The organism is Streptomyces sp. NPDC007025, from assembly GCF_042869455.1.
Lineage (GTDB): Bacteria > Actinomycetota > Actinomycetes > Streptomycetales > Streptomycetaceae > Streptomyces.
In genome coordinates, this window is record NZ_JBIAFT010000017.1 from 110,947 (window position 1) to 166,731 (window position 55,785).

55 protein-coding genes and 2 pseudogenes (2 of these 57 cut by a window edge) are annotated in these 55,785 nt (G+C 72.5%); 37 read left to right on the forward strand and 20 right to left on the reverse strand.

All coding sequences use genetic code 11. The features are described from left to right. Window positions 1-931: the end of a helix-turn-helix domain-containing protein gene (locus ACFYMO_RS28355; RefSeq protein WP_366771837.1), read on the forward strand. 995 nt of this gene lie to the left of the window's left edge; 931 of the gene's 1,926 nt are visible here — the last part of the coding sequence; the start codon falls outside the window, past its left edge; its stop codon occupies window positions 929-931. Window positions 932-1,322: 391 nt separating this feature from the next. Beyond that, window positions 1,323-1,838: a hypothetical protein gene (locus ACFYMO_RS28360; RefSeq protein ID WP_366771836.1), complete on the forward strand. Its 516-nt coding sequence runs from the start codon at window positions 1,323-1,325 to the stop codon at window positions 1,836-1,838. A gap of 223 nt (window positions 1,839-2,061) precedes the next feature. Here ACFYMO_RS28360 and mshD read toward each other — a convergent pair whose 3' ends face one another. The 6 genes from mshD to ACFYMO_RS28390 form a co-directional block, all read right to left on the reverse strand. Further along, complete coding sequence (gene mshD, locus ACFYMO_RS28365) at window positions 2,062-2,961, reverse strand: mycothiol synthase (protein ID WP_366771835.1); 900 nt, start codon at window positions 2,959-2,961, stop codon at window positions 2,062-2,064. A 66-nt stretch (window positions 2,962-3,027) separates the two neighbouring features. Then, window positions 3,028-4,563 carry an ATP-binding protein gene (locus tag ACFYMO_RS28370; protein ID WP_388549957.1) on the reverse strand — a complete coding sequence of 512 codons (1,536 nt, stop codon included), beginning with the start codon at window positions 4,561-4,563 and terminating at the stop codon, window positions 3,028-3,030. Then, on the reverse strand, window positions 4,560-5,450 hold the full coding sequence (locus ACFYMO_RS28375) for a response regulator transcription factor (RefSeq protein ID WP_366771834.1): 891 nt from the start codon (window positions 5,448-5,450) through the stop codon (window positions 4,560-4,562). Before ACFYMO_RS28375 ends, ACFYMO_RS28370 begins: the two co-directional genes overlap by 4 nt. Further along, a complete protein-coding gene (locus tag ACFYMO_RS28380; protein ID WP_388549960.1) occupies window positions 5,447-6,676 on the reverse strand; it encodes a S1C family serine protease in 1,230 nt (409 codons plus the stop codon). The genes ACFYMO_RS28375 and ACFYMO_RS28380 overlap by 4 nt, the downstream gene beginning before the upstream one ends. A 96-nt stretch (window positions 6,677-6,772) precedes the next feature. Then, window positions 6,773-7,822, reverse strand: coding sequence for a LacI family DNA-binding transcriptional regulator (locus tag ACFYMO_RS28385; RefSeq protein WP_366771832.1), 1,050 nt, complete (start codon window positions 7,820-7,822; stop codon window positions 6,773-6,775). Window positions 7,823-8,029: 207 nt separating this feature from the next. Beyond that, window positions 8,030-8,812 carry a response regulator transcription factor gene (locus ACFYMO_RS28390; RefSeq protein WP_075003223.1) on the reverse strand — a complete coding sequence of 261 codons (783 nt, stop codon included), beginning with the start codon at window positions 8,810-8,812 and terminating at the stop codon, window positions 8,030-8,032. A 302-nt stretch (window positions 8,813-9,114) separates the two neighbouring features. Between ACFYMO_RS28390 and ACFYMO_RS28395 the strand changes: the two genes are divergently transcribed. The 11 genes from ACFYMO_RS28395 (at window position 9,115) to ACFYMO_RS28445 (ending at window position 18,848) form a co-directional block, all read left to right on the forward strand. Beyond that, window positions 9,115-10,206: an alpha/beta hydrolase gene (locus ACFYMO_RS28395; RefSeq protein ID WP_366771830.1), complete on the forward strand. Its 1,092-nt coding sequence runs from the start codon at window positions 9,115-9,117 to the stop codon at window positions 10,204-10,206. 14 nt (window positions 10,207-10,220) lie between these two features. After that, window positions 10,221-10,487, forward strand: coding sequence for a MoaD/ThiS family protein (locus ACFYMO_RS28400; protein WP_366771829.1), 267 nt, complete (start codon window positions 10,221-10,223; stop codon window positions 10,485-10,487). Beyond that, window positions 10,484-12,007, forward strand: coding sequence for a hypothetical protein (locus tag ACFYMO_RS28405; RefSeq protein WP_388549966.1), 1,524 nt, complete (start codon window positions 10,484-10,486; stop codon window positions 12,005-12,007). Before ACFYMO_RS28400 ends, ACFYMO_RS28405 begins: the two co-directional genes overlap by 4 nt. A gap of 136 nt (window positions 12,008-12,143) precedes the next feature. After that, entirely contained in the window at window positions 12,144-12,860 is a 717-nt protein-coding gene (locus tag ACFYMO_RS28410; RefSeq protein ID WP_366771826.1) for a DUF2993 domain-containing protein, read from the forward strand. Between the two features lie 557 nt (window positions 12,861-13,417). Continuing rightward, complete coding sequence (locus ACFYMO_RS28415; protein ID WP_366771824.1) at window positions 13,418-14,254, forward strand: sulfurtransferase; 837 nt, start codon at window positions 13,418-13,420, stop codon at window positions 14,252-14,254. A 30-nt stretch (window positions 14,255-14,284) separates the two neighbouring features. Continuing rightward, window positions 14,285-14,572 (forward strand): DUF1416 domain-containing protein, encoded by a 288-nt coding sequence (locus ACFYMO_RS28420; RefSeq protein WP_075003218.1) that lies wholly within the window; start codon window positions 14,285-14,287, stop codon window positions 14,570-14,572. 103 nt (window positions 14,573-14,675) lie between these two features. Next, entirely contained in the window at window positions 14,676-15,041 is a 366-nt protein-coding gene (locus tag ACFYMO_RS28425; protein WP_019355238.1) for a DsrE family protein, read from the forward strand. Between the two features lie 263 nt (window positions 15,042-15,304). Beyond that, the gene (locus tag ACFYMO_RS28430) at window positions 15,305-15,883 is read left to right on the forward strand and encodes an FABP family protein (protein WP_366771823.1); all 579 of its coding nucleotides are present in this window, start codon (window positions 15,305-15,307) and stop codon (window positions 15,881-15,883) included. 576 nt (window positions 15,884-16,459) lie between these two features. Further along, on the forward strand, window positions 16,460-17,269 hold the full coding sequence (locus tag ACFYMO_RS28435) for an LAETG motif-containing sortase-dependent surface protein (RefSeq protein WP_366771822.1): 810 nt from the start codon (window positions 16,460-16,462) through the stop codon (window positions 17,267-17,269). A gap of 77 nt (window positions 17,270-17,346) precedes the next feature. After that, window positions 17,347-17,802, forward strand: coding sequence for a transcriptional repressor (locus tag ACFYMO_RS28440; RefSeq protein WP_366771821.1), 456 nt, complete (start codon window positions 17,347-17,349; stop codon window positions 17,800-17,802). 32 nt (window positions 17,803-17,834) lie between these two features. Then, a complete protein-coding gene (locus tag ACFYMO_RS28445) occupies window positions 17,835-18,848 on the forward strand; it encodes a YgfZ/GcvT domain-containing protein (protein WP_388549973.1) in 1,014 nt (337 codons plus the stop codon). Window positions 18,849-18,944: 96 nt separating this feature from the next. Here the strand turns inward: ACFYMO_RS28445 and dtd are convergent, their stop codons facing one another. Then, a complete protein-coding gene (dtd, locus tag ACFYMO_RS28450) occupies window positions 18,945-19,370 on the reverse strand; it encodes a D-aminoacyl-tRNA deacylase (RefSeq protein WP_366771819.1) in 426 nt (141 codons plus the stop codon). A 151-nt stretch (window positions 19,371-19,521) separates the two neighbouring features. Here dtd and ACFYMO_RS28455 point away from each other — a divergent pair, with 151 nt between their 5' ends. The 3 genes from ACFYMO_RS28455 to ACFYMO_RS28465 all read left to right on the forward strand — a co-directional run bounded on the left by ACFYMO_RS28455 (window position 19,522) and on the right by ACFYMO_RS28465 (window position 22,507). Then, entirely contained in the window at window positions 19,522-20,073 is a 552-nt protein-coding gene (locus ACFYMO_RS28455) for an ABC transporter substrate-binding protein (RefSeq protein WP_366771818.1), read from the forward strand. A 135-nt stretch (window positions 20,074-20,208) separates the two neighbouring features. Beyond that, window positions 20,209-21,159, forward strand: coding sequence for an asparaginase (locus ACFYMO_RS28460; RefSeq protein ID WP_388549977.1), 951 nt, complete (start codon window positions 20,209-20,211; stop codon window positions 21,157-21,159). Window positions 21,160-21,232: 73 nt separating this feature from the next. Beyond that, window positions 21,233-22,507, forward strand: a complete 1,275-nt coding sequence (locus ACFYMO_RS28465) for a GNAT family N-acetyltransferase (protein ID WP_366771815.1) — start codon at window positions 21,233-21,235, stop codon at window positions 22,505-22,507. A 207-nt stretch (window positions 22,508-22,714) separates the two neighbouring features. On the opposite strand, the gene ACFYMO_RS28470 is transcribed toward ACFYMO_RS28465, so the two are convergent. Beyond that, window positions 22,715-22,897, reverse strand: coding sequence for a hypothetical protein (locus ACFYMO_RS28470; protein WP_366771814.1), 183 nt, complete (start codon window positions 22,895-22,897; stop codon window positions 22,715-22,717). Between the two features lie 234 nt (window positions 22,898-23,131). Between ACFYMO_RS28470 and ACFYMO_RS28475 the strand changes: the two genes are divergently transcribed. From ACFYMO_RS28475 to ACFYMO_RS28490, 4 genes are all read left to right on the forward strand, one after another. After that, window positions 23,132-23,998 (forward strand): GntR family transcriptional regulator, encoded by an 867-nt coding sequence (locus ACFYMO_RS28475; protein ID WP_366771813.1) that lies wholly within the window; start codon window positions 23,132-23,134, stop codon window positions 23,996-23,998. A 102-nt stretch (window positions 23,999-24,100) separates the two neighbouring features. Continuing rightward, entirely contained in the window at window positions 24,101-25,231 is a 1,131-nt protein-coding gene (locus ACFYMO_RS28480; RefSeq protein WP_366771812.1) for an aminoglycoside phosphotransferase family protein, read from the forward strand. 130 nt (window positions 25,232-25,361) lie between these two features. Continuing rightward, a complete protein-coding gene (locus ACFYMO_RS28485; RefSeq protein WP_366771811.1) occupies window positions 25,362-26,075 on the forward strand; it encodes an HAD hydrolase-like protein in 714 nt (237 codons plus the stop codon). A gap of 188 nt (window positions 26,076-26,263) precedes the next feature. Further along, window positions 26,264-26,683, forward strand: coding sequence for an ankyrin repeat domain-containing protein (locus ACFYMO_RS28490; protein ID WP_366771810.1), 420 nt, complete (start codon window positions 26,264-26,266; stop codon window positions 26,681-26,683). A 131-nt stretch (window positions 26,684-26,814) separates the two neighbouring features. On the opposite strand, the gene ACFYMO_RS28495 is transcribed toward ACFYMO_RS28490, so the two are convergent. Then, the gene (locus ACFYMO_RS28495) at window positions 26,815-27,594 is read right to left on the reverse strand and encodes a class I SAM-dependent methyltransferase (RefSeq protein WP_366771809.1); all 780 of its coding nucleotides are present in this window, start codon (window positions 27,592-27,594) and stop codon (window positions 26,815-26,817) included. Between the two features lie 49 nt (window positions 27,595-27,643). Further along, window positions 27,644-28,204: pseudogene (locus ACFYMO_RS28500) on the reverse strand (TetR/AcrR family transcriptional regulator). 44 nt (window positions 28,205-28,248) lie between these two features. Between ACFYMO_RS28500 and ACFYMO_RS28505 the strand changes: the two are divergent. After that, window positions 28,249-29,404 (forward strand): annotated as a pseudogene (locus tag ACFYMO_RS28505) (FAD-dependent monooxygenase). A 280-nt stretch (window positions 29,405-29,684) separates the two neighbouring features. Here ACFYMO_RS28505 and ACFYMO_RS28510 read toward each other — a convergent pair. Then, window positions 29,685-30,653 carry a virginiamycin B lyase gene (locus ACFYMO_RS28510; protein ID WP_366771808.1) on the reverse strand — a complete coding sequence of 323 codons (969 nt, stop codon included), beginning with the start codon at window positions 30,651-30,653 and terminating at the stop codon, window positions 29,685-29,687. Further along, entirely contained in the window at window positions 30,653-32,296 is a 1,644-nt protein-coding gene (abc-f, locus tag ACFYMO_RS28515) for a ribosomal protection-like ABC-F family protein (RefSeq protein ID WP_366771807.1), read from the reverse strand. Before abc-f ends, ACFYMO_RS28510 begins: the two co-directional genes overlap by 1 nt. A 299-nt stretch (window positions 32,297-32,595) precedes the next feature. Here abc-f and ACFYMO_RS28520 point away from each other — a divergent pair, with 299 nt between their 5' ends. From ACFYMO_RS28520 to ACFYMO_RS28545, 6 genes are all read left to right on the forward strand, one after another. Continuing rightward, on the forward strand, window positions 32,596-33,453 hold the full coding sequence (locus tag ACFYMO_RS28520) for a TetR/AcrR family transcriptional regulator (RefSeq protein WP_388549985.1): 858 nt from the start codon (window positions 32,596-32,598) through the stop codon (window positions 33,451-33,453). 306 nt (window positions 33,454-33,759) lie between these two features. Then, entirely contained in the window at window positions 33,760-34,167 is a 408-nt protein-coding gene (locus ACFYMO_RS28525; protein WP_366771806.1) for a RidA family protein, read from the forward strand. A 575-nt stretch (window positions 34,168-34,742) separates the two neighbouring features. Further along, window positions 34,743-36,191, forward strand: coding sequence for a rifampin monooxygenase (gene rox, locus ACFYMO_RS28530; RefSeq protein WP_388549989.1), 1,449 nt, complete (start codon window positions 34,743-34,745; stop codon window positions 36,189-36,191). A 265-nt stretch (window positions 36,192-36,456) separates the two neighbouring features. Beyond that, window positions 36,457-36,882, forward strand: a complete 426-nt coding sequence (locus ACFYMO_RS28535; RefSeq protein ID WP_366771804.1) for a helix-turn-helix transcriptional regulator — start codon at window positions 36,457-36,459, stop codon at window positions 36,880-36,882. Between the two features lie 130 nt (window positions 36,883-37,012). After that, the gene (locus ACFYMO_RS28540; RefSeq protein ID WP_388549992.1) at window positions 37,013-37,735 is read left to right on the forward strand and encodes a hypothetical protein; all 723 of its coding nucleotides are present in this window, start codon (window positions 37,013-37,015) and stop codon (window positions 37,733-37,735) included. 192 nt (window positions 37,736-37,927) lie between these two features. After that, window positions 37,928-38,272 carry a DUF2516 family protein gene (locus ACFYMO_RS28545; RefSeq protein WP_366771920.1) on the forward strand — a complete coding sequence of 115 codons (345 nt, stop codon included), beginning with the start codon at window positions 37,928-37,930 and terminating at the stop codon, window positions 38,270-38,272. Window positions 38,273-38,542: 270 nt separating this feature from the next. On the opposite strand, the gene ACFYMO_RS28550 is transcribed toward ACFYMO_RS28545, so the two are convergent. Both ACFYMO_RS28550 and ACFYMO_RS28555 read right to left on the reverse strand, forming a co-directional pair. Further along, window positions 38,543-40,054: a PP2C family protein-serine/threonine phosphatase gene (locus ACFYMO_RS28550; RefSeq protein ID WP_388549996.1), complete on the reverse strand. Its 1,512-nt coding sequence runs from the start codon at window positions 40,052-40,054 to the stop codon at window positions 38,543-38,545. A gap of 459 nt (window positions 40,055-40,513) precedes the next feature. Beyond that, window positions 40,514-41,632 carry an NlpC/P60 family protein gene (locus ACFYMO_RS28555; protein WP_366771919.1) on the reverse strand — a complete coding sequence of 373 codons (1,119 nt, stop codon included), beginning with the start codon at window positions 41,630-41,632 and terminating at the stop codon, window positions 40,514-40,516. Window positions 41,633-41,949: 317 nt separating this feature from the next. Between ACFYMO_RS28555 and pstS the strand changes: the two genes are divergently transcribed. From pstS to pstB, 4 genes are all read left to right on the forward strand, one after another. Continuing rightward, window positions 41,950-43,074, forward strand: coding sequence for a phosphate ABC transporter substrate-binding protein PstS (gene pstS, locus ACFYMO_RS28560; RefSeq protein WP_366771800.1), 1,125 nt, complete (start codon window positions 41,950-41,952; stop codon window positions 43,072-43,074). Window positions 43,075-43,281: 207 nt separating this feature from the next. Then, window positions 43,282-44,250 carry a phosphate ABC transporter permease subunit PstC gene (gene pstC / locus ACFYMO_RS28565; RefSeq protein ID WP_366771799.1) on the forward strand — a complete coding sequence of 323 codons (969 nt, stop codon included), beginning with the start codon at window positions 43,282-43,284 and terminating at the stop codon, window positions 44,248-44,250. After that, the gene (gene pstA / locus ACFYMO_RS28570) at window positions 44,247-45,320 is read left to right on the forward strand and encodes a phosphate ABC transporter permease PstA (RefSeq protein WP_366771798.1); all 1,074 of its coding nucleotides are present in this window, start codon (window positions 44,247-44,249) and stop codon (window positions 45,318-45,320) included. The genes pstC and pstA overlap by 4 nt, the downstream gene beginning before the upstream one ends. A 13-nt stretch (window positions 45,321-45,333) precedes the next feature. After that, the gene (gene pstB / locus ACFYMO_RS28575; RefSeq protein ID WP_019354333.1) at window positions 45,334-46,110 is read left to right on the forward strand and encodes a phosphate ABC transporter ATP-binding protein PstB; all 777 of its coding nucleotides are present in this window, start codon (window positions 45,334-45,336) and stop codon (window positions 46,108-46,110) included. A gap of 330 nt (window positions 46,111-46,440) precedes the next feature. On the opposite strand, the gene ACFYMO_RS28580 is transcribed toward pstB, so the two are convergent. Continuing rightward, window positions 46,441-47,436, reverse strand: coding sequence for an inorganic phosphate transporter (locus ACFYMO_RS28580; protein ID WP_075003185.1), 996 nt, complete (start codon window positions 47,434-47,436; stop codon window positions 46,441-46,443). A 6-nt stretch (window positions 47,437-47,442) separates the two neighbouring features. Then, window positions 47,443-48,063: a DUF47 domain-containing protein gene (locus ACFYMO_RS28585; protein WP_026004259.1), complete on the reverse strand. Its 621-nt coding sequence runs from the start codon at window positions 48,061-48,063 to the stop codon at window positions 47,443-47,445. 207 nt (window positions 48,064-48,270) lie between these two features. On the opposite strand from ACFYMO_RS28585, the gene ACFYMO_RS28590 reads away from it, so the two are divergent. After that, window positions 48,271-48,705 carry a metal-sensitive transcriptional regulator gene (locus ACFYMO_RS28590; RefSeq protein WP_366771796.1) on the forward strand — a complete coding sequence of 145 codons (435 nt, stop codon included), beginning with the start codon at window positions 48,271-48,273 and terminating at the stop codon, window positions 48,703-48,705. A 260-nt stretch (window positions 48,706-48,965) separates the two neighbouring features. On the opposite strand, the gene ACFYMO_RS28595 is transcribed toward ACFYMO_RS28590, so the two are convergent. Both ACFYMO_RS28595 and ACFYMO_RS28600 read right to left on the reverse strand, forming a co-directional pair. Further along, complete coding sequence (locus tag ACFYMO_RS28595; protein ID WP_139141055.1) at window positions 48,966-49,190, reverse strand: hypothetical protein; 225 nt, start codon at window positions 49,188-49,190, stop codon at window positions 48,966-48,968. A gap of 154 nt (window positions 49,191-49,344) precedes the next feature. Continuing rightward, window positions 49,345-50,184: a hypothetical protein gene (locus ACFYMO_RS28600; RefSeq protein ID WP_366771795.1), complete on the reverse strand. Its 840-nt coding sequence runs from the start codon at window positions 50,182-50,184 to the stop codon at window positions 49,345-49,347. Window positions 50,185-50,330: 146 nt separating this feature from the next. Here ACFYMO_RS28600 and ACFYMO_RS28605 point away from each other — a divergent pair, with 146 nt between their 5' ends. Further along, window positions 50,331-50,573, forward strand: a complete 243-nt coding sequence (locus tag ACFYMO_RS28605; RefSeq protein WP_366771927.1) for a hypothetical protein — start codon at window positions 50,331-50,333, stop codon at window positions 50,571-50,573. Between the two features lie 109 nt (window positions 50,574-50,682). On the opposite strand, the gene ACFYMO_RS28610 is transcribed toward ACFYMO_RS28605, so the two are convergent. Together ACFYMO_RS28610 and ACFYMO_RS28615 are read right to left on the reverse strand one after the other, a co-directional pair. Next, the gene (locus ACFYMO_RS28610) at window positions 50,683-51,393 is read right to left on the reverse strand and encodes a phosphatase PAP2 family protein (RefSeq protein ID WP_366771794.1); all 711 of its coding nucleotides are present in this window, start codon (window positions 51,391-51,393) and stop codon (window positions 50,683-50,685) included. 281 nt (window positions 51,394-51,674) lie between these two features. After that, a complete protein-coding gene (locus ACFYMO_RS28615; RefSeq protein WP_388550004.1) occupies window positions 51,675-52,652 on the reverse strand; it encodes an NlpC/P60 family protein in 978 nt (325 codons plus the stop codon). A 344-nt stretch (window positions 52,653-52,996) separates the two neighbouring features. Between ACFYMO_RS28615 and ACFYMO_RS28620 the strand changes: the two genes are divergently transcribed. The 4 genes from ACFYMO_RS28620 to ACFYMO_RS28635 form a co-directional block, all read left to right on the forward strand. Continuing rightward, on the forward strand, window positions 52,997-53,305 hold the full coding sequence (locus ACFYMO_RS28620; protein ID WP_016472248.1) for a hypothetical protein: 309 nt from the start codon (window positions 52,997-52,999) through the stop codon (window positions 53,303-53,305). Window positions 53,306-53,402: 97 nt separating this feature from the next. Then, entirely contained in the window at window positions 53,403-54,053 is a 651-nt protein-coding gene (locus tag ACFYMO_RS28625; protein ID WP_366771793.1) for a class I SAM-dependent methyltransferase, read from the forward strand. Window positions 54,054-54,333: 280 nt separating this feature from the next. Next, the gene (locus ACFYMO_RS28630; RefSeq protein WP_388550007.1) at window positions 54,334-55,206 is read left to right on the forward strand and encodes a hypothetical protein; all 873 of its coding nucleotides are present in this window, start codon (window positions 54,334-54,336) and stop codon (window positions 55,204-55,206) included. Beyond that, a protein-coding gene (locus ACFYMO_RS28635; protein WP_388550010.1) for a hypothetical protein crosses the window boundary here: on the forward strand, window positions 55,196-55,785 show its beginning. 742 nt of this gene lie beyond the right edge of the window; only the first 590 of its 1,332 coding nucleotides appear in the window; it begins with the start codon at window positions 55,196-55,198; the stop codon falls past the right edge of the window. Before ACFYMO_RS28630 ends, ACFYMO_RS28635 begins: the two co-directional genes overlap by 11 nt.

Below are 55,785 nucleotides of genomic sequence, written 5' to 3' on the forward strand. Positions count from 1 at the left end.
GCAGCGCGCACCGGAGGAGGACCGCACGCGGACCGCCGCGGCCTGCGAGCAGGCGGTGGGCGACGGAGGGCTGGTCGTCCTGTGTCCGGCCGATCCGCGGCACGTCATCGTGGTGCTTCCGCAGGACCCGGACGGCAGCACCCCGGTGGCCCTGCTGCGCCCGGTCGTGGAGCAGCGGCCCGGACGTCTCGCCGGGGTCTCGGGGCCCCGGCCCTGGTCGCAGACCGCCCTGGCCTACGAGGCCGCGGTACGGGCGCTGACGGCCGCGCGGAACGACCCGGAGGGCATCGTCCGGGACGCCGGGGCCTCCTCCCTCCTGGCGTCGCTGTCCCCGCGGGCACGGGTGTGGGCCCACCAGGTCTGCGTCGGGCTGCGGAAGCTCACCGAGGAGCAGCGCTCCCAGGCGGTACCGACCGCCCGCCGCGCGCTGTCCTACGGGGCGCTGCGCGCCGGCCGGCTGCTCGGCGTCGACCGCACCACGGCCAACAAGCGGCTCCGGCTGGTGCTGGAGGCGATGGGGCTCGACCACCGGCAGGTCGCGCACCGCGCGGTGGCCGACCTCGCCTTCCAGCTCGCCGACCTGCCGGTCCCGCCGGACCTCGCACCGCAGGCAGCCCCGGAACTGCGGGCGCTGCTGCGGGAGTCGCCGGTGGTGGACCGGGCGACGCGCGAGCTGACGGTGCTGGAGCAGGCGGACGACCCGCGGCTGCTGGCCACCTGGCTCGCGCACAACTGCCACGCGAGCGCGACGGCCGCCGCGCTGGGCATGCACCGGAACACCCTCGCGGCCCGGCTCTCGGCGCTGGGCGCGCTGCTGCGGCTGCCGCTGGGCGAGCAGGGAGCCGCCCCGCACCAGGTACTGATGCTGTTGGTGGCCGCCGGGCAGCTCCCGGTGACCGCGGTGCCGGATCCGGCGGGGCCCGGGCGCTGATCCGCCGGTCCGTGCACCCGGGCGCCGGCCGGCGAACCGGAACGGGCGCCTCATATGCACAGCCGGCCGCCTCGGATGCATACGGCGCGGTGGCGGCCGGTGTGCCTACGATCCCGACGTCCGACCGCACCGGCGGGGGAAGCGACGAACGGGCGGGCGAATATTCGCCTCTCTCCGGGCTTGCCGCGTGCCGCTCGCACGAGCGGCACCTTCGGACGGTCGCCGGGCGATTGGGGACCGCCACCGCGCGGAAGCCCGGTGCCGGACCGGCTCGCCCTGAAGCCCGGCACGCCGTCTTCCCGCCCCGGACCCGCACCCAGGTGCCGGACCGGGGCGCGGTCGGCTCGTACCAGCGAAACCGCACCCCGTGCGGAGAACGAGGAGTCACCGAATGCGCACCCTTCTGCGCCGGGCCACGGTCGCCGCGACCTGCCTCGGCACCGTCGCCGGCGCGGCCGTCGTGATGGCGCCCCCGGCAATGGCGGCGTCCTGCAACACGACCACCAAGTCCGTGGACGACCGCGGGTACACCGGCCCGTGGCCGGACAACTGGATCGTGAAGTCGACCATGTGCTCCTACCGGTCCGGCGGCTACATCTACAGCTACGCCAAGCTGAGCTGGGACATGCCCGACGCCCACGGGAGCGCGCCGTATCTGACCTTCGACGCCGCGAAGTTCCGGGTCTACCTCAAGAAGAGCGTCGCCGGCGCACCGGACCCGATCCGCGCCTACCGCGACTTCGGTATCGAAGGCCGGATGGAGAGCGGCGACGGTTCCTACACCACCCCGACCTTCCGGCACGCCGTCTCCCGCTACGCGCTCGGTGACGGTGCCTGGAAGCTGAACTGGAACAACGACGGCGACGGCTACGTCCACTACTCCGTCACCGCCTCACCCCGGGTCTGACGACCCGAGCGGCTCCGCCGCGCCCCTCGGTCCTCGCGGGCCGGGCGACGCGGCCGCCGAGGCCGCTCCGCAGTCTCCCTCCCCCGCCCGCGGCGACGGTGTCTCCCCACCGCGGCGGTGCCGGGGGAGGGCCCGCAACGGGGGAGGGCCGGAGGACGTGCGTCCTCCGGCCCTCTGGGCGGGCCCGGTGTCCGGCCGCGGCGCGGAACCCGGCACCCGGCCGTCAGGTCTCGGTGCGGTACATCAGGTCCGTCTCGTGGGTGCGGAAGCCGAGCCCCTCGTAGACGCGTACCGCGGCTTCGTTGTCGGCGTCGACGTAGAGCATGGCGGTCGGCAGACCCCGCTCGTCGGCCAGATACCGCAGACCGATGGTGGTGAGGGCCTTGCCGAGGCCGCCGCCCTGCTCGCCGGGGTCGACACCGAGGACGTAGACCTCGCCCAGTTCCTCCGCCGAGTGCACCTTCGTCCAGTGGAAGCCGACCGGCTTCCCGTCCCGCTCGGCGAGGAAGAAGCCGACCGGGTCGAACCAGGGCTCGGCCTTCCGGTCGTCGAGATCGCGCTGGGTGAGGGTGCCCTGCTCGGGATGGTGCGCGAACGCGGCGGCGTTCAGCGCCAGCCAGGCCGCGTCGTCCTCGCCGGGCCGGAAGGCCCGTACGGTCACCCCGTCCGGCAGCACCGGATCGGGCAGCTCCAGCCCGGCCAGCGAACGCCTCAGCTGGCGCAGTTCGCGGAAGAGGGTCATCCCCAGGCTCTGCGCCAGGTGCCGCGCCGCGGGATGGCCGCCGTGCGCCCAGACCCGCAGCCGCCGCCGGGACTGGTCCAGCAGGGCCTGCCCCAGCCGCCGGCCGTAGCCGTTGCCGCGGCGCGTGGGTGCGACGACGAGCTCCCCGGCCGGCGCCTCCACCGGGTCGGTGTCCTCCAACTGCGCGTAGCCGGACAGCGCGCCGTCGCCGGCGCGCAGCAGCAGATGGCGCACGCCCGGGCGGGAGCCGCCGCGTAGCTGCAGCCTGCCCTGTTCGGAGACGGCGGGCTGGCCGTCCTCCCGCGCCGCGGCGTCGATCAGCGCCTGGACCTCCCGCACGTCGTCCGCGGACACCTCGTCCACAACATCCACGTCACTCATGGGGACGACCCTACGGCGGAACGCGCGGCAGTGGACCGCCCGTCGCTCCGCCGACCGCGGACACGTTCAGCGGGGCGGCTCGGACGGCGGCGGGGCGGGGGCGCCGGGCAGCCGCAGGACCGCCTCGGTTCCCGGGCCGCCGTCCGCGGGGCGCCGGAGCCGCACGTCGCCGCCGCTCTGCCGCGCCGTGCGGGCCACGATCGACAGCCCGAGGCCGGAACCGGGCAGGCTGCGCGCCGAGGGGGAGCGCCAGAAGCGGTCGAAGACGTGCGGGATCTCCTCGGCCGGGACACCGGGCCCCTGGTCGCGGACGGTCAGCACCCCGTCCCGCAGCACGACGTGCACGCTGCCGCCCTCCGGGCTGAACTTGAGCGCGTTGTCCAGCAGGTTGACCACCGAACGCTCCAGCGCCGCCGCGTCGGCCCGGACGTACCAGGGGGCGAGGTCGGTCGTCAGCGTCAGCCGCGGCCCCCGCGGCCGGGCCCGCTGCACGGCGCGCTCCACGATCTCGTGCAGCCCGACCACCGCGGCCCGGGGCGCGGTACCGGAACCGCCCGGTCCGCCGGGGGCGTTCGGGCCGCCCGGCTCCGGGGCCTCCCCCTCGGCGGCGTGCGGCACCGCCTGCGGGCGGGAGAGCTCCTGGAGGTCGCCGATCAGCTCGGCCAGCTCGGCCATCTGCGCCTGCACCGAGGAGAGCAGTTCCCTGCGGTCCTCCTCGGGCAGCGCCCGCCCGGTCTCCTCGCTGCGGACCAGCAGGTCGATGTTGGTGCGCAGCGAGGTGAGCGGGGTGCGCAGTTCGTGCCCCGCGTCGGCGATGAGCTGCTGCTGGAGCTCGCGTGAGGAGGCCAGCGCTTCGGTCATGGCGTTGAAGGACCGGGACAGCCGGGCGATCTCGTCGTGCCCGTCGACCGGGATGCGCACCGCCAGGTCCTCGGTGCGGGCGATGTGCTCCACGGCACCGGTGAGCCGGTCCACGGGCCGCAGCCCGGCGCGGGCCAGCGCGACACCGGCGCCGGCCGCGCCCAGCACGCCCGCACCGCCGACCAGGGTGAGGATCAGTGCGAGCTTGCGCAGCGACTCCTGGAGCTCGGCCATCGGCCGTGCCACCGACACCGCCAGCCCGGTGCCCGCGACCGGCGTGGTGCGGACCCGGTACTCGGTGCCGTCCGCGGCTCGGGCCGTGTGCAGCGTCTCGCCGTGCCGCCGCTCGGCCACCCGCACATCGGCGTCGGTGACGTCCAGCTTTCTGCCGACGATCACGCAGTTCCCGCCGGAGGGGTCCACCACCTGCACGGTGGCGCCGAAGGGGTTGGGCGCCGGCTGGTCGGGCGGGGTGCACTGGCCGGACTGCACCCGGTCGACGACGGCACCGGGCGCCACGGAGCTCTCCCGCAGCGAATCGTCCAGCGAGTTGAGCAACTGGGCGCGCACCAGGAACCAGCAGGCCAGCGCGCACGCGGCGACCGCCAGCGCCACCGTCGTCGCGGCCAGCAGCGCCAGCCGGCCGCGCAGCGGCATCGCGACCGCGCGGGCGCCGCGACGCCGCAGCCGGAAGAGGGCGGTGCGCAGGCCGCTCCCCGTGTGGTCGGAGCCGAGGCTCACGTGTCGTCCCGCAGCACATAGCCCACACCGCGCACCGTGTGCACCAGCCGCGGTTCGCCGCCCGCCTCGGTCTTGCGCCGCAGATACATCACGTACACGTCCAGCGAGTTGGACGAGGGCTCGAAGTCGAAGCCCCAGACCGCTTTGAGGATCTGCTCCCGGGTGAGCACCTGCCGCGGGTGGGCGAGGAACATCTCCAGCAGCGTGTACTCGGTGCGGGTCAGCTCCACCGGCCGCCCGCCCCGGGTCACCTCGCGGGTGAGCAGGTCCATCCGCAGATCGGCGAAGGCCAGGGTATCCGGCTCCTCGGCGGCCTCGGCCTGCGCCTGGGCGCGCGCGTAGGAGCTGCGCCGCAGCAGCGCCCGGACGCGGGCGAGGAGTTCGTCCAGTTCGAAGGGTTTGACGAGGTAGTCGTCGGCGCCCGCGTCCAGCCCGGTGACGCGGTCGCCGACGGTGTCGCGCGCGGTCAGCATCAGCACCGGCACCCGCTGCCCGGCGGCCCGCAGCCGGCGGGCAGCGGTGAGCCCGTCCATGCGGGGCATCAGCACGTCGAGGACGACGAGGTCCGGCTGGTGCTCGGCCACCTTCTCCAGGGCCTCGGCACCGTCGGCGGCGAGCTGGGTCGCGTACCCCTCGAAGCTCAGGCTGCGGCGGAGCGCGTCCCGGACCGCGGGCTCGTCGTCGACGACGAGCACGGTCTGCTTCCCGGCGGCGTTCCCGGTGCCGTTCCCGGACGCGGGGGCCGACGGAGCGGGCTCCGGCCCCGAGGACGACTGAGGCGGCGGAGGCGACGGGGACGGCTGGGGCGGCGGAGGCGTGGTGTCGGAGGGCATGGCTCCCAGCTTGGCACCGTCCCGGCCGCCCAGCAGGTCACGCAGCGCCCTCACGCACCCCCCTGCCGCAGCGCGTCCAGGTCCTTCTTCACGTCGTCGACCGGGATGGCGAAGCCCAGACCGACGCTGCCGGCACTGGCCCGGGAGGTCTGGCCCTGCCCCGAACCGGACGAGAAAATGGCCGAGTTGATGCCGATGACCTGGCCGGCCATGTTGAACAACGGACCGCCGGAGTTGCCCGGGTTGAGGGACGCGTCGGTCTGGATGGCCTTGTAGGTGGTCGTCTCGCCCTGGACGCCGCCGTTGTACTGGCCGCCGTCGAACTCGAACGGCCACTCCTGGCCGCCGCTGCCGCCGCCGTTCCGGCCCGGCAGCCCCTGGCGTCCGCCGTCCTCCTTGGGGACCTTCACCTCGCGGTCCTTGGCGGAGACGATGCCGCTGGTCACCGTTCCGGACAGGCCCTCGGGCGAGCCGATGGCGACGACCTGGTCGCCGACGCCCACCGCCCCGGAGTCGCCGAGCTGAGCGGGCTGGAGGTCGTCCTGCCCGGCCACCTTCAGCAGCGCCAGGTCCTTGTCCGCGTCGGTCCCCACGACCTCGGCCTCCGCCGTTCTGCCGCTGTTGAAGGAGACCCGCACGGTGTCGGCGCCGGAGACCACATGGTTGTTGGTGATGATCTGACCGTCCTTGGTGATGACGACCCCGGAACCGGTCGACTCCCCCGAACCGCTGGTCGCCTTGATCTCCACCACGCTGTCCTGGACGCTGCGCACCACGTCGGAGACCGCGCCCTTCGCGCTCGCGTTGCTGCCACCGACGGCCGGCGCCGCCGAACTCGTCCCGCCGTGCCCGCCGAGCAGCTGCTCCATGCCGAAGGCGGTCCCGCCGCCGATCACGGCCGCAGCCACGGCGACCGCCGTCAGCAGCGCCGCGGGCTGCCGCATCCGCCGGCGGCGCGGACGCCCGTGCCCGGCCTCGGCGGCCGCACCGTCGGCACCGTCCGCACCGGGCTCCACCGGGCCACTCGCCGCGCCGAGGGCACCCGGCTCCGCGGCGAAGGCAGCGTGGGGCGGCCCGCCCGGGGGCGGCGGTACGGCTCCGAAGGGCGCCGGCGACCGCTGCTCGGGCCGGTACGGATACGGCGGGTGCGGGCTCTGCGGGGGCTGGGTGCCGTGCGCCTCGGAGGTGGCCTGCGGGGGCTGGGTGCCGTGCGGGGGCTCGCCGCCCTGCGGGCCGTGGGTGCCGTGCGGGGTCTGCCGCTCGTAGTTGTCCATGCCCATGAGCGTGCTCCGGCAAGATGAGAGCTCTCTGAGGAGGCGGTGAGAAACCTCCGAGTTCTCGCCCCGCGGGGGCCGTTCGGCCCGCGGGGCCGCGGCTCAGGCCGGATCGCAGCCGCAGGAGCGGCGGATCACCAGTCCGGACGGGAACTGCCGGACGCGGCCCTTGCTGCCGGGGACGCCGCCGTTGCGCGTCCCGGGAATCCGCAGCGAGTCGTCCAGCACCAGATCGACGGCGGCCTTCGCCATCGCCTCGCGGTCCGAGCCGACGGTGGTCAGCGGCGGATCGGTCAGCGCCGCCTCCTTGACGTCGTCGAACCCCACGACGGCCAGTTCGCCGGGCACGTCGATGCCCAGCTCGCGGGCGGCCCGCAGCACCCCGATGGCCTGGTCGTCGGTGGCGCAGAACAGCGCCGTCGGCCGGTCGGGGCGGCGCAGCAGCTCCAGGGAGCGCTGGTAGGTGTCGTACCGGTTGTACGGAGACTGGAAGAGCCGGCCCTCGATGGACCTGCCCGCCTCCCGCATGGCCCGCTCCCACCCCACGACGTGGTCGGTGACCGGGTCGCCGAGCACCGGGGTCTCCTCGACGCCGCCGAGACAGGCCACCGCGTCGTGGCCGTGCTCCAGCAGGTGCCGGACGGCCAACTGGGCGCCGCCCACGTCGTCGAGGACGACGGCGACATCGTCGATGGCCTCGGGCCGTCGGTGCATCAGCACGACGCGCGAGTCCCACGCGTCGATCTCCGCGGCCGCGTGCTCGCTGGGACCGGAGCTGATGAGGATGAGGCCCGAGACCCGCATACCGAGGAAGGCGCGCAGATAGTGCACCTCACGCTCGTCCAGATAGTCCGAGTTGCCCACCAGGACCATCTTTCCGCGCTCGGCCGCCGCGCGTTCCACGGCGTGCGACATCTCCGCGAAGAACGGCTGGCGGGCGTCCGGGACGATCAGCCCTATGAGGTCCGTGCGCCGCGACGCCATGGCCTGGGCCACCCGGTCGGGCCGGTACCCCAACTCCTTGATGGCGGCGAGCACCCGCTCCCGGGTCGCCGGGGCGACCGGCCGGGGACCGTTGTTGATCACATAGCTGACAACGGCTGTCGAGGTCCCCGCCACTCTCGCCACGTCGTCCCGCGTCACCTTGGCCACGCCGAGAGTCTACGCGGGATGAGTCGCCCCGCTCCGCTCCCGTCGCGGCCCTTCGCCCCAGGCCGCGGCGCAGGGCTCCCGGCACCGCGGCCGACGGCTCCGGAAGCACGCTCCCGGGCCCGGCCGGAGGGCTCGATAACGGCCTCTTGACCGTACCGGTCCCTCCGGCCGTACCGCTTCCTGCGGCGGCCCCGGTCCCTCCGGCGGTCAGTCGCCGCTGCGCCGGGACGAGGAGGCCGCCTCGCGGGTCACGCGCTCCGCCGCGTCCGCGACGGACCCGGCGCCGGAGGCGGGCTCGGCGGCGGGCGGGCCCTCCGCCTTCTCCGGCGAGACGAAGCGGTACCCGACGTTGCGGACCGTCCCGATCAGGGCCTCGTGCTCCGGCCCCAGCTTGGCGCGCAGCCGCCGGACATGGACGTCGACGGTGCGGGTGCCGCCGAAGTAGTCGTAGCCCCACACCTCCTGGAGGAGCTGGGCGCGGGTGAACACCCGGCCCGGATGCTGGGCGAGGAACTTCAGCAGCTCGAACTCCTTGAAGGTCAGGTCCAGGACCCGGCCCTTCAGCTTCGCGCTGTAGGTCGCCTCGTCGACCGACAGATCCCCGTTGCGGATCTCCATCGGGCTGTCGTCCGCGGTGAGCTGGCGGCGGCCGGTCGCCAGCCGCAGCCGGGCCTCCACCTCGGCGGGTCCCGCGGTCTCCAGCAGCACGTCGTCCACGCCCCACTCGGCCGTGACGGCGGCGAGCCCGCCCTCCGTCACGATCAGCATCAGCGGGCAGCCGGGTCCGGTGGAGCGCAGCAGCTGGCACAGGGAGCGCACCTGCGGCAGGTCGCGCCGGCCGTCGACGAGGATCACGTCGGCGGACGGCGCGTCCACCAGCGCGGGCCCCTCGGCGGGGGCGACGCGCACGTTGTGCAGGAGGAGCCCCAGAGCGGGCAGCACCTCCGAAGAGGGCTGGAGTGCGTTGGTGAGGAGCAGCAGTGAACTCATGCGGTGACGCCCTCCCTCGGTGCGAGGGCCCACGTGGGACGTGGTCGGTGCGCTTTCGAACGGCCTCGGTTCCGGTCTCGGTTCTGCACGGTTCGCTTGCCCATGACGTCGATTTCCCTCCTGGCGCCCTGCGCCGGGGGCGCCACCCGGGCCGGTGCCCGGGGGAATATGGCGGCACTGCTTCGTACGGCACTGCCCGAGGGCCGGGCCGCGGGCCTGTCCCACCGGCCACGACCCCCAGAAAGCACAAAAGGACCCGGGGGCGACGCTGCCCGGATCCTGCTTGCCAGCAGAATACCCGCATGAGAGTCGGAACGGCATGTGACATCGCTCGCGCCCCCCGCAAGGGTGTTACGCAGCGTACTGACACGACGGCGGTGCGGAAGGAGTTGCGGACCGCCGACGGGGTCCGGATCGAGGCCCGCTACGAGCCGTACGCGGGTCCGGCCACCGGCTCCGGAACCGCCGGGGACCCGGGCGCGATCGTGCTGGCGCACGGCTTCACCGGCGCCCTGGACCGGCCCGCGGTGCGCCGCGCGGCGACCGCGTTCACCGCGCACGCGGCCGTGGTGACCTTCTCCTTCCGGGGGCACGGCCGGTCCGGCGGGCGCTCGACCGTGGGGGACCGGGAAGTGCTCGACCTGGCCGCCGCGGTGGCATGGGCACGCGCACGGGGGCACCGCACGGTGGCGACAGTCGGCTTCTCGATGGGCGGTTCGGTCGTGCTGCGGCACGCGGCCCTGTACCGCACGGAGTACGGACACGGTCACGCAGAGTCAATTTTCGATTCTGTGGTGCACAGGGGGCGCACGGACGGGCGCACGGCCGACCCGGCAGGCCCGTCGGCGGCCGCCGACGCCGCGGCGGCCGCCCACTCTTCCGCCCACGCGGACGCCGTGGTGGCCGTCAGCGCGCCCGCCCGCTGGTACTACCGGGGTACGGCACCGATGCGGCGGCTGCACTGGGCGATCCAACACCCGCTCGGCCGGCTCGTCTCCCGCTACGGGCTCCGCACCCGCGTCCACCACCGGGACTGGGACCCCGTTCCGCTCCCGCCCGTCGCCGCCGTCCCGCGGATCGCCCCGGTCCCGCTGCTGGTCGTGCACGGCGACCAGGACCCGTACTTCCCCGTCGACCACCCGCTCTCGCTCGCCGAGGCAGCCGGTCCACAAGCCTGCGAACTGTGGCTGCGGCCCGGTTTCGGACACGCCGAGAACGCCGCGGACGCCGCGCTGTTGGACCGGATCGGCAGTTGGGCGGCCACCCGGCTGCACGCACCCGCCGCGAGGCCGCATCATGGGAGCCGCGACCCACACGCCCCGCGGGCCGCCGGAAGCACGCCGGGACACGCCCCGGGACCGGCACCGGACGCCACCGAGGGCACGGACGGCTGAGAGGGACCCCAACCATGGCCAGCGGCACGATCCGCTACTGGGCGGCGGCGAAGGCCGCGGCAGGCACCGCCGAGGAACCGTACGAGGCCGGCACCCTCGCGGACGCGCTCCGCAGCGCCCGCGAGACGCACGCCGGGCGGCCCGAGTTCGCCCGCGTCCTGCTGCGCTGCTCCTTCCTGGTCGACGGCGACCCGGTCGGCACCCGCACCCATGACGCCGTCCGCCTCAGCGAAGGCGGCACCGTCGAGGTCCTCCCCCCGTTCGCGGGAGGCGCCCGATGAGCGACGGCCGCCCCGAGAAGCCCTACGGCGGTATGTACGACGCGTACGGCCGGCCCGTGCCGCCCGACCCGTCCCACCCGCTGCCCCCGCACCCGCCCCAGCCGGACGCCGCGCCGCCGCACGCCGCCGGACCCGGGTACGGCGGACCCGCACCGCACACCCAGGACCCGCACGCCCAGGACCCGTACGGGACGGGGTCGTACGGGAGCGATCCGTACGGGACCGATCCCTACGCCTCGGGGCCGTACGGTCCGGACGCGTACGCCCAGGAGGCGTCCCCCCAGGTCCCGTACGGCCAACAGGCCCCGTACGGGGCGACGTACCCGCCTCCGTACGGGCAGACCCACGGGCAGCCGTACCAGCAGCCCCACGGACCCGTGTACGAGCCGTCCCACGGGGCGGCGTACGACGTCTCCCACGACGTGACCTACGAGGTGACCCGGATCGACGGGCCGCAGCCCGGCGGCGCGTCGGCCTCCGCCGCGCCGCCTACCGCGCCCGGACGCACCGGGGCGCTCCCGCACGGGACCCCGTCGGCCCACCAGCCCCTGCCCGCCTCCTCGGGACCGCTCCGGCCCGGAGGGGCCGGGCGGCCCCTGCCACCGGAAAGCCACACAGAGCACCAGCCGATGCCACAGCACCAGCCCCAGCCCGGGCCGCAGCCGGCCCCGCAGGCCGCTCCGCACGCCCACGCCACCCGGACCGCCCCGCATCCGCCCCCGGCCCGGCAGGCACCGGCGGACCCGCAGACCACGGCAGCCCCCGCGGGCACCGGCGGCGCACGGCAGCGGACCGGCTCCCCGATCATCGCGCCGGGGCTGAGGCCCGCCGCCGTCACCACGGCCCTCGCGGCGCTGCTGGCGGCCACCGCACCACTGGGGCACGGGGCGCTCGCGGGCGCACTCGTGCTGCTCCAGGCGCTGACGGCGGCCGGCTGGTACCGGCTCAACGGAATGTGGCCCGCCCGGCAGGGCATCGCGCTGGCGTTCGTGGCCGGGCTGACGGCCGACGCCGGGCTGCTGCTGACCGACGGCGGAGCGGCGCCGACGGTGCTGCTCGGTGCGGCGGGTGTGTGGTGCGTCCTGTCCCTGGTGCTGCAGTTGCGCAACAACTCCAGCCCCGACGAACGCCTCTACGCGCTCACCGCGGGCTTCGCCGCGATCGGACTGACGGTGCTGGCCGCCGGGCTGCTCCCGGCCGAGGCCGACGCGGTGACGCTGGGAGCCGCCGCGGTCGCGGTGGCGGCGCTGGCCCGCGCCGTACCGCTGCCCGGCCCGGTGTCGGTGCCGCTCGCGCTGGTGGCCGCGGCGGCCGCCGGGGCCGCGGCAGGCCGGCTGACCGGCGTGGATCCGGTCCCGGCGGCGCTCATCGGCCTGGGCGCGGGGGTGTGTGCGGTGCTGGGGCTGCGGGTGGCCAGCTACGACTGGCCGTCCCGGTTCGTCCATATGACCGCGGGCGTCGCCCTCCCGCTGACCCTGGCCGTGCCTGCCGTCCAGCTGCTGGGCCGCACGCTGCTCTGACGACGCCCCACGACGGATACCCCCGCAACGGAAGCCCCACTGCCCCCCTGCGTCCCACTCGTCTCCCCACCAGCAGCGCCACGAAGCGGGTTACGCTCGCAGCCAGCACGCCGACTCATGGGGGGATACGGAGACCATGCGCGCACTCCGCACAGGGCTAGTGATCCTGGTGATACTCACCGGGCTCTTCGTGGCGGCCGACCGCGTCGCGGTGAACCTCGCCGAGGACAAGGTGGCCGAGAAGCTGAAGGGCCAGCTCGGCTCCGCGTCGTCCGGCGACCCCTCCGTCTCCATCGAGGGCTTCCCCTTTCTGACCCAGGTCGCCGGCAAGCAACTGGACAAGGTGAAGGTCGACGTCGAGGGCGTCACCGCCACGGCGAACGACCGCCAGGTGCGGCTGAGCAGGATCACCATGGAAGCCCTCGACGTGAAGCTGTCGAACAACTTCAGCACGGCGGTCGCCGACCGGGCCACCGGCACCGTGCACCTGTCCTACGCGGACCTGTCCAAGGCGGCGGACGACGGGGTGCGCGTCAGCTACGGCGGCAAGAGCACCTCCGGCAAGGACCAGGTGAAGGTCACCGCCGGCATCGTCCTCCCGGTGGTGGGCCGCACCATCGAGCGCAGCGTCTACAGCACCGTCAGCGTGACCGGCGGCGACACGGTGCGACTGCACGCCGACGAGGTGCCCGGCTCCAAGGTGCCCGGCGTCGAGGACGCGATCCGCAAGAAGATCGACTTCGACCGCAGGATCGACCGGCTCCCCGACGGCCTCCGGCTGGAGAAGGTGGAGGCGACCAAGAGCGGCGTCGACGTCTCCATGGCGGGCACCGACGTCCGGCTGGCCGGCTGACCCGGGAACCCGGGTCCGGACCCCGCCCTTCGCGGCACCGGACCGGCTCGGCGTCCGGCTGCCCTTGAAGGCGAGATCATCAATCCCGCCATCCGAGACGGGCGGGGGCACGTCCCCCGCACCCACTCGCCCGGCACCGCCCGCCGGCCCAGACCTCCGGGCCTCCCATCCCGCCATGCGGACAAAAACATCTCACGATGCGGATCGGCGGTGACAGAGCCCCGTCGTCGTCCTTACGATCGAGCGCATGAAGCGACAGGCGGACCTCACGAAGCGCCGGGCAGTGGACCTGTGCCGCATCGCCGCCATGCTCTGTCGCGGCTCCCGCTGACCCGCTGACCGTCCGCACGTCCCGCCGGGGCCGAGGCGCCCTGCCCGCTCGGCGCCCCGCCGCCCACCCGCACACGTGCCGCAGCGCAGCCCCGCGTACGTCCCACCGCGCACCGTCGCGCACGCCCGCACCCCGCCGTGCGCCCGATCCGTGTCCGCGAGCCGCCGCGTACGCGCACCTGTTCGCACCCTCCGCCGCATCCACCCACCTCCCGAGGAGAGACAGCATGAGCCGCAGCGACGTTCTGGTCGACGCCGACTGGGCAGAGGCCCACATCGACGACCCGAAGGTGGTGCTCGTCGAGGTCGACGAGGACACCTCGGCCTACGACAAGAACCACATCAGGAACGCCATCCGCATCGACTGGAAGCAGGACCTCCAGGACCCGGTGCGCCGCGACTTCGTGGACCAGGAGGGCTTCGAGAAGCTCCTGTCCGCCAAGGGCATCGCGAACGACGACACCGTCGTGCTCTACGGCGGCAACAACAACTGGTTCGCCTCCTACGCCTACTGGTACTTCAAGCTCTACGGCCACCAGGACGTCAAGCTCCTCGACGGCGGCCGCAAGAAGTGGGAGCTGGACTCCCGCGACCTGGTCGCCGAGGTGCCCGAGCGTCCGGCCACCGACTACAAGGCCAAGCCGCAGGACACCGCCATCCGCGCCTTCCGCGACGAGGTCGTCGAGGCGATCGGCACCAAGAACCTGGTGGACGTGCGCTCCCCCGACGAGTTCAGCGGCAAGCTGCTCGCCCCCGCGCACCTGCCGCAGGAACAGTCCCAGCGCCCCGGCCACGTGCCCAGCGCCCGCAACATCCCCTGGTCGAAGTCGGCCAACGACGACGGCACCTTCAAGTCCGACGAGCAGCTCAAGGAGCTGTACCAGGCCGAGGGCGTCGACCTGGGCAAGGACACCATCGCCTACTGCCGCATCGGTGAGCGCTCCGCGCACACCTGGTTCGTCCTGCACGAGCTGCTGGGCCAGCAGAACGTCAAGAACTACGACGGCTCCTGGACCGAGTACGGCTCGCTCGTCGGCGTGCCCGTCGAGCTCGGCTCCAACTGACCCGACCCCTCGAAAGAACGGAACTCCCTCATGTGCGGAGCACAGGCAGGCGGGCCCGACGCCGCCACCATCAAGCCGGGCGAGACCACGATCCAGGGCAGCGTGACCCGCGGCGGCGAGCCCGTCACCGGGTACGTGCGGCTGCTGGACGCCACCGGCGAGTTCACCGCGGAGGTCCCCACCTCCGCCACCGGCCAGTTCCGCTTCTACGCCGCGGAAGGCACCTGGACGCTCCGCGCACTGGTGCCCGGCGGCACCGCGGACCGCACGGTCGTCGCCCAGGACGGCGGGCTGGCCGAGGTCACCATCGCGGTCTGAGCCGCGCGGGGGCTCCGCCGGGTCCGGCGCCGGCGTGCCGGGCGCCCCGGCCCCGGCACGATGCCGGGGCCAGGACCGGGCGGAGCCCCCATATGCTGGCCGTATGGCACACCGGAAGCTCGTCATCAAGGTCACCGCGGGCGCCGACGCGCCCGAGCGGTGCTCGCAGGCGTTCACCGTCGCCTCCGTCGCGGCGGCGAGCGGCACCGAGGTCAGCCTCTGGCTGACCGGCGAATCCGCCTGGTTCGCCCTCCCGGGCCGCGCGGCGGAGTTCGAGCTGCCGCACGCGGCGCCGTTGCCCGACCTCATGGCCGCGATCCAGGCGAGCGGCAGGATCACGCTGTGCACCCAGTGCGCGGCACGCCGTGACATCGAGGAGAAGGACGTCCTCGAAGGCGTCCGCATCGCGGGCGCCCAGCTCTTCGTGAGCGAGATCATGGCCGAGGACGTCCAGGCCCTCGTCTACTGAGCGCGCCCCCTCGCCCCTCGAACGCCCCCCTCGTCCGCCGGGCAGCCCCCTCGGGAGGTCCGCCTCCGCCGCGGCGATTAGACTCGGAAGGTCACCGAACACCGCGCAAGGAGAGCCACCCGTGCTTGAGGCATTCTTCACCGCCCTGATGGTCCTGGTCTGCGTCGGCACCGTGGCCTTCGCCGGGCTGACCTTCAAGAAGCTCTACCAGGGCCAGCGCTGACCGCTCGCACGCCCGCCACTCTTAGGGATCGACCAGTTCCATGATCGAGATTCCGTCCGACCTCCACCCGGACCTCGTGCCCCTCGCCTTCCTGCTCGGCAACTGGACCGGTGCCGGTGTGGCCGCCCTCGACGCCCAGGAGGGCGAGGAGGAGCAGAAGTGCAACTTCGGGCAGGAAGTCACCTTCACCCACGACGGCCGTGACTTCCTGGAGTACATCTCGCACTCCTGGGAGCTCGACGCGGAGGGCCGGAAGGTCCGCCCGCTGGAGACCGAGACGGGCTACTGGCGCATCGACGCGGACCGCAAGGTCGAGGTCGTCATGATCCGCGACCAGGGCATCGCCGAGGTCTGGTACGGCGAACTGGCCGAGAAGAAGCCGCAGATCGACCTGGCGACCGACGCCGTGGCCCGCACGGCGGCCGCCGGCGAGTACAGCGGTGGCAAGCGGCTGTACGGCTACGTCAACAGCGACCTGATGTGGGTGGGCGAGAAGGCCACGCCCGAGGTGCCGCTGCGGCCCTACATGTCCGCGCACCTGAAGAAGGTCGTGGACCCCAAGGAGTGGGCCAAGGACGTCGTGGACCTGCCCGACGACGGCATCGCCTTCTTCCGCTGAGGACTCCGCCGAGGACCGGACTTCCCGCCTCCGCCGGGGACGCCCGCTCCGGGTATTCCGCCGGGGACGCTCCCTCCGCCGAGGAGCGTCCCCGTTCGCCGTTCCGAACCGTCCCGCCTCCCGCGGCGCGCCGCCGCCCGCCTCCCTCGCGCCGGGCGCCGTCTTCCTGGCGCGGACCGCTGCCCTGCTCCCCGGACGTCGTCTCCCTCGCGCGGCGGGGGCCGTTCCCCCCGTTCGACGGCTGCTGCCGCCGCGTTCGGCGGCAGCGGCGGCCTGCCCGCGGCACACGTCTCGGAGATGTCACGATTGTGAAAGCTGTGGAATAGCGCGATTCCGCCCACCGGTTCGGGAACTCTCCCCCGGCACCCTGGTCGAGGCGAATCCACTGGTCACGGCGAGACCCCTACAGCGCGGGTCACCGAAATCACTCCCGGTAGGCAACCTAATGCGTGCCCTTGAGTGATAAGAATGGCGTTAATCCATTCACCGGCACGAGCGCCGGTGGGGCCGCTGTGGCGCGCTCTCGCGCCCTCTTGCCCCGGCGCTCGACCGCCCAACGGGGAAAAGGCTTCTTCTGTGAATCGTTCTCGCATAACCTCCGCCGCCGCCACCGTCGCGCTGCTCGGCGGCCTGGCCACCACGCAGCTGGCCACCGCGGCGAGCGCCTTCGCGTACGACAGCGGCGCCGAGCTGAACGTCGGCCTGACGTCCGGGATTCTCTACGACAAGAATTCCGGCAAGGTGATGGGCGACGGCATCGGCGGCAACTTCGGCAACCACGGCCCCGAGGCCACCAAGGCCACCGTCACGGTGACCGCCGTCAAGAACGTCACCTTCACCGGCAAGCCGAAGCTGGACAAGGGCACCGTGAAGTCCTGGAGCGCCAAGAAGATCGTCATCGTGGCCAAGCTGGCCGCGGACGGCGACGCGCTGGAGAACATGGACCTTCCCGCCACCCTCTCCGGCAAGAAGCAGACGCTGCGCGCCGAGATCAAGGGTGACAAGCCCGACCCGGACACCAGCAACAACCGCCTCACGCGCACCTACAGCGTGGACGCCACCAAGCCCAAGCCGACCGACAAGCCCACCGACAAGCCCACCGAGGAGCCCTCGGACAAGCCCACCGACAAGCCCACCGAGGAGCCCTCGGACAAGCCCACCGAGAAGCCCACCGCCAAGCCGTCGAAGCCCGGCGACGACGCGTCGGACGCCAACACCCCGGCGCCCGCGGGCGGCTCCGACAAGGGCAACGGCGGCGGGGGCGACCTCGCCGAGACCGGCAGCAGCTCCAACACGCCGCTGCTCGTCGGCGGTGCGGGCGCCCTCGTCGTGATCGGCGGCGCGGCGGTCTTCATGGCCAAGCGCAAGAAGGCCGGCCAGAACTGATCCCTTCCTTCTTCCGATGACGCGGGTCCGGGTGCCACGGGGGCACCCGGGCCCGTCCCGCTTCTACACTGGACCACGTGGCTACCACCGACTGGCAGAGCGATCTCAGAGCGCGCGGATACCGGCTCACTCCGCAGCGTCAGCTCGTGCTGGAGGCCGTGGACAAGCTGGAGCACTCCACGCCGGACGACATCCTCGCGGAGGTCCGCCGCACGGCCGGCAGCGTCAACATCTCGACGGTCTACCGCACCCTGGAGCTCCTGGAGGAGCTGGGCCTGGTCTCCCACGCCCACCTCGGCCACGGCGCGCCCACCTACCACCTCGCCGACCGGCACCACCACATGCACCTGGTCTGCCGGGACTGCACCGAGGTGATCGAGGCGGACCTGTCGGTCGCCGAGCCGTTCGCCACCACCCTGCGGGAGCGGTTCGGCTTCGAGACGGACATGAAGCACTTCGCGATCTTCGGGCAGTGCGCGAAGTGCGGCGAGAGCGCCGACACCGACCGGGCCGGCAGCGCGGGCAACATCTGAGCACCCGCCGCAGCCCGTCGTAGGCTGGGCGTATGTCCTCCAGCAGTTCACGCGGCAGCGCCGCAGCTCCCACTCCCAGCCCGCTGCTGAACCTGCCCGGCGGGGTCGCGGCCGAAGCCCCCGACGAGGGAGTCGCCGCCCACTACGGCGACCTGTTCAAGGAGCAGCGCGCCCTCGCCGACGGCACCGGATTCGTGGATCTCTCGCACCGCGGCGTGGTCACCGTCTCCGGAGAGGACCGGCTCTCCTGGCTGCACCTGCTGCTCACCCAGCACGTCGAACAGCTCCCGCCCGGCCGGGCGACCGAAGCGCTGATCCTCTCCGCCAACGGCCACATCGAGCAGGCGCTGGAGCTGGTCGACGACGGGACGACGGTGTGGATGAGCACCGAACCGGGCAAACAGGGCGAACTGCTGAGCTATCTGGAGAGCATGCGGTTCTTCTACCGCGTCGAGATCGCCGACCGCACCTCCGAGGTCGCCGTCGTCCACCTGCCCGCGGGCTCCATCGCCGACGCGCCCGACCGCGCCCTGGCCATCCGGGAGACGCCGCACGGGCGGGACCTGTTCCTGCCCCGCGGCGAGCTGGCCGGCTTCGCCGCCACACACGGGCCGGCCGTCGGGGTGCTGGCCCACGAGGCGCTGCGGGTCGAGGCGCGGCGGCCCCGTCTCGGCATGGAGACCGACCACCGGACCATCCCGCACGAGGTGGGCTGGATCGGCTCGGCGGTGCATCTGGAGAAGGGGTGCTACCGCGGGCAGGAGACCGTCGCACGGGTCCACAACCTGGGGAAGCCGCCGCGGCGGCTGGTCTTCCTGCACCTGGACGGCAGCGAGGTGCGGCTGCCGGTGCACGGCGACGCGGTCCGGCTCGCCGCCGAGGGCCTGGAGGGACGGCAGATCGGGTTCGTCACCACTTCGGCGCGCCACCACGAGCTGGGGCCGATCGCGCTCGCCCTCGTCAAGCGCAACGTCTCTCCCGGCGCCGAACTGGTCGTCGGCCCCGACGCCACCGCCGCCGCGCAGGAAGTCGTCGTCGCCCCGTAGGCCGCCCGGCAGGCAGCTCCCCGGCCGGGCGGCAGCAGACACCCGGCCGGGCCGATCCCCGCCTCAGACCTCCGGTAGGTGCACCGGTCTCCGGTCTCAGACCTCCAGGAGCAGGGTGAAGGGGCCGTCGTTGGTCAGCGAGACCTTCATGTCGGCCCCGAAGGCACCCGTGGCGACGGTGGCACCCAGCGCCCGCAGCCGCTCGACCACCTCGTCGACCAGGGGTTCGGCGACGTCTCCGGGCGCCGCCGCGTTCCACGTCGGCCGCCTCCCCTTCCGCGCGTCACCGTGGAGAGTGAACTGGCTGATCACCAGCAGCGGCGCTCCGGTGTCCGAACACGACTTCTCCTCGTGCAGAATCCGCACGGTCCACAGTTTCCGCGCGAGCCGGGCCGCCTTCTCCGAGGTGTCGTCGTGCGTGACTCCGACCAGCACGCACAGGCCCTCACCCGCTATCTCCCCGACCGTCGCGCCGTCCACCGCGACGCTCGCACCGTCCACCCGCTGCACCACTGCTCGCATGCCGCCATGATGCCGTGCCGCCGTCCGGCCCGAGCACGCGGCCGCAAGCCTCCGGGGGAGATCGGTGCGAACAGGGGACACGGAGTGGCACGATGCGCACACGCGGTGCGTTCACCGGTACCGCGCGATGGGGATGAGGGGACACAAGCCCATGAGCACAACCGGAGCGGGCCCGTCCAGGACACCGCGGCGGCCCGGGGCCCTGGAGGCGCTGCGCGAGCCGGAGCGCCCGGATCTGCACGCGCTCTCCTTGCGCGAACTGCGGATCCTGCGGCGCTCGGCACAGCAGGACGAAGCGGACCTGAGCTATGTCCGCAGACTGCTCCAGGGGCGTATCGACATCCTCGGCGCCGAACTGGCCCGCCGCACCTCCGCGGGCTCGCCGCTGCTGGATCTGCTGCCGCAGATCCTCGCGGACGGTCCGTCCAGCCACCGCTCCTCCGCCCGGCATGTGACTCTCGCCGCACCGCGCAGCGAAGAGTACCGGGCACTGGCCGAGGAGATGCTGGCCGAAGTGGAGCTGAGCGACCTGAAGGCCCGCACCGACGGCGAGCTGCACGACGCGACGGCACGGCTGATCCGCTACGAGCAACAGGTCTCCGGACGCCGCCAGTCGCTGCAGCAGACGGCCGACGAGTGCAGCACCGAGATCGCCCGACGCTACCGGGAAGGAGAGGCGCAGGTGGACGACCTGTTGCCGTAGCGCGGGGCGGGAGCCGGGACGGGAGGGTCCAGGGGTGTCTGTTCTGCGGCACCGCGCATCCGGTTACGGTGAAGGGCCACATATCCGTCTGCTCCGCGCGCCGCCGCACGGCGTGCACCACCGGAAGGTCCCGAGATGCCCGACATACTCCCCGTGCTCGCCGAGGTCGTCAGGTCCGGCTTCACCGAGGGGCGGCACCGGGGCTCGCTGGTGGTCCTGGCGGCCGACGGGAGCGTCACGTTCGCGCTGGGCGACCCGGAGGCGCCGGTCTTCCCCCGCTCCGCGAACAAGCCGTTCCAGGCGGCCGCGGTGCTGCGCTCCGGGCTGGAGCTGTCCGGCGAGCGGCTGGCGCTGGCCGCGGCGAGCCACTCGGCCGAGGGCTTCCACCTCGACCTGGTACGTACGATGCTGGCCGAGCACGGACTGAGCACCGCGGACCTGAAGTGCCCCGCCTCCCTCCCGCTGGACGCGGAGGAGGCCGAGACGTTCCTGGCGGCCGGCAACACCCGCACCCCGCTGGCCATGGACTGCTCCGGCAAGCACACGGCCATGCTCGCCGCCTGCCGGGCCAACGGCTGGCCGCTGGAAAGCTACCTGGACCCCGACCACCCGCTGCAGAAGCTGGTCCGCGAGACGCTGGAGGAGGCCACCGGCGACCCGGTGGCGCACACCGGGGTGGACGGCTGCGGTGCGCCGCTGATGGCCGTCTCGCTGACCGGTCTGGCGCGCGGATACCGCGCCCTGGCGCTGTCCTCCGCGCAGAGCCCCGAGGGCCGGGTCGTCGAGGCGATGCGCGCCCACCCCGCCCATGTGGGCGGCACCCGGCGGCACGACACCTGGCTGATGCGGGAACTGCCCGGGGCGGTCAGCAAGATGGGCGCCGAGGCCGTGCAGGGCATCGCGCTGCCGGACGGGAGCGCCCTCGCGCTCAAGGTGGAGGACGGCGCGGAGCGCGCCCTGGGGCCGGTGGTGGCACGGGCCCTCGCCACCCGGATGGGAGTCAGCTCCGCGGTGCTGGACCGGCTCGCGACCGTGCCGATCCTGGGCGGCGGCGTCCGGGTCGGCGAGGTCCGCGCGGCGTTCTGAGCCCGCGGGGCGAGGCCGCGCACCCGGGCGAAATCCAGGTGCGGGCCGGGTGGGCACGGCCTAGCGTGAGCCCATGCCGACCTCCCTCGACGTGCGCACCCTGGCTGGTCCCGACGCGTATCCGGAGTGGCTGCGCGCCGTCTCCACCGGCTTCTTCCGCGGCCCCGGCGCCGTCGGCGAGCAGGAGGTGGCGGTCCGCGCGCTGGACACTGACCTCGACCGCATCCAGGGCGCTTACGACGGCGAGCGCTGCGTGGGCACCTTCCGTACGCTGCCGCAGTCGCTGACCGTTCCGGGCGGCGCGCTGCTGCCCGCGTGCGCGGTCTCCAGCGTCACCGTCTCGCCCACGCACCGGCGGCGCGGGCTGCTGAGCACGATGACGGCGAAGGCGCTGGATGCGGCCAAGGAGCGCGGCGAGGTGTGCGCGACCCTGGTCGCGGCCGAGTACCCGATCTACGGGCGGTACGGCTTCGGCCCCGCGACCTGGACCACCGACTGGGAGGTCCTCGTCGCCCGCACCGGCCTGGACCGGCGCTACGCCGGACCGGCCGACCTCGGGGACGTCGGCCGGGTGGACCTGGTGGACGCCGCGGAGTTCCGGGCCCTGATGCCCGCCGTCCACGAGCGGTTCCGCACCGGCCGGCACCGGCAGGGTGCCATCGACCGCCGCGCGAAGTGGTGGCGCACGGCGACCGGCGATCTGCGCTTCCCGGACGACGGATTCACCGCCGCGTTCCACGCCGTCTACCGCGACGCGGACGGGCAGCCGCAAGGCGGGGTGTCCTACACCTCCGACGATGTCTGGCAGGCCAAGCAGCCCGAACAGACCCTCACCGTGCGCGATCTGTTCGCCACCACGACCGCCGGGGAGACGGCGCTGTGGCGGTTCGTCCTGGCCGTCGACTGGGTGCTGCGGGTACGGACCGGCTGCCGCGCCCCGGACGACATCCTGCCGATGCTGCTGCCGGACCCGCGCGCCGCGCGCACTGTCACCCACGCCGACTGGCTGTGGCTGCGGCCGCTGGACGTGCCGCGGATGCTGGCGGCCCGCGACTACGCAGCCGCCGACACGCTGGTGCTGGAGGTGCGCGACAAGGACGGCTACGCGAACGGGCGCTTCGCGCTGGAGACCGGCGGACCACGGGGCGGAGCCCGGTGTGCGGCCACCCGGGAGGACCCGGAGGTGTCGCTGGACGTCCGCGAGCTGGGCACCCTCTTCCTGGGCGACGAGTCGGCCGTGCGGTTGGCGGCGCTGGGACGGCTGGCCGAGCACCGCGAGGGGGCGGCGGAGCGGGCGGAGGCACTCTTCCGTACGGCGCGGCGGCCATGGTGCCAGGACATGTTCTAGGCGGCCGGTTCCAGTTCCGGGCGGCCGGGTCCGGGCGGCGGCTGCCGGGCGGGTCCCCACCTGGACTCCGGGGCCGGGAGGCGGGATGCCGTCGTCAAGCCGCCTTCCCCGTGGCGTGGGTTGATGGGTGGGGAAGGCGGCATGACGGCGGTCGCCGCGCGGCGCTGTGCGCACGGCCCGGACGACCCCCCGCCGGTCGTCCGGAGTTCAGGGGTGCAGCAGCAGCGTGGCGAGTACGAGGGCCCCGGCGGTGCTGCATCCGGTGTGCCGGGCTTTGAGGCCGATGCTCAGCATCAGGAAGCCCACGAGGCCGAGGACCCCGTAGCGCACTTGGACCAACTGCTCGAAGGCGACGACGGTGATGGCTACGGCGAGCGCGAAGAACGGCATGGCGGTCCCTCCTTCTCGGGCGCGAGAGGAACGGCTGTGCTGGGAGTACCGGGTGCCCGCACGGCGTCGGACGGGCTGATGGCTCGGGGCCGACCTGGAGGAAGAACCGGCAAGGTTGTCTGCCAGACCTGAAAGTTGGCGACCAACTCACCCACTGTCTTCCCAGTTGTCCACCATCTGGAAACATCTGCCGGACAACTGACGGCTTGTGGAGCGAAGTTGTATGGTCATCGCGTGACCAGGAAGCCGACGTCCGCAAGCGGCCGCCGCCCGCGCGATGTGGTCGCCGACACCCTCCGCGAGCAGATCCGGACCGGGAGACTCCAGGCCGGCACCCGCCTTCCCACCCAGCGGGAGTTGGAAGCGGAGTTCTCCGTGGGCCGCAGTGCCGTCCGCGAAGCCCTGGCGGCCCTCGCCCAGGAAGGGTTCCTGGAGAACGTGGGACGCGGCGCCTCCCCCACCGTCGCCGAACCCACGTACCACGCGGAGGCCCCACGCAGTGCGGGAGTGGAGCTGGCCGACCGGCTGCACGAGGCGTTCCAGGCCGAGCACCTCACCATCGACGCGTTCTCCCTCACCACCGAGACCCTCAACAACGCGCTGGCCTGGCCCGTCCGCCAGGTCATGGACCACCAGCTCACCCCCCGCTCGGTCACCGCGCGCGTCCTCGTACCCAGCCTCCAGGCCAGACTGGCCCTCCCGCGGCTCATCGACGACCCGGATGACCCCAAACCCCGCGAACGGCTGCACCGGATGCAGACCACCTACGTCGACGCGCTCAGCAACTCCCTGCACTCCCTCGCCCCGTTCGGCACCACGGTGACGCTGACGGTCCGCGCCGTACCGCTCACCCCCACCCACAAGCTCTACCTGCTCAACGGCGACGAAGCACTCATCGGCTACTACCAGGTCGTCAAGAACGAGGAGGCCGCCTACCGCGGCGAACAACTCGCCCTCTACGACGTCCTCGGCCTCACCGCCAAGCTCTTCCGCTCGGCACGGGGCCCGGAAGCACGGGACGAACAGGAAGCCAGCTTCGTGGCGGAGTCGCAGCAGTTCTTCGACTCCCTGTGGGACACCATCGCCACTCCCTTCGGGTGACCGGCGAGGAAGCCGCGAGAACCGGTTCGGCAGCACCCGGTACAGTTCCGGCACCCCGGCGATCTCCGTGGCCGGACCCACCGCCCCGAGGACAGCTCCCCGATGACCTCCCCCGCCCTCCAGCAGGCCGAAGCGATCGGCGCCGTGGACGGCCCCCTGGCGGGGTACCACCGCGAGTGGTACGTGGTACGCCCCCAGGGCGAGCTGACCAGGCTGGGCCGGGTGAAGATCGGCGAACCGCGGGAGGACGCCCTCTGGTTCGACCGCCGGTACTTCGCCTCGGAGGACGAGGTACTCCTCGACCTGGCCCGGCTCGGCGTACCCCGGGTACCCCCCGTCCACCGGGTCCGCCGGTCGGGCACGGTCTTCCACGGCTTCATCGAGGGCCGGACCCTGGCGTCCCTCAGCCCGCGCGGCCACCCCGTCGCCCCCGGCCACCTGCGGCAGATCATCGAGCGGTTCGCCTCCCTGAGCCGGCTGCGCCCCGGAGACCTGCACGCCCGCCGGCCCCGGGACTTCCCCCGCAGGGCGCCCGAGCGCGACGGCACCCCTCTCCGGCCCACCGGGGACAGGGAACACCGCCCGGTCCGGAGCAGTGCGCACTTCCTGCGCGAACTCCTCGCCTTCACCCGGGAGCACGCACACCGCGCCCGCCTGCCGCAGTTCGGCCCGCTCTTCGCCCGCCTCGGCATCCCGCCGGACGTGCTGGGACCACACTCCCGGCTGGCCGCCGAGGCCGCGCTGCTGACCGACCGGCCCAGCTGCCTGCTCCACGGCGACCTGCACCGGGCCAACTTCATCGTCGACCCGGCCGACACGCTGTGGACCATCGACTGGGAGCTGGCCGCGTTCGGTGACCCGCTCTACGACCTGGCGACACACCTCCACCTGATGGACTACCCGCCCCGGCAGCGCTCCCGGGTCGTCGCGGAGTGGCGGCAGGCCGTCACCGCGGGGCTGCCCGGAGCCGACGCCGGACTCGCGGACGACCTCCCCCGCTACCTCGGCTACAAACGGGCCCAGTCCGTCTTCGCCGACGTGGTCCGGCAGGCCGTCGCGGTCGGCGCCGCCCACGGCACCCCGGCCTGGGCCGAACAGCTCGGCCGAACCGCCAAGCTCGTGCACGACATCCTCGTCCGCGCCGCCGAACCGCTGGGGCTGGCCGACGTGCCCAGCCCGGGCGCGATCGAACCGGCCTACGCCGAACTGTGCACGGCAGCGCGGCACCGCTGACCGGGACCACCGGCCGCTGCCCGGATCGCGGACACGCCTGCGACAATCACTGCCTGCCCGGCCGACCCCGCTGCTCCGGGAACGGGACGGCCGAGGCCCATGAAGGGGGACACGGAGGATGGTGGCGGCAGTGCAGCCTCAGAACAGCTCGGCTCGGATCGGCTCGGCAGAGTGCGTGATATTCGACTTCGACGGCCCGTTGTGCCACCTCTTCGCCCGCCGCACCGCCGCCTCGGTGGCCGACGCGCTGCGCGCGGCATACGCCGACGGCCCCGGCGGTCCGGCAGCGGGCTGGCCGCAGACCTCCGATCCGCTGCGCCTGCTGACCGCCGCCTTCGACGACGCCACCCTGCTGCCGCCGGAGCGCGCGCGGCGGATGGAGCAGTCCCTGTCGAGCGAAGAGGTCGCCGCCGCGGCGGTCGCCTTCCCCACCGGATACGCGGACACCCTCGTCCGCACCCTGCACGCCACAGGCCGCACGGTGGCCGTCGCCACCGACAACTCCGCCGAGGCCGTGCGGCGATACCTCACCGGACGCAACCTGCTGGAGCCCTTCGGCGAACGGCTGTGCGGGCGGGAGTGCCACGGCACCGGCCTGCGGCTGAAGCCCGACCCGGACTGCGTGCTGCGTGCCCTGGAGTCGACCGGTGCGGACGCGACCGCCACCACGATGATCGGGGACTCCGCGCAGGACGCGGCAGCCGCCCGAGCCGCCGGGGTCGGCTTCGTGGGGTACGCACGCAACGAACGCAAGGCACGGGAGCTGCGCGCGGCCGGCGCCGAGTGGGTCGTCGGCTCGCTGCGCGAGGTCCTGCTCACGGTCGACCCCCTGGCGCACGTCTGAGGGAACGGCTGCGGGGAGGCCGCGGAGAGAGCTGGGGGACGGCCCGCGGGGACGACCGCGGAGAGGCCTGCGAGGACGGCCACGAGAATGGCTGCGAGAGGCCTGCGGGACGGCCACGGGGTCGTCCGGGGAGGGCGGACGGCCCCGGCAAACCGCCCGGTCCCCGCGGCGGTCCGTACGCTGGCCCCATGAGCGACGCACCCACCCCCGCGAGCGAAGAACCGGCACACGACCCCGAGGTCCTCGAACTGGCCCAGCGGATCTTCGACCTGGCCCGGCACGGCGACACCGACACCGTCGCCGCCTACGTCAAGGCGGGCGTCCCGGCGAACCTGACCAACGACAAGGGCGACAGCCTCCTGATGCTGGCCGCCTACCACGGACACCCCGAGACCGTGCGCGTCCTCGTGGCGCAGGGCGCCGACCCCGACCGCACCAACGACCGGGGCCAGTCCCCGCTCGCGGGCGCGGTCTTCAAGGGCGAGGACGCGGTGGTGCGGATCCTCGTCGAGGCGGGCGCCGACCCGCGCGCGGGGACACCGTCCGCCGTGGAGACCGCTCGGATGTTCGAGAAGCCGGAGCTGCTCGAACTCTTCGGCGAGCGGTAACCAACCGGCCGACCCCGCCACGGGGCCTTTCACTCGCGGCGTTCGCGGTCGGGGCGGCCGGACGGTCAGGAACGGCCGGACGGCCGGGGTCGACCGGACGGCCACGGTGTGCTCGTCATCCGGCCGCCCGGTCAGGCCGACTCGGCGGCCCCGCCTGCGGGCTTGTGGGCCTCGACGAGAAAGCGCGCCGAGTGGGCGACGAACGGCCCCTCGCGCTCGATCCGGTCGTGCAGCTCCCGCAGCCGGTCGCGGTAACGCTCCACGGTGAAGTCATGGACCATCCACACGACCTTGCGCAGGAAGTAGACCACCGCTCCGACGTCGAAGAACTCCACACGGAGCCGCTCGGACCGCAGATCCACCACCGTCAGCCCGGCCGCCTCGGCCGCCGCCCGCTCGTCCTCGGGCCGCCGTCGCCGCCGGGCCTCGGGCTGGGGGCCGAGGAAGTACTCCACCAGTTCGAACACCGAGGCCGGGCCCACATGCTGAGCCAGGTAGCTGCCGCCCGGCTCCAGCACCCGGGCGATCTCCGACCACCGGGCCCGCACCGGATGCCGACTGACCACCAGGTCGAAGGCACCGTCGGCGAACGGCAGCGGAGCCTCGTCCGAGTCCGCGACGACGACCACGCCACGCGGGCGCAGCAGCGCGGTCGCCTTGGCCACGTTCGGCGGCCACGACTCGGTGGCGGCCATCACCGGCGGCAGCCGCTCCGCCCCCGCGAGCACCTCACCGCCGCCGGTCTGGATGTCGAGTCCGGCGGAAGCGGTGGCGAGCCGGGCGCTCATCTGCCGCTGATATCCCCAGGAGGGCCGCTCCTCGGTCGCCCTGCCGTCCAGCCAGGAGAAGTCCCAGCCCTCGACGGAGACGGAAGCGGCCTCCGCCACCAGATCATCGAACGAGCGCACCATTCCGTCATCCTCGCGGCTCCGCTCCGCCGCCGCCAACCGATTTCAGGTCCTACCGCAGTGCGGCGGCGACCAGGCCGTCCAAGGCCTCGCGCCGTACTTCACCACCGCTGACGAGGTGCTCGAAGACCAGTCCGTCGATGCAGGTCAACAGGGTATGCGTGCGGCTCTCGACGTCCGGGACACCGCGCGTGGCGAGGAACGACCGGACAGCCTCGCGCCCGGCGTTGTCGCGGGGTACGAGGATCTCCCGGAGTTCCGGATCGCGCACGCTCTCGACGGCGCAGGCGTAGCGGGCGGGCGAGCGAGCGGCGGCGGCCCTCGCCGGTGAGCCGCTGCCCGATGAGCAACGCCATGCCGTTCACCAGTTCCTCGGCGGTGCGCAGCGGTGGCAGCGCTTCGGCCGCGGCCCGCAGTTCGGCTTGGTCGAGATGGACCAGACGGGTGACGAGAGCGCTGAGCAACGCGGCGCGCGTACGGAAGCAGGCCGAGGTGGTCCCGGTCGGCAGCGCCGCCCTGCGGTCCACCGCGCGGCGGGTCAGACCCGGATCCCTTCCTCGGCGTGTACGTCGATTGCCGAGTCCGCCAGGAGAGTGCGCCGGTCCGAAGCCATACCTCCTTTCTACACCTGTAGGAAAAGGGGATCGGGGTTCCGGCATGGGCAGCACAGCAGTGGTGGTCGGAGGGGGTATCGGCGGACTCGCCGCCGCGATCGGCCTGCGCCGCAGCGGATGGGACGTGACGGTCGTCGAGCGCGCCCGTGCTCGACGACACGGGGGCAGGCATCTCGCTCGCCGCCAACGGCCTGCGGACACTGGACGAACTCGGCGTCGGCGAGGCGGTACGGGCCGCTTCGCAGGGCCAGTACCGCGGCGGCACCCGTACACCGCGCGGCGGCCGGCTGGCCCGGATGGACGGTGCGGCGCTGGAGCGAGCGGCGGGCACCCCGATCATGGGCATCCCCCGCTCCACCCTGCACCGGCTGCTCCGCGAGTCCCTGCCCGCCGACTCCCTGCTGATCGGCTCCGAAGCGGCCAGCGTCGAGCAGAGCGGCCCGGCGACGGTGCACGTCGACTGCGGCGAAGCGGCCCTCGAGGCCGACCTGGTCGTCGCGGCCGACGGCATCGGCAGCACGATCCGTGGAAGCCTCCACCCGGGCCATCCCGACCACGTCCACAGCGGTTCGACGGTGCTGCGCGCCATCACCGAGCGCCCGGTCGATCTGTCCTCCGACTTCGAACTGACCTGGGGACAGGGCATGTAATTCGGGCACATCGCCTTCAGAGACGGGCGAGCCGAGTGGCACGCCGTGCTCGGCGCCCCCGCGGGAACGCGGTACGCCGACCCCCTGGCCGAACTGCGCCGGCGGTTCAGCACCTGGCACGATCCGATACCCGCCCTGCTGGAGGCGACCCGAGCGGAGGATGTGCTGCACCACGATGTCGACGAACTCCGCCCGCCGCTCCCCTCGTACACCGTCGGCAGAATCGCGCTCCTCGGTGACGCGGCACACGCCATGACCCCCCATCTCGGACAAGGTGCTTGCCAGGCGCTGGAGGACGCGATCGTGCTGGCCGCCTCCCTCGGCACCGAGCCCACCGCCGAGGCCGCACTCGCCCGCTACGGCGCCGAGCGCCGACCACGTGCTCAGGCCGTCGCCGGGGCCGCCCGGCAGGCCGGACGGATGGGCCAGCAGCTCTCCCATCCTCTGGCCGTCGCCCTCCGGAACACGGCGATGCGGCTGACCCCCTCCCGGATCACGACCCGCATGATCCTCCGCCACCACGCCTGGATCCCACCCCGACTGACCTGACCCGTCCCCGAGTGCCGCGCCCCCCCCGGGACAGCACCCGCCGGGGTCGACGCTGCACGTCCCCGCCCCTGCCCGCGGGCTGCGGCCCGGAGCCGGTATCCGCGCAGGTGCCGGTGCCGGGATTCAGGTCCGGGGAGCCCGGGTGGGGCTTCCGACGGCCACGCCCGCTCCGACCGCTCCGGACAGAGTCGGAGCAGGGCGGGTCCGTTCAGGGGACAGTCTCGGGCCAGGGCCGTCAGGGCCGTCAGGGCCGTCAGGGCCGTCAGGGCCGTCAGGGCCGTCAGGGCCGCAACGTGCTGATCCGCACCAGCTCTCCCCGCTCCAGGGCAACATGGAGGGCGCCGTCCGGGCCGAGGGTCAGACCGTGCGGTTCCGATTCGGGTGTGGGCAGCGGATGCTCCACGAGGTGACCGGAAGGCGCGCGGGAAGCCACGCGGTTGCCCGCCCACTCGGTGATCCAGCAGGTGCCGTCCGGGCCGACGGCCACCGCGTGCGGCCGCGACTCGCGGTCGGGCAGCGGGAATTCCTGGACCCGGCCGTCCAAGCCGATCCGCCCGAGCTGGCCGGCGCCGATCTCCGCGAACCACAGCTCGTCCGCACCGGCGGCAATACCCACCGGTGCGGCTCCTGCGGTGGGCAGCTCGTACAACGTGACGCCGCCGTCGAGCGCGATCCGGGCGATCGCATCCGCCTGGTTCAACGTGCACCACAGGGCCCCGTCCGGGCCGGCCACCAGTGCGGAGGGAAAGCAGCCGTCGACCGGCAGGGGAAACTCGGTGACCTCGCCTTCCGTGGTGATCCGGCCGAGGCGATGGGCGCTGGTCTCCGTGAACCAGAGCGCCCCGTCCGCGGCCGCCGCGATGCCGTACGGGCCGCACTCCGGTGTCGGTGGAGCGAAGGACGTGGTCTCCCCGTCGACCGTGATCCGGCCGATGCGATGGTCCCTGGTGCGGGTGAACCACAGGGCTCCGTCGGGCCCTGGTGTGATCACTGTCGGGCCCGAATCCGGCGCGTCCAGCGGCCAGGTCGTCACCCGGCCTTCCGGCGTGACGCGGGCCACGGCACCCGCCGCCACGAGGGTGACCCACAGTGCCCCGTCGGGGCCGGCGCTGATGCCGTAGGGGCCCGTGCCGGGGCCGAAGGCCGCCGTGGTGGTCACGGCCACCGGAGGCGCCGACGAGGCCGGATCCGTCCCGGTGTCGGACTCGGAACGCGGTGCGTGCGCGGTGCTCGCCGGGTCCTGGCTCATCAACAGCTCCTCTTTCCGGCCGCTTCCTCGGAGAGCGCCGTGTTCGGTTCTTCCAGTTCCAGCTGCGCACCCCGCCAGCGCTGCCGCAGCCTGCGGTCATGGCTCACCACGACCAATGCACCCTCGTAGGCGTGCAGGGCCTCCTCCAACTCCTCGACCAGCGCGGGGGACAGGTGGTTGGTCGGCTCGTCCAACAGCAGGATGTCGGCCGGCGTGGTCACCAGCCGGGCCAGTGCCAGGCGCTGCCGCTGTCCGGTGGAGAGCCGGGCGACGGGCACCTCCAGCCGCTCCGGGGCGAACAGGCCCAGCGCCAGCAGCCGCCGGGTGTGCTCCGCACGCGTTCCGGCACGGCCGTGCGCGTACGCGTCCAGCAGGGTCTGCTGCGATCCGCCGGGGATCTCCGGCTCCTGGGGCAGGTGGCCGATCGTGCCCCGGCGCGCGATCCGGCCGGTGGCCGGTGCCGGCTTCCCCGCGAGAGCGTTCAGCAGGGTGCTCTTCCCCGCACCGTTCGGTCCCGTCACCAGCAGCCGCTCGCCCGCCGCGAGTGTCAGGTCGGTCCGCGCCAACCGGCCCCGGACCGCGATCCCCTCGGCCGTCAGCACCGTGCCGCGCAGGCCGCCGGCGCGGAGCTCCGGGGCGAAGCGCAGCGGCACCGGTGGGGGCGGCACGGGGTCCGCCAGCAGTCGGCGCAGCCGTTCCTCGGCGTTGCGGACCCGCCCGGCCAGCGACTGCTGGACACGCCCGGCGGCCCGGTCGTAGGCCATCTTGTTGCCGTCCTTCATCGCCCTGCCGGGCGCCACCCTGCGGGCCGTGGTGGCGGCGGCCTCCCGAAGCCGTTCCGCCTCGGCCTGCCAGCGTCCGTACGCCTCGGCCCAGCGGCGGCGGGCTGCGGCCTGCTCCGCCAGATAACCCGCATAGCCGTTGCCGTAGCGGACGACCGTGCGGCGATCGCCGTCCACCTCCAGCAGCGTCGTCGCGACCCGTTCCAGGAAGGTGCGGTCGTGCGAGACGGCGAGGGTGATACCGCGGCGTGTCCGCAGATGGTCCTCCAGCCAGCGAAGCGCGGCGCCGTCCAGGTGGTTGGTCGGCTCGTCCAGCAGCAGCACCTCGGGGTTCGCGGCCAGCAGCGCGGCCATCCGGAGCCGTACCCGTTCGCCGCCGGAGAGGCTGCCGACGGTGCGGCAGCGGGGCAGCAGCCCCAGCCCGAGACCGTGCAGCGCACGCTCGACGCGGGCCTCGGCGTCGTAACCGCCCCGGAGTTCGAACGCGGTCAGCAGGTCTCCGTACTCGGCGAGGACCGATTTCTCGCCCTCCGCCATCGCCGCTTCCAGCGTGTGCAGGCGCCGCTCCATGGCGTGCAGTTCGCCCAGCGTCCCGTCGATGACCTGCTGGACGGTCAGCTCCGGTGGCAGCGGCGCGTCCTGAGCGAGGTGGCCCACACCTCCCTCGGCGTGCAGAACGACCTCGCCCGCGTCCGGCTTCTCGTGCCCCGCGAGCAGCCTGAGCAGGGTCGTCTTGCCGGAGCCGTTCTCCCCGACGATCCCCGCTCGTTCACCCGCCGAGAGGGAGCAGCTCACTCCGTCCAGAACCGTGCGGCCGTCGTACGACTTGGTGACGGCCGAAGCCGTGATCCGGGTAGCCATCCGTGCTCTCCAAAGCGATCAGGAATGAAGCGGCCAAGGGGGACCGCGGGACCGGGTGAACGCTCTGGTCGAACATCGGCAACTCCTCTTCCGTGTCGCGGCGTGCGCGACGGGTGACGGCTCGGGATGCGATCGGCGGGCTTTTACCGCGACGCCTGTCGCGTTAAGATGTTGGCACGGCGACCTCGATCGCGGCAAGGCGGAAAAGAGGGAAATCGCGGAAGCCGGACGGACACCGGTCGCGTACACGGGTCCGCGGAGCCGGAGCGCGAGACGAAGGGAAGCGGGATGAGCGCGACGTGACAGCGGAGGGGCAGGGACCGGAGCGGCCGGCCCGGCAGCCGCGCAAGCCGGGCGGCACGGACGGCGACGCGGGGCGGGACCACACGGGCCGGGACGGCGAGGACAGTCGGGGCACGCACCGCCCGGAAGCGGACGGGGAGCCGCCCCGGGACCTCGGGGCGGCCCGCGGCACCGCCGGTGCCCGAAGGCCGGGCGGACGCACGGCGCGCGTGCGCGAGAGGGTGCTGGAGGCCGTCGGCCCGCTGCTGGTCGAGTACGGCTTCGACGGGCTGACCGTGGACGCCGTGGCTGCCCGCTCGGGCGTGCACCGCGCCACGGTCTACCGCCGCTGGCGGGACGTGGGAGGCCTGCTGGCCGACGCACTCGACGCGGCGGGAGACGACGGCTGGCGTCCGCCCGACACCGGCTCCCTGGAGGGCGACCTGCGGGCGCTGAACGACGAGGCGCAGGAGGCGTTGACCGAGGAGCCCTCGGTCGCTCTGGCCATGATCGCCGCTTCCTTCCGCTCGGAGGAGGCGGCGCGGTCGCTGCGGCGGTTCTGGGAGGAGCGCTACGACCGCTGCACCGCGATCGTGGACCGGGCCGTGGCGCGCGGGGAGTTGGAACCACCCGTCGAAGCGCGGAAGCTGGTGGTGAGTTCCACTTCCCCCGTCTACCACCACCGGGTACTGCTGCATGCCCCGCCCGACCCGGAACTGCCGGCGGAGGCGGCCCGCGCAACGCTGCTCGCCGCGCGGGCCGGGGCTTTCCGCAACTCGCCCGGCGCCCCCTCCGGACGCCGGGTTGCGGATCCGGCCGCCCGCGCCACCGGACCAGGGACGGAAACCGGGGCCGGGGCCGCGCTCGGGACTTGACCAGGACCGGGCCGGGACTCGATCGGAGCCGGGACCGAGAGCGGGCCGGAATCCCGGCGGGCGCGACCCGGCCGCCGTCCGCGATCGGCCCCGAGCCGGTGCTGCGCCCCGCACCGCAGGAGGCAGCGGACACCCGCCAGGGCGAACCGGCCGGGAGCTGCACGGTCACCTTCTGGTCCCCACAGCACCGAAAAGTGCGTTCTTCCACGTCAGACGGCACTCTCTTATGGTTCCCGAGTATCCACAGGAGACCGCGCGACGTCTGAAAGCGCGGGCCCCCCATCCGTGCACAAGGAGGCGCACAGCATGCCCGTCACTCTCGTGAACCCCGCCGGACTGCCCGCGATCGACGCCTACCGGCAGGTGTCGATCTCATCCGGATCGCGACTTGTCTTCGTCGCCGGGCAGGTCGCCTGGGACGCCGAGGGGACCACTCTCGGCGAGGGCGATCTCGCCGCGCAGGTCGAGCAGTGCTACCGCAACATCGGCACGGCGCTCGCCGAGGTCGGCGGCACCTTCGGGAACGTGGCGAAGCTGACCTTCCATGTCGTCGACTGGACACCCGACAAGATGCCCCAGCTCATGGAGGGGGTCTCGAGGGGAGTGGCGGCAACCGGAGCGGCTTCGGCCCCGCCCGCCACGCTGCTGGGCGTCGCGGCGCTCGACATCCCCGAGCATCTCGTGGAAATCGAGGCCACCGCGGTCCTGGACTGACGAGCCGCCGTCGCAGGAGACAAGCCACCTCGCGGGACGGGCAGACCGCCTTCGTGCCGCTGTCGCGCGTTCGCCGGGCGGGAACGGTTGCCGAACGGAGCCCCGGAGGCGGCCCGTCAGGTGTCGGCAGGCGTCGGCCGGAGGGCGGAGAAGGGAGTTGGGGGAGGCGGTCACCGGGTGGTGCGAACGGCGCCGCGCGTCGGCCACCGGCGCATCGGACAGTGCCGGGATCGCAGTTCGGAAGCTCGTTGCGCACTCCTCGCCACTCTCAACATATAGCGCAGTAGGGGCCTTGCGGCAAGACCCCGGTGCTGCCCCAGAATCACGGGCCGAGACCAGAACCTGGGCAATTCAGGGATTCGCGCAGTACGCGTGCTTATGCGGTGTGCTGGCGCAGCCGGCCACCGTGCGGGGCGCGCAAGGGCGACCCGTCGGTGCGTCCACAGCGCGGACGCGGGACACGGAAGGCAGGTCGCCGAGGCGGGCGCCCGGCACGGAGGTGCCGGGGGTCCCGCCGCGCTGTGGAGAGCAGTGGAGCGGCCGGCCGGAAGGCAGCCGGGAAAGTGGGGGATTCGATGATCGACGTGATCGTGGCCGGTGGCGGACCGACCGGACTGATGCTGGCCGCGGAGTTGCGGCTGCACGGGGTGCGGGTGGTCGTACTGGAGAAGGAGGCGGAGCCGACCACGGTGGTCCGCGCGCTCGGCATGCACGTGCGCAGTATCGAGATGATGGACCAGCGCGGCCTGCTGGAGCGCTTTCTCGCACTGGGCAAGCAGTACCCGCTGAACGGATTCTTCGCCGGCATCAGCAAACCGCATCAGGTGCGCCTGGACTCCTCGCACGCTTACGTCCTCAGCATCCCGCAGCCCCGCACCGAACAGCTGCTGACCGAACACGCGGTCGAGCTCGGCGCCGAGCTGCTGCGCGGCTGCGAGGTGGTCGGACTGGACCAGGACGCGCACGGGGTGACGGCGGAGCTGGCCGACGGCACCCGGCTGCGCTCGCGCTATCTGGTCGGCTGCGACGGCGGCCGCAGCAGGGTCCGCAAGCTGCTCGGCGTCGGCTTCCCCGGCGAGCCCAGCAGGGTCGACACCCTGCTGGGCGAGATGGCGGTGGGCGTACCGGCGGAGACGCTGAACAGCGTGATGGCAGAAGTCCGCAGGACGCAGCGCCGGTTCGGCGCCATGCCGCTCGGTGACGGGATGTACCGCGTCGTCGTGCCCGCCGCCGGAGTGGCCGACGACCGCACGGTCCCGCCGTCCCTCGAGGAGTTCCAGCAGCAGCTCCGGGTGCATGCGGGGACCGACTTCGGTGTGCACTCGCCGCGCTGGCTCTCCCGCTTCGGCGACGCCACGCGGCAGGCCGAGCGCTACCGGACCGGCCGGGTCCTGCTGGCGGGCGACGCGGCGCACATCCATCCGCCGACCGGTGGCCAGGGACTCAACATCGGTGTCCAGGACGCGTTCAACCTCGGCTGGAAGCTGGCGGCCGAGGTCAACGGCTGGGCGCCGGAGGGACTGCTGGACAGCTACCACGCAGAACGGCATCCGGTGGCCGCCGAGGTGCTGGTCAACACTCGTGCGCAGATGGAGTTGCTGTCGACCGAACCGGGGCCGCTGGCGGTGCGCCAACTGGTGTCGGAACTGATGGACTTCGAGGAGGTGCACCGGTACCTGAACGAGAAGATCACCGCCATCGGGGTCCGGTACGACTTCGGCGAGGACGGTCACGCGCTCCTCGGCCGGCGGCTGCGGGACATGGAGCTGAAGCGGGGGCGGCTCTACCGACTGCTGCACGGAGGCCGCGGGCTGCTGCTCGACGGGACCGGTCGCCTCTCGGTCGAGGGGTGGGCCGACCGGGTCGACCACGTCGTGGACGTCGCCGAGGAACTGGACGCACCCGCCGTCCTGCTGCGGCCGGACGGGCATGTGGCCTGGGCCGGCGGGGATCAGGCGGAGCTGCTCGACCGGCTGCCGCGCTGGTTCGGCGCCCCGGTCGGCTGCACCTCCGCCGTCGGCTGACCGCACACGGGCGTCCGGCCGGGGCCCGACGAGCACGGTCACGCCTCCGGGCGCCCGGTCGCGGCCCCGTCCGGCATCGGACACGGCGGCGTCGCCGGGCTCCGCGCGGGTCGGGCCCCCGGCCGGGCCCGCGGCACCCGAAAGCGCGCACGACGGAGCACAGCGGAGTCCGTCGGTCATCGCTCCGCGCAGCCCGTGAAGGACGCGGCACACACTTGCAAGCAAGGTGCTTGCAATAGTTAGCAATCGGGTGCATGCTGTGTTCATGGCCTCGCTCAACGTCGGGAACCTCGGCGAGTTCCTGCGGGAACAACGGCGGACCGCGAAGCTGTCGCTGCGGCAGCTCGCGGAGGCCGCCGGTGTCTCGAACCCGTATCTGAGCCAGATCGAGCGCGGCCTGCGCAAGCCCAGCGCGGAGATCCTGCAGCAACTGGCCAAGGCGCTGCGGATCTCGGCGGAGTCGCTCTATGTGCAGGCCGGCATCCTCGACGAGCGGGACCGGGAGGACCTGCTGCAGGTTCCGGCCGCGATCCTCGCGGACTCCACGATCAACGAGCAGCAGAAGCAGGCGCTGCTCCAGATCTACGAGTCCTTCCGCAAGGAGAACGCGCAGCAGCGGGCAGCCGCTCCCGACGCGGCGGACCCGCCCGCGGCGGAGGCACCCGCGGCGGAGCCCCGGCAGGCGGAGTAAGCACAACAAGCTGAGCAAGGACAGCGAGGGGCCCGCGCCGGTGCGGGCCACCGGCACCGGACCGCGGGCGTCGGCCCCCTCGCGACGGACGGCCTCATCAGGCGAGTTGAGCCACGAAAGGCGAACCCTCATGCCCATCGCGAACGACCTGCGCAAGACCTTCACCGACCCGACGCCCCTCTACGTCGCCGCGGGCGTCGTCGACAAGCTCCGCGAGGAGGCACCGCAGGCCATCGCCGCGGTCCGGGAGACGGACCCCAAGGAGGTGCAGGAGCGGCTCACCCAGCAGGCCAAGGAGACTCAGGTCAAGGTGAGCGAGACCCTCGGCGGGCTGGACACCGACATCAAGAAGCTCCGCGAGCAGGCCCAGCACCTGGCGCTGCAGGGGGTCGGCGTCGCCGCGGAGTACGCGGTCAAGGCGCGGGAGACGTACGACGAACTGGCGGTGCGCGGCCGCGAGGCCGTCAAGAACTGGCGCGGCGAGAGCGGTGGCGACACCCCCGAGGTGACCGTCGAGCGCGAGCCGGCCCAGTCGGTCAAGATCGCCGAGCCGCCGGCCGAGGAGACCGCCGAGGGAACCTCCGGAGCCGCCCCGCGCAGCACCTCCGCCGGGTCCACCGGCGACAGCGGCGACTCCACCTCCTCCGGCAAGAGCGCGGGCAGGAGCACGACCGCCAAGAGCACCGGCGCTTCGACCGCGAAGAGCACCGGGGCCCCGGGCGCGAAGGGCACCGCGGGCGGCGGTGCCAAGTCCGCGGCCGGCTCCACCACCTCCTCCGGCGCCAAGAAGACCGGCACGACCCGCTCCACCGGCTCCGGCACCCGGAAGTCGGCTCCGAAGTCCGATTCCTGACCCCAGCGGCGCCCGGAACGGAACGGGCCGGGCACCCTACGCGGTCCCGGCCCGTTCCGCGAGCGCTGCGGTACGGTTGCGACAAGCCCTTTCGAGCCCCCGCCATCCCTCCGAGCTACGTGACCGCCGCGACGACGACTGCGACCGAGGCGACCGTGCAAGGCACCGACACCGACCGGGAGTGTGAGCACCATGCTGTTCGCGGGCTTTCAGGCCACTGTCTTCGGGCTGATCAGCATTGTGCTGCTCGCCCTGGCGGTGTTCACCTTCGTGGACGCCGCCTTCCGGCGCGAGGACGCCTTCCGGGCCGCGGACAAGCAGAACAAGCAGTTCTGGCTGATCATCCTGGGGATCACCGTACTGGTGAACCTCGTGGTGCCGATGTTCCTGCTGCAGATCATCGGGCTGATCGCGACGATCGTCTACATGGTCGACGCCCGGCCGGCCCTCAAGCAGGTCATGGGCAACGGCCGGGACCGCCGCCCGCGCGGCGGCAGCAGCAGCGACGGTCCGTACGGACCGTTCAACGGCAGGTGAGTGCTCGACAGCGGGCGACCGCGTGCCCGGCAGGTGCCCCTGCGCGGCCCGCTCTCCGGCGACGACCGGCCGCAGCCGCAGCCGTCCGGTGACGTGCAGGACCGCCGTCCGGTGACGTGCAGGGACCCCTGGCGGGAATCCTGAGCACGACCGGAGCGGGAGCCCCGGGAGACGCCCCCGGCGGGAGCCGGGCGGGGCGCCGGGACGATCGATCCGGCCGCGGGCACGGGGCGCTACGCCTGGGGCCCGGACGCCGGGCCTGACGGGCCACTACGCCTGGCGGCCCCGGTCCAGCAGCAGGACGGCCACGTCGTCGGTCAGCTCGCCGCCGTTGAGCCGGCGCACCTCGTCCATCGTGCCGTCGAGCAGCCGCTCGCCCTGCGCGCCCTCGGTCATCCGACGGGTCACGATGTCGAGCATCCCCTGCTGGCCCAGCCGCTCCCGGCTCGGTCCGGTGCCCTCGGCGGAGCCGGCACCGGAGGGGGGCTCCGCCGTGCGGCCGCCGTGCACCCGGCCCTCGATCAGCCCGTCCGTGTACATCATCAGGCTCCAGGAGCGGCCCAGCCGGACCTGGCGGCGCGGCCAGCGGGCCTGCGGCAGCAGTCCGAGCGCGGGTCCGTTCTCCCCCTCGGGCAGCAGCCGGGGCGCCGCATCCGGGTCGGCCCCGGCGAACAGCGGCGAGGGGTGCCCGGCCAGGCAGACGCCGGCGCTGCGGCCGTCGGCTGCGATGTCGACGGTGCACAGTGTCGCGAAGATCTCCTCGCTGCTCCGCTCGTTCTCCAGCACTTTCTGCAGCGTGCTCAGCAGCGCGTCCCCGCACAGCCCGGCGAAGGTCAGGGCACGCCAGGCGATCCGCAGCTCGACGCCGAGCGCGGCCTCGTCGGGTCCGTGGCCGCACACGTCGCCGATCATCGCGTGGACGACGCCGTCCGGGGTGCGGACGGTGTCGTAGAAGTCGCCGCCCAGCAGCGCACGGGAGCGGCCGGGCCGGTACCTGGCGGCGAACCGCAGGTCGCTGCCCTCCAGCAGCGGCCGGGGCAGCAGCCCGCGCTCCAGCCGGGCGTTCTCCTGGGCCCGCAGCCGGCTCTCGGTGAGCTGGCGCTGGGCCAGGTCGGCCCGCTTGCGCTCCACGGCGTAGCGGACGGCGCGCATCAGCAGCCTGCCGTCCAGTTCGTCGCGGAAGAGGTAGTCCTGGGCGCCGACCCGGACGGCCTCGGCGGCCCGTTCCGCGTCACTGCCGTCGGTGAGCGCCAGGACGGCGTGCCGCGGGGCCATCCGCAGGACCCGGTGCAGGATGTGCAGTTCGTCGGAGTCCGGAGCCGGTCCGGAATCGGGAGGGGGCGGAGTTCCGGAACCCTGGGCTCCGGACGCGGCGGCGCCGGACGCGGCGGCGCCGGACCCGACCTCGGCGGCACCTCCCGCTCCCGCGTCTCCCGGGGTGCCGGGCGCCGGTACGGGCGCGGTCAGCGCCGCCTCGGCCGCGGGGCTCTCGAACGGGGCCTCCTCTGCCTGCCCGCGAAGCTCGCACGGCAGTGCGAGGTCCAGCAGGATGCAGTGGACGTCGTCGGTGAGCAGCCGTGCGGCCTCGGTGAGGTTGCGGGCCGTACGGACCCGCACGGGCCGACCGTACGCGTCGAGCATGCGGGGCACACTCAGCGCACCGGTCGGATCGTCCTCGACGACCAGCAGGGTCAGGCTGCTGCCGGGTCCCTGCGCGGCCTGCCGGGCCGACGTGTCGGCGGCCTGTGCCACCGCCCCGGCCTGGGGCGCGCTTACGGGCATGCTGAAAACCTCTCCCTCCCCCGAGGGCGTGGTGTGCGCGCCGAGCGGCGGCCACCATGGGTGAGCCCGGAACGGCGCGCGGTGGTGGGCGCTCGTCATCCCGGGCTGTCGGACAGGACCTTAGCTTCCGCGTGCGGATGGACGGAATGGCCGACGATAATCCGTCACTGTCATATGCCCACGCCACAACGGGAATTCACGCCGCTATGGCCCCGTTTTCCCCCGCCCCCGCATGACCAAGCTCACGTGCTGGAAACGGGACGGCCGCGCCGGACCCGCATCCCGCCCGCCATGCACCCGCCCGTCCCGCTTTTCACGGTGCATACCCCTCCGTCTGCGCAAGGGACCTCCCCACCGGCCGAGGACCCCGGAATCCGAACAGATCACCCTTTTACCGGCCGACGCGCCGCCCATCGCCACGCGAAGAGAGACCCTGACCGGACCGGCCGGATCGTGTGACTACTTGTCCGGACGGACGACGCCCAGGATCGGCATGCTGCCCGCGCCCTCGACGGTGATCTGCCGGCCCGTGCGCGGGGCGTGCAGCAACGCGCCGTCGCCGACGTAGATCCCCACGTGACTGGCGTCCTTCTTATAGATGATCAGATCACCTGGGCGCATCTTCCGGACCGGGACGTGCGGCAACTGCTTCCACTGCTCCTGCGAGGTGCGCGGGATCCGCACCCCCGCCGCCTCCCAGGCCCGCATCGTCAGCCCGGAGCAGTCGAAGGTGTCGGGGCCCTCGGCGCCCCAGACGTAGTCCTTGCCGAGCTGCTTGGTGGCCCATTCGACGGCGCGCCGGCCGGCCGCGGACGCCTTGCCGTCGAGCCCCTTCAGCACCCCCGACCCGATCCACTCGGCCTGTCGCGCCCTGGCGGCCTCGTCCTGCAGCTCACGCAGCCGCTCCCGCTCCTCCTTCTTCAGGCCGGACTCGATCTTCTCGGCCTGCTTCAGCTGCGCGGTGATCTTCTTCTTGGCCGCGGCCTTCTTCTTGCGGTTCCGCTCCAGTTTCTTCCACTCGTCGGTGGCGTCCGCCGAGTACCCGCGGAGCCGGGAGCGGGTCCTGGTCAGGGAGCCCAGGAGCCCCCGCGTGGCGTGCTGCCCCTTGCGGGCCAGGGAGACGCCCTGCAAAAACTTCTCCGGGTCGTCGCCGAGCATCAGCGTGGCGGCGTCCGGCATGCCGCCGTTGCGGTACTGCGCCCGGGCCATGGCACCGGCCGACTTGTTGAGTTCATCCAGTTCGCCCTGGGTGGACTCGATGCGCTTGGCCAGTTTGGCGATGTGCTTCTGCTGCTTGTCGACGGCGGCCTCGGCCGCGTTGTAGGCGTCCGTCGCCGAACCGGCCTTGTCGTGCAGCTTCTCGATCTGCTTGCGGATCTGCTCGAGGGTCGGCGTGCCGGTGCCGCCCGGCTCGTCGGCCTCGGCTCCGGAACCGGGCCGGGTGCCGCCGGGGTCCGGCTTCCCCGGCGCGGCGTACGCGGTGCCCGGCCCGAGTCCGGCCAGCAGCGCCATGGTGCAGGCCGCCACGAGCCCGTACCGGACGGACGGGAGGGTCGAGCTGGACTGCGGCCGTGTCACCCGGGCCACCCCCTGAATGTGGTCAACTTTGGCCGACGCAGCGTGATAGTGCCATGCCCGGCCGGAAGAGAACAGAGGAATGTACTGACGAGTATCCACAGGCGCCGCCGCGGAGCGACCCCCGCGGAGGGGCACCGGGCTGACCGCCGAGGTTCACTCGGCGTTCACTCAGCTCCGTCGGCCGCTTCACCTGATCTGTCTAATTTCGGCCTTACCAAGCGCGCGGCACAGCCTGGTTCAGGAACCGCGCCCCGTAGCCAGAGAACCCGACGGCCGGCCGGCCGTCGCTCCCGGGCCCAGGAAGGAACTGAACGAAAGTGAAGCTTCAGCGCACACTCCGGCTCCGCACCGCCGCCGTCGGCGCCCTCACGGTCTGTGGCGCCCTGGCCCTGAGCGCCTGCGGCTCGGACGACAACTCCGGCGGCTCCGGCAGCGACACGACGAAGGCGGCCAGCAAGATCAAGTGCGAGGGCGAGGGCAACCTCCTCGCCTCCGGCTCCAGCGCCCAGAAGAACGCCATGGACATCTGGACGCAGACCTACCAGTCCGCCTGCGGCAACACCCAGATCAACTACAAGCCCACCGGCTCGGGCGCCGGCATCCAGGAGTTCCTGCAGGGCAAGACGGCCTTCGCGGGCTCCGACTCGGCGCTCAAGCCGGACGAGGTCGCCAAGTCCAAGAAGGTCTGCAAGGGCGGCCAGGGCATCGACCTGCCGATGGTCGGCGGCCCGATCGCGGTCACCTACCACCTGGAGGGCGTCGACGGGCTGGTGCTGGACGCCGACACACTGGCCAAGATCTTCGACTCGAAGATCACCAAGTGGAACGACCCCGCGATCAAGAAGCTCAACCCGGACGCGAAGCTCCCCGGCAAGAAGATCCAGGCGTTCCACCGGTCCGACGAGTCGGGCACCACGGACAACTTCACCAAGTACCTCAACACCGCCGCCCCCTCCTCCTGGAAGCACGAGCCGGAGAAGGCCTGGGCGGGCAAGGGCGGCCAGGGCGCCGACGGCTCCTCCGGCATCGCCACCAACGTCAAGCAGAACGACGGCTCCATCGGCTACGCGGAACTCTCCTACGCCACCGGCAACGACCTGGACACGGTCAAGCTGGACACCGGCGCCGAGGAGCCCGTCGACGCCACCGCGGACAACGCCTCCAAGGCCATCGCGGACGCCAAGGTCGTGGGCCAGGGCAAGGACCTCTCCCTTGAGCTGAACTACAAGACCGAGTCCGCGGGCGCCTACCCGATCGTCCTGGTGACGTACGAGATCGCCTGCGACAAGGGCAACAAGAAGGAGTCGCTGGACGCGACGAAGTCCTTCCTCAAGTACACCGCGAGCGAGGACGGCCAGAAGGCCCTCAAGGAGAAGGGCTACGCCCCGATCCCCGACGAGATCGTCACCAAGGTCCGCTCGACCATCGACGGCCTGAGCTGAGCAGACCCCGCCACCACGGCGGGACTCCGACGGTGTGGACCGGCGGTGCCCCGCGCACCGCCGTCCGCTCCCCCACGCAAACCCGCGCCCTGAATATCACGAAAGTCCCGATCACCGGGGTGCGAACGATCCGGTGCACCGCCAAGGGGCCGCGCCGCGCAGCCACACCGCGCGCACAGCGGCCCGCACCGTCAGACCGGAGAGACCATGGCTACCGAAACCCCTCCCGCGACAGCGGCCTCCCCGAAGGGCGCCACACGCAGGGGTGACCGAATATTCCTCGGGCTCTCCCGGGGATCCGGGATCACCCTTCTGGCGATCATGGCAGCGATCGCCGTCTTCCTGACCTGGCGGGCAGCCCTCGCCATCGGCGCCGACGAGGCCAACTTCCTCACCAGCTTCGAATGGGACGCCAACGCGGACCCGCCCCGCTTCGGCATCGCCGTCCTCGCGTTCGGCACCGTCGTCAGCTCCCTGCTCGCGATGGTGCTCGCGGTGCCGGTCGCCGTCGGCATCGCCCTGTTCATCTCGCACTACGCGCCGCGCAAGCTGGCCGCGCCGCTCGGCTACGTCATCGACCTGCTGGCCGCCGTCCCCTCGATCGTGTACGGCCTGTGGGGTGCGCTCTTCCTCGTCCCGCATCTGACCGGCCTCTACACCTGGCTGGACACCTACCTCGGCTGGACGGGGCTCTTCACCTACCACGGCGGCGCCGCGCGCTCGCTCTTCACGGTCGGCATCCTGCTCGCGATCATGATTCTGCCGATCGTCACCAACGTCTCCCGCGAGGTCTTCCGGCAGTCGCCGAAGATGCAGGAGGAGGCGGCCCTCGCACTGGGTGCCACCCGGTGGGAGGTCATCCGCATGTCGGTGCTGCCCTTCGGCCGCTCCGGCGTCATCAGCGCCTCCATGCTGGGCCTGGGCCGCGCGCTGGGCGAGACGATGGCCGTCGCCACGGTCCTCTCCCCCAGCTTCCTGATCAAGGCCAGCCTGCTGGAGCCCGGCGGCGGCACCTTCGCGCAGAACATCGCCGCCGGCTTCAAGGAGGCCGGCTCCACCGGGCGGGACGCACTGATCGCCTCCGGCCTGGTCCTCTTCGTCATCACCCTGCTGGTCAACGGTGCGGCCCGGCTGATCATCGCGCGCCGCAAGGAGTACTCGGGAGCGAACGCATGAGCCGGACCGCTGTGGCCGACGCCCCCGTCGACAGGGCGGCACCGCCGACGAGCACCCTGCGGCAACCGCGGCTGCCGCGCTGGGCCCCGCTCGGCCTGGCCGCCGTCGCCGCCGTACTCGGCATCGGAATCGGACTGGTGGGCGGGCTGGACAGCCGCCTGCAATGGGGACTGATCGCCGCCGTCCTCTACCTCGGCCTCACCGCGGTGCTCGCGGGCACCGTCGAGGGGACCCGGCAGGCCAAGGACCGGCTGGCGACCAGCATCATCTGGGTCTGCTTCCTGCTGGCCGTCGTCCCGCTGGCCTCCCTGCTGTGGGAGACCCTCGTCCGCGGCGCGAAGGTGCTCGACGGTTACTTCCTGACCCACTCCATGAGCGGAGTGATCACGCTGGAGCCGGGCGGCGGCATCTACCACGCCCTGATCGGCACCCTGGAGCAGGTCGGCCTGGCCACCCTGATCGCGGCGCCCCTCGGACTGCTGACCGCGGTCTACCTGGTCGAGTACGGCACCGGCCGACTGGCCAAGGCCATCACCTTCTTCGTGGACGTCATGACCGGCATCCCCTCGATCGTCGCCGGTCTGTTCATCCTCTCGTTCTGGATCATCATTCTCGACTTCGGCTACTCCGGCTTCGCGGGCGCCATGGCGCTGGCGATCCTGATGATGCCGATCGTCGTGCGCTCGACGGAGGAGATGCTCAAGCTCGTCCCCAACGAGCTGCGCGAGGCATCGCTGGCGCTGGGCGTACCGAAGTGGAAGACGATCATCAAGGTCGTGCTGCCGACCGCGGTCGGCGGCATCACCACCGGCATCATGCTCGCCGTCGCGCGCATCGCCGGTGAGTCGGCCCCGATCCTGCTGCTGGTCTTCGGCTCCGCCGAGATCAACAACAACCCCTTCGACGGCGCGCAGTCCTCGCTCCCGTACTTCATCTACGAGCAGTGGGCCCTCGGCAACGAGGCGTCCTACGACCGCGCCTGGGCAGCCGCCCTCGTCCTGATCGCCTTCGTGATGATCCTCAACCTGGTCGCCCGCGGCATCGCCCGCTGGAAGGCCCCCAAGCACTAAGAGAGTGATTTCCATGGCCAAGCGCATCGACGTCAGCGGCCTCTCCGCCTATTACGGCAGCTTCCGCGCCATCGACGACATCTCCATGACCGTGGAGCCCCGCTCCGTGACGGCCTTCATCGGCCCCTCCGGCTGCGGCAAGTCCACCTTCCTGCGCACCCTGAACCGCATGCACGAGGTCAACAACGGCGGCCGCGTCGAGGGCAAGGTGATGCTGGACGACGAGGACCTGTACGGGCCGGGCGTCGACCCCGTCTCCGTGCGCCGCACCGTCGGCATGGTCTTCCAGCGGCCCAACCCCTTCCCGACCATGTCGATCTACGAGAACGTCGCAGCGGGCCTGCGGCTCAACGGCGACCACCGGAAGAAGGACCTCGATGAGGTCGTCGAGCGCTCCCTCAAGGGCGCCAACCTGTGGAACGAGGTCAAGGACCGGCTGAACCGGCCCGGTTCGGGCCTCTCCGGCGGGCAGCAGCAGCGGCTGTGCATCGCCCGGGCCATCGCCGTCGAACCGCAGGTGCTGCTGATGGACGAGCCCTGCTCGGCGCTCGACCCGATCTCCACCCTCGCGATCGAGGACCTGATCGGCGAGCTGAAGTCGCGCTTCACCATCGTGATCGTGACGCACAACATGCAGCAGGCGGCGCGCGTTTCCGACCGCACCGCCTTCTTCAACCTCGCCGAGGTGGGCGCCCCCGGGAAGCTCGTCGAGATCGACGACACGGAGCGCATCTTCTCCAACCCGACCGTCCAGGCCACCGAGGACTACATCTCCGGCCGCTTCGGCTGAGCCGACCGGCCGGCTCCGGCTGGTGCCCTCCGGCCGGAGCCGGCCGGTTCCGGCCGATCGCTCCCGGCCGCTGCGGCCGATCCCATCCGGCCCCGCCCGCCCCGCCGGGCCCGGGTGGGTCACCGACCGCCCGCGGTGCTGCATGGCGGTGCCACCGCGGGCCCCACCGCCCCCGCCCCGTCCCTTCCCGCACTGCGGGGAGACACGGGGCGGGGGCGGCGCACCGGAGACCGGTGCCGGACGGATATTCGGGGTACGTGCTGGGGCTGAGTGCCTGGGTGCGGGGCGTCAGCCGTCAGCCGTCAGCCGTCAGCCGTCAGCCGTCAGCCGTCAGCCGAAGACGAGTTTGATCGCCCAGTAGATCACCGCCGCCGAGAAGGCGGCGGCCGGCATGGTGATGAACCAGCCGAGGATGATGTTCTTCGCGACCCCCCAGCGCACCGCGCTGACCCGCTTCGTTGCGCCGACACCCATGATCGCCGAAGTGATCACGTGGGTGGTCGAGATGGGCGCATGGAACATGAAGGACGCGGAGTACATCACGGAGGCCGCGGTGGTCTCGGCCGCGAAACCCTGCGGCGGGTCGAGTTCGATGATCCGCCGGCCCAGGGTCCGCATGATGCGCCACCCGCCCGCGTAGGTGCCCAGCGACAGCATGGCGGCGCTGGCGAACTTGACCCAGATCGGGATCTCGTTGTGCTGCTGCACATCGGCGATGGTGAGCGCCATGACGACCACACCCATGGTCTTCTGCGCGTCCTGGAGGCCGTGTCCGAGCGCCATTCCGGCCGCCGAGACGGTCTGCGCGATGCGGAATCCCCGCTTGGCCCGGTGCGGGTTCGCCCTGCGGAACATCCACATGATGGCGCACATCACCAGATAGCCGACGAGCAGACCGACCAGCGGCGAGAGGAACATCGGGACGACGATCTTCCCGAAGACCCCCCACCAGTGCACCGCGATGCTCCCGGCCAGCGCCGCGCCCACCAGACCGCCGAAGAGGGCGTGGCTGGAGGACGAGGGCAGTCCGTAGTACCAGGTGATGAGATTCCAGACGATGGCACCGACCAGGCCGGCGAACAGGATGGCCATGCCGCTGTCGCCGTGCGGGGTCTCGATCAGCCCCTCGCTCACGGTCTTGGCGACGCCGCTGCCGAGGAAGGCGCCCGCGAGGTTCATCACCGCAGCCATGGCCAGGGCAGCACGCGGGGTCAGCGCCCGGGTGGAGACCGACGTCGCGATGGCGTTCGCGGAGTCGTGGAAGCCGTTCGTATACGTGAAAAAGAGCGCGACACCGACGGTCACGATCAGCGCGAAGGTGTCCACGGAACGTCAGGACTCCTTGACCGTGATGGTCTCGACGGTGTTGGCCACGTGCTCGAACGCGTCGGCGGCCTCCTCCAGCACGTCCACGACCTGCTTGAGCTTCATGACCTCGATGGCGTCGTACTTGCCGTTGAACAGATGGGCCAGCAGCTTGCGGTGGATCTGGTCGGCCTGGTTCTCCAGCCGGTTGACCTCGATCCAGTACTCGGTGAGGTTGTCCATCGTCCGCAGGTTCGGCATGGCCTCGGCGGTCAGCTCGGCGGCCCGCGACAGCACCTCGATCTGCTGCTCGACCCCCTTGGGGAGCTCTTCGATCTGGTAGAGGACGACGAGGTCGACGGCCTCCTCCATGAAGTCCATGATGTCGTCGAGGGAGGACGCCAGGTTGTAGATGTCCTCGCGGTCGAACGGCGTGATGAAGGAGGAGTTGAGCTGGTGGAAGATCGCGTGCGTCGCGTCGTCCCCCGCGTGCTCCGCCGCGCGCATCCGTTCAGCGATCTCGGTGCGCGCGGAGGATTCAGCGCCGAGCAGTTCCATGAGGAGCTTGGAGCCGGTCACGATGTTGTCCGCGGAGGCCGCGAACATGTCGTAGAAGCTCGTCTCCCTGGGGGTCAGACGAAAGCGCACTGGGGGTCCTCGGGGTGCATCGATGACGGTCTCGTTGATGCTAGGCGCATCATCCGGCCACGGCGAACCGGCGTCCCCAGTGTCACCCATGGAGACTCGCGCTCCGCACCGGGCTCCGAGAAGTCCGGTATCATATACCCGTCAGGGGTATCAAGGTCCCGGTGTCACGGGCCCGACCGCCCCTCACCACCCACCCGGGAGGACCGCATGACGTCGCCGCAGACCACACCGGACACGCCGGAGACCGTGACGCCGGACACGGCCCGGACCGGCCCGGCGGACCCCGACGCCGCGACGACGGACCCCGGGACCGTGGCCCAGGCCACCTCGCAGTGCTGCTCGGCCCACGCGGCCACCGGCGAGCACGGCTACACCAAGCACAAAGAAGCTCACGTCAAGCGACTGCGCCGCATCGAGGGCCAGATCCGCGGCCTCCAGCGCATGGTGGACGAGGACGTCTACTGCATCGACATACTCACCCAGGTCTCCGCCTCCACCAAGGCCCTGCAGTCCTTCGCACTCCAACTCCTGGAGGAGCACCTGCGGCACTGCGTGGCCCACGCCGCGCTGGACGGCGGCGCCGAGATGGACGCCAAGGTCGAGGAGGCCACCGCCGCCATCGCCCGCCTGCTGCGCACCTGAGCAGCCGCCGCCCCCGCCGGGCCCAGCGCGCGCCCGCGCGTCGACAGGAGGCGCGGGGGACGCGGAGCACCAGGGGGCAGGGAACCGGCGAGCCTGGCCCGGAGTCTCCGCGGGCCGGCCCGGAGAAGCCGGGCACCCGACACCGCGGGTCGCGACGCCCGGACGCCTCCGCCAGCGGCGGACAACTCCGTCGGCAGTCGGACGCCGACAGGCGAAGGTCGGCCATCAGCCCACAGCAGCCGGACGTCAGCAGGCGGACGTCAGCAGGCGGACGAGCGGGGCAATTCGTCGAACCCGTCCGCCGCGCGCCGCAGCACCTCGTCGATCCGGGCCGCGCTGAGCGGCCCCTCGGCGGCGGATGCGGCGATCATCAGCTCGCCGCACAGCTCGATCTCGGCGAGAGCGACGTGGTCCTGCATCAGCGAACGCCGTCGGCAGCGGCCCCCACGGCCGTCGCCCCTGCCGTCACGCTTCGGTACGGGCACACGTATCACCTCCCGTGCTGCACGGATCCACCGGGCAAAGCGCCGCGGCCGGGCCTCGGCCCAGCCCCCCAGCCTAGGGAGGCGGCCGCCCGGGCGCATGGCACTTCCGAATCATTTACCGGTACGGCATCGCACCCACGGCGCCCGTCGAGCGCTACGGTGCGGCGATCCGGCCCGTCCAGATGTCGCCGGGCTCCGGCATCCTGATCCGCACCCGGGCGCCGAAGTCGTGGAGTTCCGTCGTCGAGGTGACCGTGTAGTCCGCGTCCGGAGGACTGTCCGGATCCGCGGCGAAGTCGAAGCGGTGCTGCACCTTCCGCAGTCGCGCCTGCGCGTCCAGATAGGCATCGAACGGCACCGTGTGGCCGGAGAACCCTTTCTCCGCCGCCCGCAACTGGCGCCGCGCCCGCGGCGGCGCCCCCGCAGCCGCCCGCTCGATGTCGACCAGGCCGCTGTAGTGCCACACCCGGGTGCCACCCAGCTCGGTCACCCCCTCGTAGGCCACCCGGCGCGCGCCCCGCAGCAGTTGGGCGGCAGTGACCGGATCGGTCGCACCGCCCGTCACCAGATTCCCGTCCGGCAGTCCGGTGGTGTCCACCCGCACCCACTTGTCGGCCGGCACCCCCGCCCGGTTGCGCATGTAGAGCGCGCCCGGCGCGATCAGCTCGCGCACCTGCCTGCGCTCCCCCGGCAGCGCCCCGTCCGTACCGGGCGGCAGCGTCACCCGGAGCCGCCCGGTACGGGCCGCCAGATCGAACGCGCCGCTGCCCTCGATGGTGACCCGGGTGTGACCGGTGACCATCTCCATCGCCGTCCGCACCCGCGCCGTCCCCGCCCGGGCCAGCTCGTCGACCGCCGCCACCACGGCGGCCCGGCCGGGCCGCGCGGGCCCGGCGGCGGGCGGCCCCGCGGTCGCCACCGCGCCCTCACCCGAGCACCCCGCCGAGGAGAGCAGCACCGCCCCGAGCGCCACCACCGTGAGCGAGGCGCGCATCCTGCCCCCTCGGATGTGCCGACGCACTGCCATCTAGCCGACCCCTCGCTCCCGGTCGCCGCCGTACCGGTTTCCCGGGCCGGTCCGGATCCGACCGTTCAACGAGTCCCCTGGGAAGCCCGTCACGGTCCGCGTACGGTGGTCACGTGCGAGAGCTAGCTCCCGAACACCAGCCGGACCCGGCACCTCCGACGGCCGCCGCGGCGCCGCACGGCACCTCGCTGACGGAACGGGGCTCCTTCTGCTCCGCCGCGTGCGCCTGCGGCTGGCGCGGCCCCGCCCGCCGGGCCCGCGACCGCGCCCGGGAGGACAGCCACGCGCATCTGCGGGACCACGGCGCCACCGACACGGCAGCGCCCCCGCCGGACGGTGCAACGGGGGCGCTGTAGCAGCTTCGCTTCGAGGCCGGTCCACGGCGGTGCGGGCGACCCGGACGGTGTCAGAACCGCCGCTTCAGGCCCGCAGGGCCGCTTCAGATCGCAGGCCCGCAGGCCTCCTTCAGGCCGCCAGGTCGCGGTCCCGGCTGCGGCGCGGCTCCTCCCGGCTCCGGCGGCCCACCGCCCGGCTGCCCGCGGCGCCGACGGCGGCAGCGGCGCCCGCCCACAGCAACGTCTCCAGGCGGGAATTCCGGGCCGCGCCCCGCACCACCGGGGTCAGCGCCCACATCGCGACGGGGGCGAGCAGCAGCGCCACCGCGGTGCCCAGGGCGAGTCCGCCGATGACGTCGGTGGGGTAGTGCACTCCCATGTAGACGCGGCAGAAGCCCTCCAGGAGGGCCAGCGCGATCGCGACGAGGCCGGGCTTGCGCTGGACCATGAAGATGCCGACGGCGATGGCCATGGTGAGCGTGGCGTGGTCGCTCACGAAGGAGAAGTCCGTCTTGCCCGCGACGAGGGGCTCCACGCTCTTGTGCTCCAGGAAGGGTCTCGGTCGCTCCACGAGGCCGCGGATGGGGATGTTGACCGCGAGCGCGATCAGCGCCGCCACCGGGGCCCAGATCAGCCCGGCGAAGCCGCCGAGCGCCTCCTCCCGGCTCTCACGTTTGCGCGTCACGCCCCACCAGGCCCACAGGGCCAGTACGACGAGTCCAGCGGCGATGCCGTACTCCCCGATGTACTCCATGACCCGGTCGGCCCAGGTGGGTGCGTCCTTGGCCAGCCCGTTGATCTCGTAGAGCAGTTCGACATCAGGGTTGTCCCAGAGTGCCATCGTGCTGCGGCCCCTCACTTCGGCTGTGTGCTCGTCGCTGGATCTGCGCTGACGACCCCCCGTGGTCGCGGTGCGGAAGTCCCATTCCGTGGAGAAAAACGCGCTGCGTCAGGTGAACCGTTCCGTTCTTACCGAAAGATCACCAGGACGTTACCCAAGGGTGACCCGTATACGCAGCTCAGGGCCTGTGCCTCACGGATTGTTGACGTAATCCGTGCACTGCGCACACAAGCCCCGCCGAGCCGCGCACAGACGTGCACCGGGACCACGCCCACCCCGGGTCACCCGGCGCTCGGCCGGGTCGCCCCGAAGTAGTCAGGAGTGTCGATGGGGTCGTAGCGAATCTTGGCCCCCGTGTAGGGAGCGTTGATCATCTTGCCACCCCCGACATAGATGCCCACATGGTGGATGGTGCGGGAGTTGGTCAGATCGGAGGCGAAGAACACCAGGTCCCCGGGGAGGAGTTCACCGCGCTTGGGGTGCGGGCCGGCGTCGTACTGGTCGTTGGCCACCCGCGGCAGTCCGACACCCACCTTCGCGTACGCCGCCTTCGTCAGACCGGAGCAGTCGAACCGGCCGCCCTGCGCCGCCGTACCGTTGCCGCCCCACAGATACGGCGTGCCCAGCTTGCTCTGCGCGAAGCTGATCGCTCCCGCACCCTGCTTGGTGGGGCTGAGCCGCCCGGTGGGCGCGGCGAAACTCTGCTCCATCCTGCGGATGGTGGCCACGTAGTTCTTCGTCTCGCTGTAGGGCGGCACTCCGCCGTACTTGATCACCGCGTACGGACCCGCGTTGTACGCGGCCAGCATGTTGTCCGAGGCGTTGCCCGGCACATGCTCGACGTTCGCGGCCAGCTTGCAGTCGTAGCTCGCCGCCGACGGAATGGCGTCCTCCGGGTCGTGCACGTCCCGCTTGCCGTCCCCGTTGGCGTCCAGCCCGTGCGTCGCCCAGGTGCCCGGGATGAACTGGGCTATGCCCTGCGCCTTCGCCGGGCTCTGGGCATCGGGGTTGAACCCGCTCTCCTGCTTGAGCTGCGCGGCCAGCAACGCCGGGTTGAGCGCCGGGCACTTGTTGCCCCACTTGTCGATGAGCTGCGCGTAGGCGGCCGGCACGGCCCCCTTGGCGAGGGAGACGGCGCCGCCCCCGGCCAGCAGACTGGCCGAGGCCGCGTACGTACCCACCACCAGCAGCGCGACGAACAGGGACAGCAGCCCCCCTCCGCCACCGACCGCCAGCAGCAGTGCTCTTCTACGGCGCACTCCCCAAACCTCCCCCACAGGTAACCAGTTCGCTCACGCCGACCATCCGGCACCATCATTCCAGGCCGATCGCCCGAGCGGAACGGCGGACAGCGGGCGCGGAGGTGAACCGCGGCCGCCGCCCCACCCCGCCCCCGGCCCACCAGGGGCGCACAGAGGTACATCTGTGCGCCCGCAGTCCCCGGAACTGCGTCGCCGGACCCGGAACAGGCCGCACCACACCACCGGCCACGCGGAGCGGCCCCGATCCGGGACCACTTCGGGCAAGCGGGACGCTCCGGCTGTCACCGGGCCGTGGCACAATCCGTCAGAGACAAACCTTGAAACTAGGCGGTGAGTTCACCATGTTCCTGGCGGCCGACAAAGGCGATATCACCACCATCATCGGCGGGATCGCCCCGGACTGGGGCCCATTCGGCTCGCTGGGCCACGAGGCCAGGGTGATGATCGAGGTCATCATGGCGGTGGCCATCCTGCTCTGCCTCGGCATCGCCATCTGGGGCGCGGCCAAGCAGCGGATCGGCGCCACGGCGCTCCGCGACACCTTCAGTGCCGAACAGGGCAAAGGCCTGATCGTCGCCGGCCTCACCGGCGTCTTCATCATCGGCTCGCTCGGCACCCTGTTCACCATCGTCTACGGCATGGCGGTCTGAAGGCCGACCACCGCGGAGCAGTCCGGCAGCCGCTCCGCACCCGACACCCCGGCGCCCCCGTGCGCCCGCACACCCGCGCCCGCACACGAGGAGCCCCATGGACATCGTGAACCCCGCCCTCGACGACTATCTGCTGGCCCACTGCACGCCGGCCGACGACATCCTGCGCGACCTCGTCGAGGAGACCCACGCGCGGGTGCCCGATTACCCCACCATGCAGATCACACACGACGAGGGCGAGTTCCTCACCATGCTCGTGCGGCTCACGGGCGCCAGGACCGCGGTCGAGATCGGCGTGTTCACCGGATACTCCTCCCTCTGCATCGCCCGCGGCCTGCCCGCCGACGGCCGGCTGATCGCCTGCGACGTCTCCGAGGAGTGGACGTCCATCGCCCGCCGCTACTGGGAACGCGCCGGCCTCGCCGACCGCATCGAACTGCATCTCGCCCCCGCCGTCGACACCCTGGCCGGGATGCCCCAGGAGCCGTTCGTGGACTTCGCGTTCATCGACGCGGACAAGGTCGGCTACCCGGCGTACTACGAGGCGCTGGTGCCCGTGCTGCGCCCCGGCGGGCTGATCGTGCTGGACAACGTGCTGCGCGGCGGCAGGGTCGTGGACCCCGCCGCCCAGGACGACGCGGACCTGGCCATCCGCCGGATCAACGACACCATCACCGCGGACGCCCGCATGGAGTCCGTCATGCTCCCCCTCCGCGACGGCGTCACCCTCGCCCGCAAGCGCGGCTAGCGGCACCAGGACGGCAGCCGCCGGTACGGCGGGTCGGCGCGACGGCCGCCAAGCGGCCTGCGCACCGGGGGCGCACCGACGCGCGGACGTCCCACATCCCGCGCCCGGAACCGCCCCGTGAGCGGCCCGGACACGGGCGGCGCACCGGCGCGATGTTCGAAATGCTGCCATCCACCTGGCTTGCAGACGGCACATGCGCGGCGCGACCCCGCTACCGTCATCTGAGGAGACAATGCAGTGACGGCAGTTGAGCGACAGAGGTCGAGGGGGCCAGGCCGGCATGAACATCGGCGGCGGCGAGTACGAAGCGCGTACCCGCACCAGCGAAGGCGTGCCCGGCGCCCGTGAAGGCGCACGGACAACGACTCGAACACGCCTGCCCGGCGGCGACGGCGGCGGCAACCGCCCGTCCAACCGCCCCGGCCGGAGCCTGGTGACGGTCGTCGCCGTGGTCGTCCTGCTCATCGCCGCCATCGCCTTCGCCAACCGCGGTGGCGGCGGCGAGGGCGGCGGAGGAGGCGGCGGTGCCGCCTCCGACAACAAGAACGACGCCGCCGCCGACGCCCGCCCCACGGCCCCCTCAGGTGAAGAACCTGTGAAGAATTCCCCCGGCGCCCTCGCCTCCGGCTTCGCCCACGACGAGCAGGGAGCACAGAGCGCCGCGGCGAACTACGCGGTGGCGTTGGTGTCCGCGGACATGATGAAGCCCGGCAAGAGAGAACAGATCATTCAGCGTCTCTTCTCCCCTGCCCGAGTGGATGCGACCACCAAGAGGCTGGACAAGGCGTACTCGCGGAAACTGCTCTCGAGCCTCGGCCTCGACGACGGCGGCAATGCCCCGAAGGGTGTCACCTTCATCTCACGCACCGTTCCGGTGGGAACCAAGGTCCGCAAGTACAGCGACGACACAACAGAGCTGGATGTGTGGTGCACCGGCGTCTTCGGCAACGCTGGTGAGGAGTCCACCAACCCGGTCAGAAACGACTGGTTCACCCTCAACCTCGAGCTCAAGTGGACGGACGGCGACTGGAAGATCGAGGACTTCACGCAGAAGGAAGGACCCGCGCCTGTGAACAGCGACAACAGGGCCTCGGGAGCGGACGAGATCTCCGACGCCGTGGAGAAGTTCGGAGGCTTCACCTATGCCCGCTGACACTCGGCGCCGCTTCCTCACCTTGGGATCGGTCCTGACCGGACTACAGGTTTCCGCGCTCCTCCTCGCGACCCGCGTCGCGGCCGCGCCGAAGGACGACTGCGACGACGCCCCCGGCCCTTGGCAGGAGAACTGCGAGCGGAGCGGTGACGGCCCAGGCAACCCCCTGGACGACCCCACAGCTGCCACCGATCCACTCTCCTCGCTCGCCAAGGGCTGCGCGGAGGCCGCGGCGTGGACGGTCGACAAACTGGCGAAGCTCGTCGACTCGACGACGAAGGTGGACTTCACGAACACGGAGTTCCTGCGGCAGTACGCCGTGGTGTTCGCCGCGTCCACGATTCTGACGCTGACCCTGTGGCTGCTGGCGGTCGCCAAGCGTGCGGTGCGCGGGGTGCCGTTCACCGAGGCGTTCACCGAGGCGATCGGCTTCCTCTGGTTGACGGTGCTGGCCTCCGCCTTCACCCCGCTGATCCTCTACACGGTGGTCTCGGCGACCGACTCGGTGACGGAGGTCATCGCCTCCGGCACTTCGGACAAGACCGACGCGTTCTTCGGCACCTTCTCCAAGGCGCTCAA

Excerpts from the sequence above, each read along its gene's own strand:
- ACFYMO_RS28455 (WP_366771818.1), top strand. The coding sequence starts at position 19,522 with ATGAGCACAACCGGAGCGGGCCCGTCCAGGACACCGCGGCGGCCCGGG.
- ACFYMO_RS28430 (WP_366771823.1), top strand. The coding sequence starts at position 15,305 with ATGATCGAGATTCCGTCCGACCTCCACCCGGACCTCGTGCCCCTCGCC.
- ACFYMO_RS28490 (WP_366771810.1), top strand. The coding sequence starts at position 26,264 with ATGAGCGACGCACCCACCCCCGCGAGCGAAGAACCGGCACACGACCCC.
- ACFYMO_RS28425 (WP_019355238.1), top strand. The coding sequence starts at position 14,676 with ATGGCACACCGGAAGCTCGTCATCAAGGTCACCGCGGGCGCCGACGCG.
- ACFYMO_RS28600 (WP_366771795.1), bottom strand. The coding sequence starts at position 50,184 with ATGCGCGCCTCGCTCACGGTGGTGGCGCTCGGGGCGGTGCTGCTCTCC.
- pstB (WP_019354333.1), top strand. The coding sequence starts at position 45,334 with ATGGCCAAGCGCATCGACGTCAGCGGCCTCTCCGCCTATTACGGCAGC.
- pstC (WP_366771799.1), top strand. The coding sequence starts at position 43,282 with ATGGCTACCGAAACCCCTCCCGCGACAGCGGCCTCCCCGAAGGGCGCC.
- ACFYMO_RS28510 (WP_366771808.1), bottom strand. The coding sequence starts at position 30,653 with ATGAGCCAGGACCCGGCGAGCACCGCGCACGCACCGCGTTCCGAGTCC.
- ACFYMO_RS28460 (WP_388549977.1), top strand. The coding sequence starts at position 20,209 with ATGCCCGACATACTCCCCGTGCTCGCCGAGGTCGTCAGGTCCGGCTTC.
- ACFYMO_RS28470 (WP_366771814.1), bottom strand. The coding sequence starts at position 22,897 with ATGCCGTTCTTCGCGCTCGCCGTAGCCATCACCGTCGTCGCCTTCGAG.
- pstA (WP_366771798.1), top strand. The coding sequence starts at position 44,247 with ATGAGCCGGACCGCTGTGGCCGACGCCCCCGTCGACAGGGCGGCACCG.
- ACFYMO_RS28480 (WP_366771812.1), top strand. The coding sequence starts at position 24,101 with ATGACCTCCCCCGCCCTCCAGCAGGCCGAAGCGATCGGCGCCGTGGAC.
- ACFYMO_RS28445 (WP_388549973.1), top strand. The coding sequence starts at position 17,835 with ATGTCCTCCAGCAGTTCACGCGGCAGCGCCGCAGCTCCCACTCCCAGC.
- ACFYMO_RS28405 (WP_388549966.1), top strand. The coding sequence starts at position 10,484 with ATGAGCGACGGCCGCCCCGAGAAGCCCTACGGCGGTATGTACGACGCG.
- ACFYMO_RS28625 (WP_366771793.1), top strand. The coding sequence starts at position 53,403 with ATGGACATCGTGAACCCCGCCCTCGACGACTATCTGCTGGCCCACTGC.
- ACFYMO_RS28420 (WP_075003218.1), top strand. The coding sequence starts at position 14,285 with ATGTGCGGAGCACAGGCAGGCGGGCCCGACGCCGCCACCATCAAGCCG.
- ACFYMO_RS28590 (WP_366771796.1), top strand. The coding sequence starts at position 48,271 with ATGACGTCGCCGCAGACCACACCGGACACGCCGGAGACCGTGACGCCG.
- ACFYMO_RS28535 (WP_366771804.1), top strand. The coding sequence starts at position 36,457 with ATGGCCTCGCTCAACGTCGGGAACCTCGGCGAGTTCCTGCGGGAACAA.
- ACFYMO_RS28540 (WP_388549992.1), top strand. The coding sequence starts at position 37,013 with ATGCCCATCGCGAACGACCTGCGCAAGACCTTCACCGACCCGACGCCC.
- ACFYMO_RS28525 (WP_366771806.1), top strand. The coding sequence starts at position 33,760 with ATGCCCGTCACTCTCGTGAACCCCGCCGGACTGCCCGCGATCGACGCC.
- abc-f (WP_366771807.1), bottom strand. The coding sequence starts at position 32,296 with ATGGCTACCCGGATCACGGCTTCGGCCGTCACCAAGTCGTACGACGGC.
- ACFYMO_RS28630 (WP_388550007.1), top strand. The coding sequence starts at position 54,334 with ATGAACATCGGCGGCGGCGAGTACGAAGCGCGTACCCGCACCAGCGAA.
- ACFYMO_RS28545 (WP_366771920.1), top strand. The coding sequence starts at position 37,928 with ATGCTGTTCGCGGGCTTTCAGGCCACTGTCTTCGGGCTGATCAGCATT.
- ACFYMO_RS28415 (WP_366771824.1), top strand. The coding sequence starts at position 13,418 with ATGAGCCGCAGCGACGTTCTGGTCGACGCCGACTGGGCAGAGGCCCAC.
- dtd (WP_366771819.1), bottom strand. The coding sequence starts at position 19,370 with ATGCGAGCAGTGGTGCAGCGGGTGGACGGTGCGAGCGTCGCGGTGGAC.
- ACFYMO_RS28495 (WP_366771809.1), bottom strand. The coding sequence starts at position 27,594 with ATGGTGCGCTCGTTCGATGATCTGGTGGCGGAGGCCGCTTCCGTCTCC.
- ACFYMO_RS28400 (WP_366771829.1), top strand. The coding sequence starts at position 10,221 with ATGGCCAGCGGCACGATCCGCTACTGGGCGGCGGCGAAGGCCGCGGCA.
- ACFYMO_RS28390 (WP_075003223.1), bottom strand. The coding sequence starts at position 8,812 with ATGAGTTCACTGCTGCTCCTCACCAACGCACTCCAGCCCTCTTCGGAG.
- ACFYMO_RS28360 (WP_366771836.1), top strand. The coding sequence starts at position 1,323 with ATGCGCACCCTTCTGCGCCGGGCCACGGTCGCCGCGACCTGCCTCGGC.
- ACFYMO_RS28380 (WP_388549960.1), bottom strand. The coding sequence starts at position 6,676 with ATGGGCATGGACAACTACGAGCGGCAGACCCCGCACGGCACCCACGGC.
- ACFYMO_RS28620 (WP_016472248.1), top strand. The coding sequence starts at position 52,997 with ATGTTCCTGGCGGCCGACAAAGGCGATATCACCACCATCATCGGCGGG.
- ACFYMO_RS28395 (WP_366771830.1), top strand. The coding sequence starts at position 9,115 with ATGAGAGTCGGAACGGCATGTGACATCGCTCGCGCCCCCCGCAAGGGT.
- ACFYMO_RS28465 (WP_366771815.1), top strand. The coding sequence starts at position 21,233 with ATGCCGACCTCCCTCGACGTGCGCACCCTGGCTGGTCCCGACGCGTAT.
- mshD (WP_366771835.1), bottom strand. The coding sequence starts at position 2,961 with ATGAGTGACGTGGATGTTGTGGACGAGGTGTCCGCGGACGACGTGCGG.
- rox (WP_388549989.1), top strand. The coding sequence starts at position 34,743 with ATGATCGACGTGATCGTGGCCGGTGGCGGACCGACCGGACTGATGCTG.
- ACFYMO_RS28410 (WP_366771826.1), top strand. The coding sequence starts at position 12,144 with ATGCGCGCACTCCGCACAGGGCTAGTGATCCTGGTGATACTCACCGGG.
- ACFYMO_RS28550 (WP_388549996.1), bottom strand. The coding sequence starts at position 40,054 with ATGCCCGTAAGCGCGCCCCAGGCCGGGGCGGTGGCACAGGCCGCCGAC.
- ACFYMO_RS28610 (WP_366771794.1), bottom strand. The coding sequence starts at position 51,393 with ATGGCACTCTGGGACAACCCTGATGTCGAACTGCTCTACGAGATCAAC.